This window comes from Nitrosopumilus sp. (genome assembly GCF_025699125.1).
Lineage (GTDB): Archaea > Thermoproteota > Nitrososphaeria > Nitrososphaerales > Nitrosopumilaceae > Nitrosopumilus.
Genome location: NZ_JAILWC010000004.1, coordinates 112,971 through 169,542, shown reverse-complemented (window position 1 = coordinate 169,542; position 56,572 = coordinate 112,971). Strand labels below are relative to the sequence as shown.

At 34.1% G+C, this 56,572-nt stretch carries 68 protein-coding genes and 1 tRNA gene (1 of these 69 running past the window's edge); 45 read left to right on the top strand and 24 right to left on the bottom strand.

All coding sequences use genetic code 11. The annotated features are described in order from the left end of the window. The 4 genes in view from K5783_RS10525 to nuoB are tightly spaced (at most 33 nt apart) and all read left to right on the top strand, a layout consistent with a single transcriptional unit that may run on beyond the window. Positions 1-659, top strand: the 3' portion of a protein-coding gene (locus tag K5783_RS10525) for an NADH-quinone oxidoreductase subunit K (RefSeq protein ID WP_297474247.1). The gene continues 10 nt to the left of window position 1, outside the view; 659 of the gene's 669 nt are visible here — the last part of the coding sequence; its start codon lies off the left edge, out of view; it ends in the stop codon at positions 657-659. Beyond that, complete coding sequence (locus K5783_RS10520; protein WP_297474246.1) at positions 659-2,176, top strand: hydrogenase 4 subunit F; 1,518 nt, start codon at positions 659-661, stop codon at positions 2,174-2,176. The genes K5783_RS10525 and K5783_RS10520 overlap by 1 nt, the downstream gene beginning before the upstream one ends. A gap of 33 nt (positions 2,177-2,209) precedes the next feature. Further along, positions 2,210-3,829, top strand: coding sequence for an NADH-quinone oxidoreductase subunit C (locus K5783_RS10515; protein WP_297474245.1), 1,620 nt, complete (start codon positions 2,210-2,212; stop codon positions 3,827-3,829). Further along, a complete protein-coding gene (nuoB, locus tag K5783_RS10510; RefSeq protein ID WP_297474244.1) occupies positions 3,826-4,638 on the top strand; it encodes an NADH-quinone oxidoreductase subunit NuoB in 813 nt (270 codons plus the stop codon). Before K5783_RS10515 ends, nuoB begins: the two co-directional genes overlap by 4 nt. A gap of 264 nt (positions 4,639-4,902) precedes the next feature. Here nuoB and K5783_RS10505 read toward each other — a convergent pair whose 3' ends face one another. Beyond that, positions 4,903-5,532 carry a hypothetical protein gene (locus tag K5783_RS10505; protein ID WP_297474243.1) on the bottom strand — a complete coding sequence of 210 codons (630 nt, stop codon included), beginning with the start codon at positions 5,530-5,532 and terminating at the stop codon, positions 4,903-4,905. 169 nt (positions 5,533-5,701) lie between these two features. Between K5783_RS10505 and K5783_RS10500 the strand changes: the two genes are divergently transcribed. Further along, positions 5,702-6,370 carry a Snf7 family protein gene (locus K5783_RS10500; protein WP_297474242.1) on the top strand — a complete coding sequence of 223 codons (669 nt, stop codon included), beginning with the start codon at positions 5,702-5,704 and terminating at the stop codon, positions 6,368-6,370. 288 nt (positions 6,371-6,658) lie between these two features. Here the strand turns inward: K5783_RS10500 and K5783_RS10495 are convergent, their stop codons facing one another. Then, positions 6,659-7,918 (bottom strand): hypothetical protein, encoded by a 1,260-nt coding sequence (locus K5783_RS10495; protein ID WP_297474241.1) that lies wholly within the window; start codon positions 7,916-7,918, stop codon positions 6,659-6,661. A gap of 869 nt (positions 7,919-8,787) precedes the next feature. On the opposite strand from K5783_RS10495, the gene K5783_RS10490 reads away from it, so the two are divergent. The 9 genes from K5783_RS10490 (at position 8,788) to K5783_RS10450 (ending at position 14,053) form a co-directional block, all read left to right on the top strand. Beyond that, positions 8,788-9,735: a calcium/sodium antiporter gene (locus tag K5783_RS10490; protein ID WP_297474239.1), complete on the top strand. Its 948-nt coding sequence runs from the start codon at positions 8,788-8,790 to the stop codon at positions 9,733-9,735. Positions 9,736-9,831: 96 nt separating this feature from the next. Further along, positions 9,832-10,254 carry a hypothetical protein gene (locus tag K5783_RS10485; RefSeq protein ID WP_297474238.1) on the top strand — a complete coding sequence of 141 codons (423 nt, stop codon included), beginning with the start codon at positions 9,832-9,834 and terminating at the stop codon, positions 10,252-10,254. Then, positions 10,251-10,823, top strand: a complete 573-nt coding sequence (locus K5783_RS10480) for a CAP domain-containing protein (RefSeq protein ID WP_297474237.1) — start codon at positions 10,251-10,253, stop codon at positions 10,821-10,823. The genes K5783_RS10485 and K5783_RS10480 overlap by 4 nt, the downstream gene beginning before the upstream one ends. Continuing rightward, positions 10,804-11,157 (top strand): hypothetical protein, encoded by a 354-nt coding sequence (locus K5783_RS10475; RefSeq protein ID WP_297474236.1) that lies wholly within the window; start codon positions 10,804-10,806, stop codon positions 11,155-11,157. The genes K5783_RS10480 and K5783_RS10475 overlap by 20 nt, the downstream gene beginning before the upstream one ends. Continuing rightward, the gene (locus K5783_RS10470) at positions 11,154-11,447 is read left to right on the top strand and encodes a hypothetical protein (protein WP_297474235.1); all 294 of its coding nucleotides are present in this window, start codon (positions 11,154-11,156) and stop codon (positions 11,445-11,447) included. Before K5783_RS10475 ends, K5783_RS10470 begins: the two co-directional genes overlap by 4 nt. Before the next feature lie 131 nt (positions 11,448-11,578). Further along, entirely contained in the window at positions 11,579-11,725 is a 147-nt protein-coding gene (locus K5783_RS10465) for a hypothetical protein (RefSeq protein WP_297474234.1), read from the top strand. 416 nt (positions 11,726-12,141) lie between these two features. Further along, positions 12,142-12,513: a hypothetical protein gene (locus tag K5783_RS10460; protein ID WP_297474233.1), complete on the top strand. Its 372-nt coding sequence runs from the start codon at positions 12,142-12,144 to the stop codon at positions 12,511-12,513. Between the two features lie 580 nt (positions 12,514-13,093). Further along, positions 13,094-13,621 (top strand): hypothetical protein, encoded by a 528-nt coding sequence (locus K5783_RS10455; protein WP_297474232.1) that lies wholly within the window; start codon positions 13,094-13,096, stop codon positions 13,619-13,621. Positions 13,622-13,693: 72 nt separating this feature from the next. Next, positions 13,694-14,053 carry a hypothetical protein gene (locus tag K5783_RS10450; RefSeq protein WP_297474230.1) on the top strand — a complete coding sequence of 120 codons (360 nt, stop codon included), beginning with the start codon at positions 13,694-13,696 and terminating at the stop codon, positions 14,051-14,053. 212 nt (positions 14,054-14,265) lie between these two features. Here K5783_RS10450 and K5783_RS10445 read toward each other — a convergent pair whose 3' ends face one another. Continuing rightward, positions 14,266-15,918 (bottom strand): peptidase, encoded by a 1,653-nt coding sequence (locus K5783_RS10445; RefSeq protein ID WP_297474229.1) that lies wholly within the window; start codon positions 15,916-15,918, stop codon positions 14,266-14,268. Continuing rightward, on the bottom strand, positions 15,911-17,221 hold the full coding sequence (locus tag K5783_RS10440; protein WP_297474228.1) for an FAD-dependent oxidoreductase: 1,311 nt from the start codon (positions 17,219-17,221) through the stop codon (positions 15,911-15,913). Before K5783_RS10440 ends, K5783_RS10445 begins: the two co-directional genes overlap by 8 nt. Positions 17,222-17,308: 87 nt before the next feature. On the opposite strand from K5783_RS10440, the gene K5783_RS10435 reads away from it, so the two are divergent. Continuing rightward, entirely contained in the window at positions 17,309-17,590 is a 282-nt protein-coding gene (locus K5783_RS10435; protein ID WP_297474226.1) for a hypothetical protein, read from the top strand. A gap of 26 nt (positions 17,591-17,616) precedes the next feature. Beyond that, positions 17,617-17,991: a ChuX/HutX family heme-like substrate-binding protein gene (locus tag K5783_RS10430; protein ID WP_297474225.1), complete on the top strand. Its 375-nt coding sequence runs from the start codon at positions 17,617-17,619 to the stop codon at positions 17,989-17,991. Between the two features lie 193 nt (positions 17,992-18,184). On the opposite strand, the gene K5783_RS10425 is transcribed toward K5783_RS10430, so the two are convergent. After that, positions 18,185-19,153, bottom strand: coding sequence for a D-glycerate dehydrogenase (locus K5783_RS10425; RefSeq protein ID WP_366939193.1), 969 nt, complete (start codon positions 19,151-19,153; stop codon positions 18,185-18,187). 49 nt (positions 19,154-19,202) lie between these two features. Between K5783_RS10425 and K5783_RS10420 the strand changes: the two genes are divergently transcribed. From K5783_RS10420 to K5783_RS10405, 4 genes are read left to right on the top strand one after another with little or no spacing between them, the layout of a single operon-like run. After that, positions 19,203-19,349 carry a hypothetical protein gene (locus K5783_RS10420; RefSeq protein WP_200829037.1) on the top strand — a complete coding sequence of 49 codons (147 nt, stop codon included), beginning with the start codon at positions 19,203-19,205 and terminating at the stop codon, positions 19,347-19,349. Positions 19,350-19,398: 49 nt separating this feature from the next. Beyond that, the gene (locus tag K5783_RS10415) at positions 19,399-21,309 is read left to right on the top strand and encodes a 2-oxoacid:ferredoxin oxidoreductase subunit alpha (protein WP_297474223.1); all 1,911 of its coding nucleotides are present in this window, start codon (positions 19,399-19,401) and stop codon (positions 21,307-21,309) included. Continuing rightward, positions 21,299-22,261: a 2-oxoacid:ferredoxin oxidoreductase subunit beta gene (locus K5783_RS10410; RefSeq protein ID WP_297474222.1), complete on the top strand. Its 963-nt coding sequence runs from the start codon at positions 21,299-21,301 to the stop codon at positions 22,259-22,261. Before K5783_RS10415 ends, K5783_RS10410 begins: the two co-directional genes overlap by 11 nt. A gap of 50 nt (positions 22,262-22,311) precedes the next feature. Then, a complete protein-coding gene (locus K5783_RS10405; protein WP_297474297.1) occupies positions 22,312-22,752 on the top strand; it encodes a hypothetical protein in 441 nt (146 codons plus the stop codon). Here the strand turns inward: K5783_RS10405 and K5783_RS10400 are convergent. Then, positions 22,745-23,278, bottom strand: a complete 534-nt coding sequence (locus tag K5783_RS10400; RefSeq protein WP_297474220.1) for a hypothetical protein — start codon at positions 23,276-23,278, stop codon at positions 22,745-22,747. The genes K5783_RS10405 and K5783_RS10400 overlap by 8 nt on opposite strands. A gap of 99 nt (positions 23,279-23,377) precedes the next feature. Here K5783_RS10400 and K5783_RS10395 point away from each other — a divergent pair, with 99 nt between their 5' ends. Next, positions 23,378-23,704 carry a hypothetical protein gene (locus K5783_RS10395; protein WP_297474219.1) on the top strand — a complete coding sequence of 109 codons (327 nt, stop codon included), beginning with the start codon at positions 23,378-23,380 and terminating at the stop codon, positions 23,702-23,704. Between the two features lie 2 nt (positions 23,705-23,706). Here the strand turns inward: K5783_RS10395 and K5783_RS10390 are convergent, their stop codons facing one another. Further along, positions 23,707-24,261, bottom strand: coding sequence for a hypothetical protein (locus K5783_RS10390; protein ID WP_366939192.1), 555 nt, complete (start codon positions 24,259-24,261; stop codon positions 23,707-23,709). A gap of 54 nt (positions 24,262-24,315) precedes the next feature. Continuing rightward, positions 24,316-25,086: a coenzyme F420-0:L-glutamate ligase gene (locus tag K5783_RS10385; RefSeq protein ID WP_297474217.1), complete on the bottom strand. Its 771-nt coding sequence runs from the start codon at positions 25,084-25,086 to the stop codon at positions 24,316-24,318. A 112-nt stretch (positions 25,087-25,198) separates the two neighbouring features. On the opposite strand from K5783_RS10385, the gene K5783_RS10380 reads away from it, so the two are divergent. The 6 genes from K5783_RS10380 to leuD (K5783_RS10355) all read left to right on the top strand — a co-directional run bounded on the left by K5783_RS10380 (position 25,199) and on the right by leuD (K5783_RS10355) (position 30,443). Beyond that, a complete protein-coding gene (locus K5783_RS10380) occupies positions 25,199-26,254 on the top strand; it encodes a Vms1/Ankzf1 family peptidyl-tRNA hydrolase (protein ID WP_297474215.1) in 1,056 nt (351 codons plus the stop codon). A gap of 76 nt (positions 26,255-26,330) precedes the next feature. Continuing rightward, on the top strand, positions 26,331-26,549 hold the full coding sequence (locus tag K5783_RS10375) for a hypothetical protein (protein ID WP_297474213.1): 219 nt from the start codon (positions 26,331-26,333) through the stop codon (positions 26,547-26,549). Between the two features lie 131 nt (positions 26,550-26,680). Continuing rightward, a complete protein-coding gene (locus K5783_RS10370; protein ID WP_297474211.1) occupies positions 26,681-27,952 on the top strand; it encodes a 3-isopropylmalate dehydratase large subunit in 1,272 nt (423 codons plus the stop codon). Continuing rightward, complete coding sequence (gene leuD, locus K5783_RS10365) at positions 27,949-28,440, top strand: 3-isopropylmalate dehydratase small subunit (protein WP_297474210.1); 492 nt, start codon at positions 27,949-27,951, stop codon at positions 28,438-28,440. The genes K5783_RS10370 and leuD (K5783_RS10365) overlap by 4 nt, the downstream gene beginning before the upstream one ends. A 1-nt stretch (position 28,441) precedes the next feature. Beyond that, on the top strand, positions 28,442-29,857 hold the full coding sequence (leuC, locus tag K5783_RS10360) for a 3-isopropylmalate dehydratase large subunit (RefSeq protein ID WP_297474207.1): 1,416 nt from the start codon (positions 28,442-28,444) through the stop codon (positions 29,855-29,857). A gap of 1 nt (position 29,858) precedes the next feature. Next, positions 29,859-30,443 (top strand): 3-isopropylmalate dehydratase small subunit, encoded by a 585-nt coding sequence (gene leuD / locus K5783_RS10355; RefSeq protein ID WP_297474205.1) that lies wholly within the window; start codon positions 29,859-29,861, stop codon positions 30,441-30,443. On the opposite strand, the gene K5783_RS10350 is transcribed toward leuD (K5783_RS10355), so the two are convergent. The 5 genes from K5783_RS10350 to K5783_RS10330 are packed head-to-tail and all read right to left on the bottom strand — an operon-like array spanning position 30,421 to position 33,099. Then, complete coding sequence (locus K5783_RS10350) at positions 30,421-31,140, bottom strand: nucleotidyltransferase family protein (protein ID WP_297474204.1); 720 nt, start codon at positions 31,138-31,140, stop codon at positions 30,421-30,423. The genes leuD (K5783_RS10355) and K5783_RS10350 overlap by 23 nt on opposite strands. Before the next feature lie 3 nt (positions 31,141-31,143). After that, on the bottom strand, positions 31,144-31,593 hold the full coding sequence (gene rpsI / locus K5783_RS10345) for a 30S ribosomal protein S9 (protein ID WP_297474202.1): 450 nt from the start codon (positions 31,591-31,593) through the stop codon (positions 31,144-31,146). After that, positions 31,590-32,048, bottom strand: coding sequence for a 50S ribosomal protein L13 (gene rplM / locus K5783_RS10340; protein ID WP_109876339.1), 459 nt, complete (start codon positions 32,046-32,048; stop codon positions 31,590-31,592). The genes rpsI and rplM overlap by 4 nt, the downstream gene beginning before the upstream one ends. Beyond that, entirely contained in the window at positions 32,041-32,388 is a 348-nt protein-coding gene (locus tag K5783_RS10335; RefSeq protein ID WP_297474199.1) for a 50S ribosomal protein L18e, read from the bottom strand. The genes rplM and K5783_RS10335 overlap by 8 nt, the downstream gene beginning before the upstream one ends. Positions 32,389-32,433: 45 nt before the next feature. Continuing rightward, the gene (locus K5783_RS10330) at positions 32,434-33,099 is read right to left on the bottom strand and encodes a DNA-directed RNA polymerase subunit D (protein WP_297474198.1); all 666 of its coding nucleotides are present in this window, start codon (positions 33,097-33,099) and stop codon (positions 32,434-32,436) included. A gap of 60 nt (positions 33,100-33,159) precedes the next feature. Between K5783_RS10330 and K5783_RS10325 the strand changes: the two genes are divergently transcribed. From K5783_RS10325 to K5783_RS10285, 9 genes are read left to right on the top strand one after another with little or no spacing between them, the layout of a single operon-like run. Beyond that, positions 33,160-33,846, top strand: a complete 687-nt coding sequence (locus tag K5783_RS10325) for a ribosome assembly factor SBDS (protein ID WP_297474197.1) — start codon at positions 33,160-33,162, stop codon at positions 33,844-33,846. Next, complete coding sequence (rrp4, locus tag K5783_RS10320; protein ID WP_297474195.1) at positions 33,846-34,526, top strand: exosome complex RNA-binding protein Rrp4; 681 nt, start codon at positions 33,846-33,848, stop codon at positions 34,524-34,526. Before K5783_RS10325 ends, rrp4 begins: the two co-directional genes overlap by 1 nt. Beyond that, on the top strand, positions 34,526-35,260 hold the full coding sequence (gene rrp41 / locus K5783_RS10315; RefSeq protein ID WP_109876335.1) for an exosome complex exonuclease Rrp41: 735 nt from the start codon (positions 34,526-34,528) through the stop codon (positions 35,258-35,260). The genes rrp4 and rrp41 overlap by 1 nt, the downstream gene beginning before the upstream one ends. Before the next feature lie 2 nt (positions 35,261-35,262). Continuing rightward, complete coding sequence (rrp42, locus tag K5783_RS10310) at positions 35,263-36,081, top strand: exosome complex protein Rrp42 (protein ID WP_297474194.1); 819 nt, start codon at positions 35,263-35,265, stop codon at positions 36,079-36,081. A gap of 1 nt (position 36,082) precedes the next feature. Then, entirely contained in the window at positions 36,083-36,295 is a 213-nt protein-coding gene (locus K5783_RS10305) for a 50S ribosomal protein L37 (protein WP_109876333.1), read from the top strand. Beyond that, positions 36,279-36,524, top strand: a complete 246-nt coding sequence (locus tag K5783_RS10300; protein WP_297474193.1) for a KEOPS complex subunit Pcc1 — start codon at positions 36,279-36,281, stop codon at positions 36,522-36,524. Before K5783_RS10305 ends, K5783_RS10300 begins: the two co-directional genes overlap by 17 nt. A 23-nt stretch (positions 36,525-36,547) precedes the next feature. Further along, complete coding sequence (locus K5783_RS10295; protein WP_297474191.1) at positions 36,548-36,937, top strand: prefoldin subunit beta; 390 nt, start codon at positions 36,548-36,550, stop codon at positions 36,935-36,937. Positions 36,938-36,989: 52 nt separating this feature from the next. Further along, positions 36,990-37,679 carry an ERCC4 domain-containing protein gene (locus tag K5783_RS10290; protein WP_278975624.1) on the top strand — a complete coding sequence of 230 codons (690 nt, stop codon included), beginning with the start codon at positions 36,990-36,992 and terminating at the stop codon, positions 37,677-37,679. A gap of 24 nt (positions 37,680-37,703) precedes the next feature. Then, the gene (locus K5783_RS10285; RefSeq protein WP_297474189.1) at positions 37,704-38,462 is read left to right on the top strand and encodes a sulfurtransferase; all 759 of its coding nucleotides are present in this window, start codon (positions 37,704-37,706) and stop codon (positions 38,460-38,462) included. On the opposite strand, the gene K5783_RS10280 is transcribed toward K5783_RS10285, so the two are convergent. Together K5783_RS10280 and K5783_RS10275 are read right to left on the bottom strand one after the other, a co-directional pair. Beyond that, a complete protein-coding gene (locus K5783_RS10280) occupies positions 38,448-38,927 on the bottom strand; it encodes a PIN domain-containing protein (RefSeq protein WP_297474188.1) in 480 nt (159 codons plus the stop codon). The genes K5783_RS10285 and K5783_RS10280 overlap by 15 nt on opposite strands. Then, positions 38,917-39,732 carry an NAD(+)/NADH kinase gene (locus tag K5783_RS10275; protein WP_297474186.1) on the bottom strand — a complete coding sequence of 272 codons (816 nt, stop codon included), beginning with the start codon at positions 39,730-39,732 and terminating at the stop codon, positions 38,917-38,919. Before K5783_RS10275 ends, K5783_RS10280 begins: the two co-directional genes overlap by 11 nt. 93 nt (positions 39,733-39,825) lie before the next feature. On the opposite strand from K5783_RS10275, the gene K5783_RS10270 reads away from it, so the two are divergent. Genes K5783_RS10270 through K5783_RS10255 form a run of 4 tightly spaced genes read left to right on the top strand, consistent with a single transcriptional unit; the run spans position 39,826 to position 44,083 of the window. Continuing rightward, positions 39,826-40,671, top strand: coding sequence for a sulfurtransferase (locus K5783_RS10270; protein WP_297474184.1), 846 nt, complete (start codon positions 39,826-39,828; stop codon positions 40,669-40,671). A gap of 1 nt (position 40,672) precedes the next feature. Beyond that, positions 40,673-40,984 carry a hypothetical protein gene (locus K5783_RS10265; RefSeq protein ID WP_297474183.1) on the top strand — a complete coding sequence of 104 codons (312 nt, stop codon included), beginning with the start codon at positions 40,673-40,675 and terminating at the stop codon, positions 40,982-40,984. Positions 40,985-41,017: 33 nt separating this feature from the next. Next, positions 41,018-41,965, top strand: a complete 948-nt coding sequence (locus K5783_RS10260; RefSeq protein ID WP_297474182.1) for a ferredoxin family protein — start codon at positions 41,018-41,020, stop codon at positions 41,963-41,965. A 51-nt stretch (positions 41,966-42,016) separates the two neighbouring features. Next, the gene (locus K5783_RS10255; RefSeq protein ID WP_297474179.1) at positions 42,017-44,083 is read left to right on the top strand and encodes a cellulose synthase family protein; all 2,067 of its coding nucleotides are present in this window, start codon (positions 42,017-42,019) and stop codon (positions 44,081-44,083) included. On the opposite strand, the gene K5783_RS10250 is transcribed toward K5783_RS10255, so the two are convergent. After that, positions 44,080-45,597: a chemotaxis protein gene (locus K5783_RS10250; RefSeq protein WP_297474177.1), complete on the bottom strand. Its 1,518-nt coding sequence runs from the start codon at positions 45,595-45,597 to the stop codon at positions 44,080-44,082. The genes K5783_RS10255 and K5783_RS10250 overlap by 4 nt on opposite strands. Before the next feature lie 424 nt (positions 45,598-46,021). Between K5783_RS10250 and K5783_RS10245 the strand changes: the two genes are divergently transcribed. After that, positions 46,022-47,350: a cation:proton antiporter gene (locus K5783_RS10245; RefSeq protein WP_297474296.1), complete on the top strand. Its 1,329-nt coding sequence runs from the start codon at positions 46,022-46,024 to the stop codon at positions 47,348-47,350. Further along, positions 47,343-47,774: a hypothetical protein gene (locus K5783_RS10240; protein WP_297474176.1), complete on the top strand. Its 432-nt coding sequence runs from the start codon at positions 47,343-47,345 to the stop codon at positions 47,772-47,774. The genes K5783_RS10245 and K5783_RS10240 overlap by 8 nt, the downstream gene beginning before the upstream one ends. A 1-nt stretch (position 47,775) precedes the next feature. On the opposite strand, the gene K5783_RS10235 is transcribed toward K5783_RS10240, so the two are convergent. Next, positions 47,776-47,852 (bottom strand) — tRNA-Gly (locus tag K5783_RS10235). A 63-nt stretch (positions 47,853-47,915) separates the two neighbouring features. Between K5783_RS10235 and K5783_RS10230 the strand changes: the two genes are divergently transcribed. After that, positions 47,916-48,179 carry a hypothetical protein gene (locus K5783_RS10230; RefSeq protein WP_109876320.1) on the top strand — a complete coding sequence of 88 codons (264 nt, stop codon included), beginning with the start codon at positions 47,916-47,918 and terminating at the stop codon, positions 48,177-48,179. Here the strand turns inward: K5783_RS10230 and K5783_RS10225 are convergent. Then, positions 48,171-48,680 (bottom strand): 50S ribosomal protein L16, encoded by a 510-nt coding sequence (locus tag K5783_RS10225; protein ID WP_109876319.1) that lies wholly within the window; start codon positions 48,678-48,680, stop codon positions 48,171-48,173. The two genes, K5783_RS10230 and K5783_RS10225, sit on opposite strands and share 9 nt — an antisense overlap. A gap of 98 nt (positions 48,681-48,778) precedes the next feature. On the opposite strand from K5783_RS10225, the gene endA reads away from it, so the two are divergent. Further along, a complete protein-coding gene (gene endA, locus K5783_RS10220) occupies positions 48,779-49,342 on the top strand; it encodes a tRNA-intron lyase (RefSeq protein WP_297474173.1) in 564 nt (187 codons plus the stop codon). On the opposite strand, the gene K5783_RS10215 is transcribed toward endA, so the two are convergent. From K5783_RS10215 to K5783_RS10200, 4 genes are all read right to left on the bottom strand, one after another. Further along, positions 49,339-49,995 (bottom strand): DNA repair helicase, encoded by a 657-nt coding sequence (locus K5783_RS10215; protein ID WP_297474171.1) that lies wholly within the window; start codon positions 49,993-49,995, stop codon positions 49,339-49,341. The genes endA and K5783_RS10215 overlap by 4 nt on opposite strands. A 231-nt stretch (positions 49,996-50,226) precedes the next feature. Then, on the bottom strand, positions 50,227-52,041 hold the full coding sequence (locus K5783_RS10210) for a potassium transporter TrkG (protein WP_297474169.1): 1,815 nt from the start codon (positions 52,039-52,041) through the stop codon (positions 50,227-50,229). 366 nt (positions 52,042-52,407) lie between these two features. Further along, a complete protein-coding gene (locus K5783_RS10205; RefSeq protein WP_297474168.1) occupies positions 52,408-52,629 on the bottom strand; it encodes a hypothetical protein in 222 nt (73 codons plus the stop codon). Positions 52,630-53,269: 640 nt separating this feature from the next. Further along, positions 53,270-53,653: a response regulator gene (locus K5783_RS10200; protein WP_297474166.1), complete on the bottom strand. Its 384-nt coding sequence runs from the start codon at positions 53,651-53,653 to the stop codon at positions 53,270-53,272. An 8-nt stretch (positions 53,654-53,661) separates the two neighbouring features. Here K5783_RS10200 and K5783_RS10195 point away from each other — a divergent pair, with 8 nt between their 5' ends. After that, positions 53,662-53,811 carry a hypothetical protein gene (locus tag K5783_RS10195; protein ID WP_297474164.1) on the top strand — a complete coding sequence of 50 codons (150 nt, stop codon included), beginning with the start codon at positions 53,662-53,664 and terminating at the stop codon, positions 53,809-53,811. A gap of 910 nt (positions 53,812-54,721) precedes the next feature. On the opposite strand, the gene cas1 is transcribed toward K5783_RS10195, so the two are convergent. After that, positions 54,722-55,933, bottom strand: a complete 1,212-nt coding sequence (gene cas1 / locus K5783_RS10190; RefSeq protein WP_297474162.1) for a CRISPR-associated endonuclease Cas1 — start codon at positions 55,931-55,933, stop codon at positions 54,722-54,724. Continuing rightward, positions 55,930-56,550 (bottom strand): hypothetical protein, encoded by a 621-nt coding sequence (locus tag K5783_RS10185; RefSeq protein ID WP_297474160.1) that lies wholly within the window; start codon positions 56,548-56,550, stop codon positions 55,930-55,932. Before K5783_RS10185 ends, cas1 begins: the two co-directional genes overlap by 4 nt. Positions 56,551-56,572 lie beyond the last annotated feature (22 nt).

Sequence of the window (56,572 nt, the reverse complement as noted above, 5' to 3'; positions counted from 1 at the left end):
CAACAGAAATTAATTTACTTGACATATCAGCTGTAATCTTACTTGTTGCAACTTTTGGGTTAATTGTTAGTAGAGGATTTTCAAATTGGGTTAATGCATATAGATATCAAACAATAGTTCTTGCAGGTATTGTTGCACTAATTGCGTCTGTCTCGAACATATGGGAATTATACATAGTATCGGCACTAACCTTGGGAATCAAAGCAGTAATAATTCCAAAGATCCTATTTTATGTAACAAAGAAACTAGATTCGCCAATAAAATTAGAAATTGATCCGTATGTCAGTATGAAATTATCTGTTATCATATCAGCATTATTAGTTGCAATGTCGTATTTTATTTTCTTATATTTAGATATAAAATCAAATGAAATAATACAAGTTTTCTTGCCAGTTTCATTTGCGCTATTCTTTATTGGATTATTCGTAATTGTAAGCCGACGAAAAGCACTAAATCAAATGGTGGGATTGCTAACTATTGAAAATGGGTTGTTCTTATTTGCCGTGTCATTAACACATGGGTTTTCATTGATAATTGAAATTGGATTGATGGCAGATATTTTACTTGGTGTTATAATCTCAAGTATTTTATTATTTAGAATGAGTAGAACGTTTGATAGTATTGATATTAAAAACTTGGAAAGTTTGAGGGACGACTAATGTCTTTAGAATTATTTTCATCATTAGAATCCATATTGATTCTCGCTCTTATCATAACTCCAATAATTAGTGGCGTACTGGTAACTTTTCTAAAAAAGAAAAAAATTATTGAACTTGTTACAGTGTTTTCATCTTTTCTAATTCTGATAGAAGGATTAATCTTGGTAAATTCTATTCTAAAATATAAAACAATATCTGTGTTTGATGGAATATTTTATGTTGATTCACTTAGTGGAATAATTATCATCACTATTTCACTTGTGGGATTTCTTTCATCTATTTATTCAATAAGTTACATGGGAAAGCAATATGAAAAATTAATCATTGATGAGAAAAAACTTGTGAGATATTATCAAGGTTTCAATATGTTCTTGTTTACCATGTTATTGGTACCAATATCTAACAACATGGGAATAATGTGGATTGCAATTGAAGCTACAACGCTAGTTTCTGTTTTGTTGATAATGTTGTATGTCAAACAAAGTTCAATTGAAGCATCATGGAAATATCTACTCATTGCAACAGTAGGGTTGTCATTGGCATTATTTGGAACCATTTTCTTTTACTATGTTAACACCGCTGATGTCCCTCTTGAAGAAGATGCTTTAGGTATGGATTGGACAAATTTGGTAGAAAACGCATCTGGCTTTGATCCTAACCTTGTAAAACTAGCCTTTATTTTCATAATTGTAGGGTTTGGAACAAAAGCCGGCCTTGCACCCATGCATACATGGCTGCCTGATGCCCATAGTGAAGCACCATCTCCAATAAGTGCTCTTTTGTCAGGAGTTCTGTTAAACTGTGCATTTTACGGAATTTTACGATTTCACATAATTACCAGTAATTCAATAGGATCTCATTTCTCAAATACACTTTTGATGATTCTTGGAGTAGTTTCCATAGGAATAGCTGCTGCATCAATTTATTTCCAGAAAGACTTGAAACGCATGTTAGCTTTTTCCAGTGTTGAGCACATGGGAATAGTTTCAGTAGCAATTGGATTTGGAAGTGTTATTGGTATTTTTGGAGCATTGTTACACATAATTAATCATGCAGTTGTAAAATCACTGTTATTTTTTGCAAGCGGATCAATTTCTCAAAAATTTGAAACTAAATTAATCTCAGATACAAGCGGAATTATACGAATAATGCCAATAACGGGATTTGCATTTTTAATTGGTGGATTGGCAATAGTTGGAATGCCACCATTTAATATTTTCATGAGTGAGTTTTTAGTATTAAGTTCTGGATTTGAATCTGAAAACTTTCTTCCAAATATGTTGGTGATTTTATTTCTTGTAATAATATTTGCAGGTTTTGGAAAGCATTTGCTTAAAATGATATTTGGAAATCCAAAACAAACCATAAAAAAAGGAGATCTTGGAATACTTTCGATAATCCCAATGCTGATTTTAGTATCAATCATATTTGTCATGGGAGTATATGTTCCAGAACCATTACAAACATTAATTGAAGATACGTCACAAATTTTACTGGTAGGTGATCTGCACAATTGATTGTAACGTATTGTGCTTTAGAGGAGATTATTTATGAATAATAAAACAATAGAACATTATATGTCTAAGCTAGAACATCTGGAATTCAAATTCAAAAGTCATGTACAAAACAACAACGAAATACACATAGAATTAGAGGATTCATCTAAATTAATAGAATTTTGTAATATTTTGAAACTAGAGATAAATCTTAGATTATTAACAATGATTTACTGTGATGAGAGAAAAACAAACCATGCATTTAGTTTACGATACCTGCTAGGTTCAGATACAGATGATGTTTTTTTCTTTGTAGTCATATTTATTGATAAAAAACACGCCTATTTCCCTAGTTTATCTGACGTATTTCCATATTCGATAAAATATGAAAGGGAAATCAATGATATGTTTGGAATCCAAACACAAGGAGATACTACTCTAAAACCCTTACTTTTACATGATTTTCAGAAAAATATTTTCCCACTGCGAAAAGATTTTCATGCAAATACTGAGTTAAACTACACTCCTAGAAAATTTGAATTCACACCAATCACAGGAGATGGAATTTGTGAAATACCTGTAGGGCCAATACATGCAGGAATAATAGAGCCAGGTCATTTCCGATTCAGTGTTCTTGGTGAAAATATAGTGAACATGGAAACACGTCTTGGGTATGCCCATAAAGGAATTGAAAAAATTGCAGAAAACATGTCAATTAATAATGTTGTACTTTTATCAGAACGAATTTCTGGTGATGAGAGTATTGCAAATTCCATGGCATTTTGTCAAGCCATAGAAAAAATTGCCCAATTAGAAATTCCAGAAAAATCTAAACAGATAAGATTATTGTTTGCAGAACTAGAACGAATTTACAATCATTTTGGAACCTTGAGTGGCATTTTAAATGATGTTGGATTTTCATACGGTGCTTCAAGATTGGAAATATTAAAAGAATACATGATGCAGTTAAATGAAAAATTATCTGGAAGTAGATTGTTATTTGGAGTCAATCAAATAGGCGGCGTAAAAGTAGATATTTCAAATACATCCTTAGCTGATATCCATTCCATGTTAAATGACATATTTCAAAATTTTGAAAAGATTCTGGAACATATCCAATCAAATTCGTCTGTAATTGATAGATTAAGAAATACGGGTATTATTGAAAAACAAACAGTAAATGATTTGGGAATTGTCGGCCTCTCTTCTATATGTGCTGGCATAGATACCGATACTAGAAAAAATCATCCCTATGGATATTATTCATCAATTAATTTTGAACAAACACCTAGAGCAGACATGGAACAACAAGTAAAATTACAAAAACGAATAGGTGATGTACTATCTAGATTTATGAGTAGAGTAGATGAATTAAGATACTCAAAGAAACTGATAGAATCCATATCTAATTTAGAGACAGGAGAAATCCACATTCCACTTGAATCCGAATTAATTCCTTTTTCATCTGGTTTGGGATATGCTGAATCTCATAGGGGCGAAACCTTGCATTGGGTTATGATGGGCGAAGATAATTCTATTTTCAGGTACAAAATCAGAACTGCTTCTTTTGCAAACTGGTCTGTAATTGAACATGCAGTTTTAAACAATATTGTTGCTGATTTTCCAGTAATTAACAAGAGTTTTGATTTTTCTTATTCAGGGAATGACTTATGACAGAAGATAATCAAAAAATTAAGAAAAGTGACATCCTATCATGGGACAAAGTAACACTTGACAAAATATTGCAATCTAATGACATGATTCCCGGAAATTTCAGAGGAAAAATTTCCTTAGATCCTGATAAAGATTTTGTGTTAAATTCACACATTGGACAGAATTTAGAAAATATCTGTCCTACAAATGCTATTTCGTACAAAAATCCCCCTGAATCAATTTCTTTAGATGTGGGAAAATGTATTTTCTGTGGAAATTGTCAGCAAGAGGCACCACAATTAATTAAAATATCCAATAATTTTGACGTGGCAAAGAAAAGAAAAAATCATCTTCTTGAAGTATTTTCTGAATCTGTTCCGTTTGGAAAAACATATGAAGAAATAGGAAATGAATTAAAAAATAAAATTAACAAAACATTTGGACGATCTTTGGCAATTAGAGAAATTGATGCAGGTTCATGTAATGGCTGTGAAATTGAAATTTCTGCATTAACCAACCCAATTTATGACATAGAGCGATTTGGAATGCATTTTGTAGCTTCTCCAAGACACGCTGATCTTCTATTAGTTACTGGTCCTGCATCAAAAAATATGGAAAAAGCATTAAAAATTGCATATGAGTCTACTCCAGAACCTAAGTTGGTAATTGCAGTTGGCGCGTGTGCATGTAGTGGTGGAATATTTGGAAAAAATTATGCAACGACTGGGGGTATTGATAGCATCGTTCCTGTTGATGTGTTCATACCAGGATGTCCTCCACGACCTCAGGCACTAATTTATGGCATCATGTTAGCATTAGATAAAATATAATTTGTAATTCTCCAGCATTTTCAATCATATGCTAGATACATTATGAAGTATTCTGTGGTTTTCTTGTTTTAGTTGGATTTGTTTTACTTGTTGTATTTGCAAAAAATGACAAATGGGTTATTGGAACAACTTTCATACATGTATCACAATAATCCATATACAATTCAAATCTTCTGCAACGTGCCTTTGTTAAAAAATAGAATATTTTCATCTACTGGTTCCAACTCCATACACTCTTGGCTATTGAATTTAGATTAAAATAGGCTATTTGGTATTTTTATCTAAAGCAATTTTTGCTTTTGATATGGCCATATTATATTCGTCTATTGCTTTCTTTGTTGCAAGTTTGTAATTATTTTCAGCTTTGTTTTCATCCAATTCATTTTTAGCAGAATCTAATGCTTTTTTATAATTTGATTTTATCGCAGCCAAATTCTTATCTAGAAAATTTTTTGCATCTTTTATTGTCTTGGTATATACTAGTTTTGCTTGAGATGTTCCTGATTTGGTTTCTGGTGATGTGGGTGTTGATTTAACTGGGCTGTTTTTAGTAATTGATTGTTTGTATTGTTCATTAGCTAAAGTAAGTTTTTGATACAATGTTTCTTTAGCAATTTGAATTGCTTTATTATAAGAAATCTTGGCTTGCCTTAATTTTTCAGGATTATCTTTTGCAGCAATTTTCGCATCTGCGTATTGGGATTTTGCCACCGCAACAGAGTTTGAAAATTCTGATTCTGCCTTTAATTGTGCCTGTTGTTTCGTAATCTGTGCCTTTGTTGGTTCTTGTGCTGTATCACCAAAAGATACATTATTTCCAAATAACACTGATGATAAAAGAATTAAAGATGCAATAATTGCAAGATGCGATGTGATGGTTTTTTTATTTATCATAAACTGTAAAATGTCAAGTTTACTAATTAACTAGAATTTTTTTGAATATAATTCACGTTACAATAACTAGTTGATCAGATGTGCAATGCAAATCAATTCTAAATATAAATAAAAAAATCCATACGAAAATGTTTATTCTGTTAGTATAATTTTGTATACTGTGGATCATTTGAGAAAGATTTCTGAAAGACAACTTATGCCAACATTTCAAGATAATTGGAATAAATCTCCAACTGTTGGGTTAAATCAACATATTCTTAACGCAGTTAAAAAAGAACCCCCACTCAAACCCCGTATACAACAATCAGTAGGAAAACTAAATCAAACAATTTCAAAAATGGATTATATGTTTAAAAAATTACAAGAAAAGGACAAAAAGATTTTCAAGAGAATTGTTGAATCTCAACAGAGACATGATAAGTACACAAGTAAAGTTTTAGCAAACGAATTAATTGAAATTAGAAAAAATGAACATGTATTAACAAATATCAAACTAGCACTTGAGCAAATTCAGATCAGACTATCGACTATGAATGAACTTGGTGATGCTATGGTTTCAATTGGACCTGCAATTGCAGTTCTACGTTCAATGGGGCCAGCATTAAGTAAATTCATGCCACAAGCAGGTGCAGAATTTGAAGCAATGTCTGGCTTATTGGGAGAAATAACTGGTGATTCATTTGGAGGAGACTTTGAATTGAGTAATACTTCAAATGAAGAAACAGATGCCATTTTAAAAGAAGCTGCAGTAATTGCAGTAAATAGGATTGGAGAAAAATTCCCATCCTCTCCAGCAACAACTTATTCTCAGATGGAATCAAAGTTAAATCAACTCTAATCCCAAATTCAAAATAAAGTTAGAATGTATAATACCCTGTTTTCATTTCTCTAACATCTTTTTCTTTAGATGACTTCCGGAATGTTCATCGTTAGGATATGCTTTTAAAACACGATCTCCAAACATGCACTCTAAATTAGATAAAAATTCCTCGCTCATTACATCTAAAACCAATCATTAATCCAATCGAAAATTTTTCCAAAAGCCAAACATAGGATAAATTGCAAACTTGGAAATAACCGCATGTATTTTTTTGATTATTCTGACTCTCAAAGTCAACTAGAATAATTAATGACCAAATAGATGAAGCATTTTGTTACTATCTTGAATCAACTTGGATAAAAATGAGCCAAAATCCTGTTGTTTCTTTTTAGGATCATTGAGCATTTTTTTCATCAATTGCACTTCATACTGTATTCCAGATTTAAATCCAATTTGGAATATTTTTGGTAATTTAGACAAGTTAGGCAAAACAGCAATTTCGTCATTATTTCCAGCGTTCATAGTTTTTTTAGTTGAATTTTTAATTACAATTTGTAACAGTTTTTCATAATTTTCATAAAGATTGGATTCAAATTTTGTCATTGAGTATTTTTTAGACATTTTAGTAATTCGTTTAATACTTAATAATGCCTGATTAGATTCAACGTCATCAAAATGCTGAGATGTCAGTTCAACATCATATGCTTCTTTGAATGCTGAAACAATATAAGAAATAGCATCTTTTCTACACGATGATATCGTTTTTCCAAAAGGACAGTTTTGACAATTTGTTGTATAATATCTAAATCCATTGGTGCCAAAATTTGATAATACTAATTTATTTTGATTTCTTAATTTAGTCATTGTCCTAGAAACAACAGCTTCATCAAGTTCTAAAATTCGTGATATTTCTTGATTTGAATAAGAACCCTCATCTAACAATTCCAGAATGTCTTTCTCAATTTCACCAGGAGATCTTCTGGATTTTTCTTCAATTGCATCAGCGATATAGTGATCTGTTATCTTATGTTCAGTTTCAAATTTGATTTTGTTGTTGTCATTCGTAATCATCAAACCCGAATTTGATTCAATTTTAATAATTTTTTGAAGAATTTTATCAATATTAGTTAATTTGAAATTTTTTAACAATAATTTTAGTTCGTTGATATTAATTTCGTCTTTATCGTGAGAAAGTAAATATAACAATCCCCATCTGACTTTTCTCTCATCACTAGATTCAATTTTTCTAAGAATGTTACAAACATCTATAATTTTATCCCATTTTATATTTTGTAAAACATCGCCATCTTCTTCAAGTAATCGAAGTTTTGATAAGATCTTTACTAATCCATCAAAATCTTCTGAGAGTGATTTTGGAAGAGTTTTGCCTTTCTGCCTATCTGATTTTTTAAATTGTTCAAGAATATCTTCTTTTAAAATAATTTGCTGAGTGCGAATTTCATCAGAATCATATTTGAAGTATTCAAAAAAGGATAAAAATACTGAATTAATTGAATCTGGTTTTAGCAGTTTTAAAGCATAGATTACAGAGGATGAAAGTGCCATCGAGGACAGACGTGCAATGTAACTCTTAGATAAAAACTTGTAGATTAATGGATGATAAAAAAGATTGATTAGATCCTAGTTTTCATCAGAACCCGTTTTACAATCATCAAAATTACTTTTATCTGGCGCTTTTATTCGCTTAAGCCGTAAAGAACCCTTTTCATGGTAGTGGATACCGAATGCGGAAACTAGCAATGAAGGTACTTTTTGCAAATCAATTGATTTCCTGTACTTTTTTTATCAACTAGTTATGAATAATCCAAGCCAATTCAAAAAAAATACAGGTTTTATCAAACCAATCTAATTAGTTGTGGAGTGAGTATCTTGGATAAAAAGAAAAAATAATGAAAAAACAATCAAGTATTTTTTATTTTAACTCCATTTTCTGAATTTTTATTTATTATAAAACAGCAAGATTCTAAGTATTTTTTAATCCAGGCATTTTATTGATGCAGGATTTACTTTTCTTGATTTATTGCTATGTATGACAACTTAAGCCTTATTCATCAATATTTTTTTGTGAATCGTTTCATGCTGCAAGACTTTGTAGACAGTGTCTGAAAATCCGTCTCATTTGAAATTACGCTCTCTGCAATTGCATTTCATTATTTTTCTATGTTCTCTGATTTTTTTTCAACCTCTTTGGATGCATTAATGTCCTGTGCGGTTTTGACTTGTTTCAATTTCAGTCTTGCAAATAGGTTCTTTAACATGATTAACTAATTCAAATTCTATTTATTAACTATGAACCAGTTGACTAAACCCCGCTAGAAGACAACTTGCGCATGTCTGTATTCTTAGTTTTTCAATTATTAATTTAAGTAAAAAATATCTTAAAATGACAAATAATCCTTTTTTACATAATCATTATGGAATTAATTTTCAATTTTTTGCTTATAGGAGCGGGATTAACTATGTTATACTTTGGAGCAGAATGGTTAGTGAAAGGATCAATAGCCCTATCAAACAAACTTGGAGTTAGTCAATTAGTCATCGGTCTAACCGTCGTTGCTTTTGGAACTTCAACACCAGAACTTGCAGTAAGTATTTCATCTGCAATGCAAGGATTGTCTGATATTGCTTTGGGAAATGTAGTGGGAAGCAATATTGTCAATGTTGGGGCAATTCTAGGAATGTCTGCCATAATCAGTCCAATTGTTGTATCCAAATCTGCAATAAGAAAAGAAATCCCAATAATGATAGGCATTTCATTCCTTTTACTTGGAATTATTATGGATGGCAAAATCGATTTTGTTGATGGCGCGTTATTTGTAATTGGGATTATTGTTTTTACAGGATACAGTTATCGTAGCTCAAAAAAAGACACAGATACACAAGTGATACCTGCATCACAAATATTACAAAAAAATGTTTTTTCCAAATCTATAATTTTCATAATAGTTGGGTTATTGCTCCTAACTGGAGGATCGTTTCTTACAGTAGATAATGCTGTAATCATTGGTGCAAGTTTTGGAATATCAGAGTTATTCATGGGGTTGACAGTTGTTGCGATTGGAACTTCACTTCCAGAGCTAATAACGTCAGTGGTTGCTGCAAGAAAAGGCCATGCCGATCTTAGTGTTGGAAATATAATTGGCAGTAATATATTCAACATTTTAGCAATATTGGGTATTTCATCATTGATTTCAGGCATCACAGTTAGTGAACAAGTATTAGTGGATGTTGGAATAATGTTGGCGTTTAGTCTTGTATTGATTCCAATTATGCGTAGTGGGTTTGTCATATCCAGAAGAGAAGGAGTAATTCTGGTAACAGGATATGTTGTTTATGTGATATTTTTGTTCATCCGGCAATAACTGATTTAGATGTACTAGAGTTGAAGTAGAAGCACTTTTCAATGACCGATCAAAATTTCATACAATATGAATTATTACATGATTTTCTTAATGTTGATGGGCCTTGTAGTATTCCCTTATTTTATTTCAAATAGTTTTGCATCTTGTATTGAAAACGAAGATTGGTCTGACGCGCCATGCATGGATAGTTTTCCAATAAACAGAGCGGAATTTCAAAATGATTGGGCTCCATACTATGATTACAAAGGTTTTGAATTCATGGAATCAAAATATGTTGAAATGAAACAGGCAATAAGTGATGGAACTTTTAATGATTGGAAAAGTAATCGTGAAAACTCTAATGTGTATTATTATTATCTTTCTGTAGGTAAAGTTCAAAATCAGTATGATCATTTTGTATTTGATGATGAAATTGGAAAATATGCTACTTTTCCATCTTATTTTGTTATTACAATTGCCAGTATCTTTGCAATTGTGGGATTTGCAATTGGTTTTGTTATTTGGAGAAAAAGAAAATGAAAAATAAAATTCTCATAATCTCAATAGTAATTACAATATCCTTTCTAGGAATATCCTTTGCAATAATAGGTCTTCATGAACCTCGTGAACCTATGACAAGAACGGAATTTCTTGATGCTGAACTTATGAAGAACAGATTCCTTGATTGGATTAATGAAAACAGGGCTGAAAAAAACCTTCGTGCCATAAACATGGACCATGAACTGAGTGATATTGCTTACCGAGAGGTTGTAAGAATTGCAAATGCCGACCCTGAAGAGTTTGAAAAAATTACAAATGAAGATGTAGATGAAGTTGTAAAATCATATGGGTACATTTGTGTTGGTAATGACGACAAACCTGCAAATGTAAACGGTATGGCGTTTGGTTCTCTTCATACAAGATATCCTGATGATATGGAACCTTTTATTGACTATTACATGAATTTCTCAATATCTGATCCAAACAACTATGAAACAATCTTTCATCCTGATGCCTCTAAAATCGGAATCGGTATTGCGATGTCTACAGAGAAATTCTATGTGTTGCAATATGTATGTGGGGTAGAAGATGAAAATAATTCTCTTTGATGATCATATGCGAATCAATCTTAACATTTTAGAAATGCTTGGCTCTGCCAAGACATCATTTTACATTCCATATGAGAACATTGTGTCTGCATTCTCTGAACCTCCACATCAGATTGCAGGCTTCAAGCTTGCAGGAACGAATTTTCCAAAACTAATTGAGCTTGGCACGTTTCTTTGCGGCACACAAAAACAGTTCTGTTATATTAAAAGAAGAAAAAATAACTTTCTTGTATTGGTTCTAAAATCCAATTTTTACTCTAAGATAATCTTGGAGACTACAAACAGTGAAGAAATTGCAAAAAGAATCAATGAAAAGTTAGGAATACCAAAATGAAACCTAGGCTTTTGATAATCATTGGAATATTTGCACTTGTATTGATTCCAGTTGCAACTAAATCCTCTGCAGAAGAAATCAAAATAAAATTTGGCGAAACCGTTCACTATGAGGATTTAGATATGTATTTTTATGATGTAGAAGATTCGCGCTGTCCTTTGGATGTGACATGTCTTTGGGAAGGAAAAGTTTCAGCCATGATTCACACTAGCAACCAAACTCACAAAATTGGAGGAGGTTTTGAAATTGGTTATCCTCTCACATACATGACCCGTACACAATTACTCTAATTGATGTACAACCGCATCCCATCAGCACTGAAAAACCAGATTATGTTGCAATTCTTGACATATCGAAAATAGAGCCAGAGCCTGAACCTACACCACAAGTCAAAGCCCTGTGTGAGAGTCCTGAAGTAATATTGGTCGATGGTGTTTGCCAAAAAATAATCGCTGAAGGGCCAATAGAATTCTTTACTGCTGAACAACCCCCAGAATGGCTTTGGTTTGTAATTGGTGGTCTATTTATGCTCGGTATGATCTTGTTAATTTGGAAAAAGAGAAAATGAAAACTATCTTCTTGAGAATCTGGCTGAACATGAATTGCAGATATTCCAAGATGTCAAGGAACATACGTTTGACAGAGACGAGATGCCAGAGTATAACTTTTGGCACAGAGGGGTAATGAAGTTTCCAACAACAATAAAACAAGAACTGTCGAAGAATGATTCTTTGGAATAAAAAATACCGTTCAGGACAAAATAGGATCTTTTTTTGTTCATGTTTCTAAACAATTGCTTATATTTTCTAATTTGATATTCTATTTTATTCCAAGAGAAGTTATGTTCAAATCAAGAATTTTTTAAAATTATTTAAATAAATCAAACATTCCAAAATGGAATTTAATTCAGGTTAATTTTATTTACAAATCATCAATTTAGTTTATTAATCCTAACTTAAAGCACATATGAAATAATATTACATAATGGCAATAAAGAAAAAAGTCAAGAAAGCAACAACGAGAACTGCAAAAAAAGCAACAAGAACAGTCAAGAAAGCAACAAGACCTGCAAGAAAAACTGCAAAAACAACTAGTGCAAAACCTGCATGGAAACGTGCTGCCAAGAGAACTGTCAAAACATCAAAAAATAAACCAAAACCAAGAAGAACAGTTGCTGCCAAAAAAGGCAAAGCAATCACAAAAGCCGCATATGGCAGAGCAGCAAAACGAACCGTCACCCTAAGTGGCAAAGGTCCAAGAACATTATCAAAAAAACCTGCCAAAAAAGGCAAAGCAATCACAAAAGCCGCATATGGCAGAGCAGCAAAACGAACCGTTGGAAAAAGAAGGGCTTAGTATTATCTAGCACACTTTTTCATATTTTTCTATATGCATTTCAAAAATACTTCTATTTTCAACTTCTTTCTCCCATCATTTTAAAAATAGAAATGAAAAAAATCTAAATTATTTATTAATCATTATAAAATACTAATAATGAAATCTAGTAGGTTTCTTTTTGTAGCCATTAAGAAAATTTTTACTAGGTTTCATAAATTCAATTGGCATTTTAATGGTTCAAATTTTATAGAAAATTATTTTTCTAAATGACTACGTTTTACCATCTCAGAACATTCATCTGGAACAAAAGCAATCTACATGATATTTTCATATCTGCTAAGTCTTCTGATGTTCTCTACATTAACTAAAGTATGTGCTGATACTGGCGTAGATCCAACACTGAAAGATAGGACGAACAATACAGTTGCGGTAATCATTATGCCGCGTAGGTATTGGATCTTTTGAAAGAAAAAAGATCTTGTTTTGCCATATCAACACACATCTCATATTATGTTTCTAAATGATTTAAAATCCAAGACTGCATTGTGGTTAAATGCAGCTAAATAGATAAATCCGTACAAAATCAAGGCATTGTTACATGAGTAGTAAAAAGACATCCAGTATTTCATTTAGAATTGATGAAGAATATGATAAAGTATTGAGAACCATTGCCAAAGAAAATAAAATTAGTCTAAATACATTGGCAAACCAAATCTTCGGAAATTATGTGGAGTTTGAGATTTATGCCAAAAAATTTGGTACTTTGAGAATGAGTACTGACACACTTCGAAGAATTTTAAGTAATATTGATGAAAAAACTCTAATTGATATAGCCACTAGAGGCGGTGCTCAAGAAGCAAAAGAATTCATTTTGTTCAAATGGAAAAAGATCACTTTGGACTCTGTGACTGATTTTATTAAAATTTATTTTGATCTTTGTGGATATGGAAGATGCAGTCTAGAAAAAACAGCAAGCAATATCGTCTTTAGCGTACATCATGATCTTAAAAAAAAGGGCTCTTTGTTTTTGAAACAATTCCTAGAGTCATTGATTAAAACTACCTTGGACAAAGACTGTGATACTACTATAACTGATGATACCATAACAATTAGTTTTCAGTCCTAACATTCAAGTGCAATTGACTACAATGTAGTCTTCTATGTTATATCTGATATCCGTCAATATAGGTTGAGAAACATGGTTCAAATAAAACAACAAGAAGGAAGACTATCGCGACGTGTGCTTTTATCTGCAATGATTGCAGGAATTGCAGTTGCCGTAGTTTTCACTGTAACCCCGTGGAACTATATTCCTACTGAAGTTACTGAAAATGTAACTGTAATAGCAGTTATGGAGTATGGTTGTGTTGGAGAATCCCAATACGGAATGAGTGTTGTTGTGTCTGACTGCAGTGCACAAGTAGGTGACACGGTATCTGCCACATTTAATGTTCCTTCGGGGCTATTGAACGGATATTGGGAAGAACTTGAAAGAAGACAAAACCCTATGGTAGACATATGGGATAGAAATGTTGATGGTTCGGGTTTCTCCCAATGATTTTTTATTTTTAAAAAACTAACTTCTCTTAATTCATACTTCATATTTTGAGATTTTTTTGTTACTGGATTTTCATTTGCATACTTTAATCCTGCAAAATATTCCGAAGTTCCTCGTGCATCCTTCTAAATACAGTGGTGTCAAACTGATCTGACAAATCGCCCTCCCGGTTCCATTCAATCATCAATATGCAAATTATACCAAAATTTGAATTAATTTACTGTGATGATTCCCTGACTGACTAAAAACTCAATTCCTTTGACAAAGTCTCTCTCAGAAATTAAATCTTGAGACCACCACCCTGCATTGTTTTTTACCCATGTGGGGATCTCTTGAGATTCTGATGGGTTTGTTTCAGTTGCTGGGATGTTGAGAATTTTTTCTTTCATTAAAAATTGAATTGATTGAACAAATTCTTGATCTCCTACAATTCCATCAGACCACCATCCTGCATTGTTTTTTATCCAAGAAGGAACTCCATCTGTCTTTTGCTGTGTTGGTGGTTGACCTATCTTAAAATCTGCTGTAGATGTTAAAAATTCTGCAAAGTTTTTAGAGTTTTGCCCTGTTAGAATTAGTTTGATTTTATACTGTCCTTGAGTTGGGATTAAAATTGATTCCTGAGAAATTCCATGTGATGCCAAAATTCCAAGATATTTGTCCCCTGTTCCAATATTTGACCAAATCTCTTTTCCAGCAGAGTCTGTGATGCTATATGCAAACAATACTTCCTTTGCTGGCTTGTTTATTGCATCAAAAAAAGCAAATGTAAATGGAATTTTCTTACCCACAACTGAATTTGAATCCCATGACACATTAGCAGAAAATCCATTTTCAAAGATGAAATTAAGTTCACTGAATACCTTTTTGTCTCCTGACAAAATTTCCACTTTTAATGGATTGCTACTACCTGTTTTGTCTTCAATATACATTAGTTCGTCATGAGTGATGTTTGCTCTGATCATGTTTTGATCCGGAGATGAAATATCAAACTCTACAGAATCGTCTTCAAGTTTTATTCCTTGTACAAACACATTCAAATCATATCCTTGTTTGAAAGATGAGAAATCTTTTTGAAGTATTACTGCATGTTTGCTAATAAAATCATGCTGCATTGCATGTTCGTTATCCAAGTGTATTTCATATGATATTTTATCTGCTAGTTCATCATAACTAAAATTAGAAATTTTGCTGTTGTATGATTTTATTGATATTGGATATTCTTGAGCATTTGCTGTTTTGATAAGGAATATTTCCTTTTGCGGAATGCTTACAAAAGTCTCAAAAAGTAAGTCTTTTGTAGTCATTGTTTTTGGATTTGTTGCACCCACTATGGAGACTTTGATGTTGTATTGTCCGCTTTTATCAAAAACAGGACCTTGAATGACTGGAAGTGAATCTCCTCTTGCATAGTAAGCACCAGCTATCGCATGTTTTTCACCATAATACTTTGTACATTTCCAAAGTTCTTTTTCTTGACATCCTGTTTTTGGCTTTATTTCTAAATCCAATTTTCCATCTTCATCAAAAAAATACTCATTGGCAACTAAGTTATTTTCATGAAATATCTCAACGCGATATGTGACACTTTTGATATTTGCATTCGTTTCACTATCAAAAAACCTAATTGATAAATTGGCATTATTTGAATCGTCAGAAGTGAAATCCTCTGGAAAAAGGATTGTAGTTAATGCTACTTTTAACCCATCAAAATCAATAGGTGGAGCAAGAGAACCTGAATGATGCTGTGCATGAACTGGAGAAAACGAAACTACAAACAATATTGAAAAAACTATCAAAATTACCTTTGGAATCACAAGTTTAGGTGTTTTGAAGATCTTAAAATACGATTCTGGTTTATTCACCTAATTTCTCTAATATTTTAGAGAAATTCCATGGGCCGCATTGGGCATCCACTGTTTCACTCTCAAAGAGTCCTGTTTTGTTTAGATGGTTAATGATGTGTGCTGCAAATGGCAATGCGCCAGTGGCTCCTGGTGAATTGTAATTTAAAATATGAAATGATGTATCATCATCAACTAAGATTACATCTGGAACAAACTTTCCATCATCATCAATTACAGAGGATCTAATTCCGGCAGTCCCCTTTTCAGTAATTTTATCTGGATCAATCTTTGGCAAGAATCTTTTGACTCTGTTAATCATTGTTGATTTTGACATTGATGACTGTATCTCATTAATTGCAAGCTCCTGAAACTGTTTGTCAAAAATTGCTTTTCTTGCACCAGAACCTAACATCTCTAGCATTTTTGGGATAAATTCTTTGATGTTTTCTGATTTGTTGTATCCATATGGGCTAAAAACTGGAACTGCATTGGGGCCAATCTCACAACTGCCATCTACTCTGATTATCCAATGTGGATCTAAAAACGGATAGTCTGGAAATTCTGGAACAGAGTAAACACTTGTTTTAGTCAAGTTATGATATTCTTTTGGAGCTCTCCAATATTCTCCCCTGAAATGCACATCTGTGAATTTTTCTGCGACTCCTACGTCATGTGCAATGTTGATTGCCTCTCCGCCTGCAGCATTAATTAAAAATTTAGCACATATCTCGTGTTCACCATTTAATGTAATTGCCCACTTGTTGTTTGCTTTTTTTATTTTTGTGACCTTGGTGTCTAAAATGAAATTTGTTCCATTTGCCTTACTGTCTTTCATTACAGAATTTGTAAATACGGAATAGTCTACAGATCCATCCTTGTATACATATAGAGCAGATTCACATTTTATTTCAGGTTCTATCTTTTTTAATTCCACATTATCAATCAGTTTAATATCTTTGTCTTCTAGGCCGTTTTGTTTTCCCCACTTTAGATATTTTTCAAGAACTGCGGTGCCTTTTTTATCCAAAGCAACTTCAATTACTCCGTCTTTTTTGAAAGGCAAGTCTCGTAGTTTTGAATATTCTTCCCACATCTCATATCCATGAAATGCAACTTTTGCAAACAGTTTTTTCTTTTCAGGATTGTACAAGTATGGTGCGTGAACTTTTCCTGTGTTTCGTCCACTTGTGTGAAATGCAACGCTATGTGCTTGCTCAATGACTGCTATTTTTTTTGATTTGTTAAGCTGAGAGAGAAAATATGAAATGGATGTTCCAAGTATGCCTCCGCCAATAATTACTATGTCAAAATCATGAACCATATGTCTCACACTTGTTTTGTCTTAGTCAATATTAAATCCAGTCACTGAGAATTAAGATTAATATCCAATAGAATTTCAAATCAAGTGATGTTACCTGATAAATGCTCCGTAATGGAAGAAGGAAAACAATGTGTTAATCCTCCTGAATTTATCGTATCTATTGTTGCAGATGAAGATGAATATATGGTCGGAGTAACGTGCAACAAACACAAAGAGATAGTATCAGGTAAAATTGGAATACTACAAAATGAAGGAAAAATGCGTGAAGGTAAAATTCTCTTTTCACCCGTAAAAGCAGTTGGAACCGACTGTATTCATGGCGATTCATCTGATTTTGTTCAAATTGACATGAAATCTTCTAAAAATTGAAATAATTTTGATTTAAAGTATGTGTGATGCTTTTCGAATTGTTATCTGATATAGTTGCAAATGATGATGTTTTATTCATCGTAAAAAGTAACGCCGCAACATGTGAGGTTAGAAGCAACTCTCTTAACATTAAACAAAAAGAAAAGTGGATTACAATCGGTGATAATGACGATCCTGCACACATGCATATTAATTCTGAATTGATAAAATCTGCAAAATTTCTACAAGAAGAAAAACCTGAACGTACTAGTTTTAGCGTACAATTCTTTGATGAATATGGGGATCGTGTTTTGGCTGCATTTTTTACAAAAATGTATGATGGAACAAAAACAATAATCCCTTCACGAAAAAAACTCTATGAGGATTTAAACCAAAAATACTCTTCCAGCATTAATTTTTAAAAAAAACCTTGTCTGAAAAAGACAAGGAGAAAAAATACTATTCTAATTCTTTTTTCTTCTTTTCTTTTTCAGATTGTAATTTAGCTAATTCTAATTCTTCATTAGTATGTTTGAATTTTTTCAATCTGATTTTATACTGTGATTTCAATATAAAAACCGCACATTGTTTTAATTGATCACTCAAGCGTAAAATTCAGTATCCTACTGAGTAGATCGGCTTTTTTCCATTCATTCCTAGATTCAGATTTTTAACAGTAATCTCTGCCATCTTGGCTCGGGTTTCCTTTGTTGAGCTGCCAATGTGTGGTGCAAGAACAACATTTTCCAATCTTGTCAAAGGATTTTTTACTTCGATTGGTTCTTGCTCAAACACATCTAATCCTGCACCTGCAATGATTTTTTTCTTTAGTGCCGTTACAAGTTCTTTTTCATTTACAATTTTTCCCCGTGCAGTATTAATTAGAAATGCCGATTTTTTCATTTTACTAAATACTTTCATGTCAAATAACTGGTCTGTCTCTTTAGTGTGTGGAACATGTATTGATATGATGTCGCTTTGTGTGATTAGCTTTTCAAATGATACAAATTTTACGCCTAATGCATTTTCTTTCGATTTTGAGAGTGGTTTTCTGTTGTGATATGTGATGTTCATCTCAAAGGCTTTTGCTCTTTTTGCAAGTGTTTTACCAATTCTTCCCAAACCCAAAATACCAAGCGTTTTTCCCTGAAGATCAACTCCAACATAATCATGTGCGCCATAGATCACTTTCCATTTGCCATTTCTAATAATTCTGTCACCCTCAGAAACTCGTCTTAGAAGATCAAGCAACAATGAGAATGCTAAATCTGCAGTTGCGTCCGTTAGTACTTCAGGAGTATATCCTACGCGAATTTTTCTTTCTTTGGCATAATTGACATCAATGTGATCAAATCCTACACTATAGGTGCTGATTACTTTTAGATTCTTTGCTAATTCTATGGTTTCTTTATTTATTTTGTCATATGGAAAACAAATGATTCCATCTGCATCTTTAATTTTTGATCTAAGTTTTGTTTGAGAAATAGGAATTTTCCCCGAATGAACTTCAATCTGATACTTTTTTTTCAATTCATTTAATGCAAAATCATGTAAAGTTCTTGTGAGAAAGACTTTTTTCATCAGTCTTGAGATTCAACTCAAACCATTTATACGATTTCTTTCTAAATCTCGTATGTCTTCTAAATCTGAAGAAGAGGAAGAATTTGCCATTTGTGTAGAGTGTGGCAATTCTATTGATAAGTGTGGATGTGTTTGTCCTTTTTGTGGTGAACGAGATAAATGCGAGTGCGCATTATTTGATGCAGCTACTGGAGGTTGATCATATTGACAATACAGAATATTATACTTAAAAATAGAGGCAATTTACTGTGAGCACATCCGATTTTACTTGGCTAATTGGTGGTCCACAGGGAAGTGGTGTAGAATCCGGTGCAAATATTTTCTCAAAGGTTTGTGCAGAGATGGGGTATCATGTATTTGGAAAACGTGAATTTTATTCTAATATTAAAGGTGAACATAGCTACTTTACAGTAAGGATCTGTGATAAGAAAATCAACTCAAATGTTAATGATGTATCACTAATGGTATCTTTTGATGCTGAAACAATTTTTCGTCACTATGATGAAGTAATTTCTGGTGGTGGGATAATTTATGATTCTGATTTGTTTGAAACAAAAACAAGTGATGTTCACACTCTTGATGCCCCATTCAAAGAAAGATTACATAAAGAATTAGAGTCAAAAAATAAACCCTTTACAATTGCCGGAGTTTTAGAGATTGCAAAAGAAAAAGGTGTCTTACTATATCCAGTTTCTTTCAAATCTATTCTTGCAACTCTTGCTGAAGAAACTGAGAATCCTCGTCTTAAAGGATTAGTTAGAATGTTTAATGTAATTGGCGTCGCATTATCATTGGGATTGGTAAAAATGCCTCCTGATTCACTGAAAAAAACAATCGGGGATATTTTTGCAAAGAAAAAAGAGATTGCAAAAATTAATCAAGAAACTGCGATTTATTCATATAATTATGCAGCAGCAAAGTTTGAATCTTTCAATTATGAGTTGAGCGGTACTGAAAAAGAACCTCACACAATTCTAGTTCAAGGATTCCAAGGAACTGCATTGGGAAAGATGGTGTGTGGTTGTAGAATGCAGCCTTACTATCCAATCACTCCTGCATCAGATGAATCCGTATTTCTTGAATCAAATGAAATAGTAGAAGTTATTGGTGGTAGACCTGGCTCTACTGCAGTAATTCAATGCGAAGATGAAATTTGTTCTATAGGAATGACAATTGGTTCAGCATTGACTGGAACACGTGCTTCAACATGTACGTCTGGTCCCGGATTTTCATTGATGACTGAGATGTTGGGGTGGGCAGGAATGAATGAGGTTCCAATTGTAATTACAAATTATCAGAGAAGTGGACCATCAACTGGGCTTCCAACAAGGCATGGTCAAGATGATTTGTTATTTTCTATATATGCAGGACATGGAGATTTTCCAAAAATAGTTTATGCATCTGGTGATATTGAAGAGAGTTTCTATGACACTGGAAACTGTTTTAATTATGCTGATATTTTTCAAGTTCCGGTAATTCACATGATGGATAAATTCCATGCGAGTTCTGTGATTACCTGTAAGAGATTTGATCCTTCTAAAGTCACAATAAACCGTGGTAAACTCTTAGAAAAAGTAGAGGATGGGTATAGAAGATTTGAATTTACAGAAGATGGGATATCGCCACGTTCTAGATTGGGAATGGATAATGGAATATTTTGGAATACTGGTGATGAATCTGATGAATGGGGTCATATCACTGAAGACCCAATTTTACGTGTAAAAATGATGGATAAGAGAATGTTCAAACTAGATCTGATTCTAAAAGATATTCCGCAATCGCAACAAGCAGTATCATTTGGTGTTGAAGATTACACAATAATTTCTTGGGGTTCTACAAAGGGTCCAATTTTGGATGCAATTGACATGCTAAAAAAAGAAGGAATCTCAATTGGATATGTCCAGTTAAAACTACTTCATCCATTTCCAGCTGATTATGTAACTTCGTTGCTAAAAGATGCCAAGACAATTATCGATATTGAAGCAAATCACTCAGGCCAACTAGGAAAACTATTCAAGCAAAATGTGAGCCGTGATGTTGATTACTTTATCTTAAAATACACTGGAAGAGCCATGACTTGTACTGAAGTTTATGATTCACTTAAGAAAATTGTTGAAAATAAAGCTGACAAACGGGAGGTTTTAATGCATGGCGCTTAAACTTGCAGACTATAAAACAGATGTACACAATGATTGGTGTCCTGGATGTGGAGACTTTGGAATTGTAAATGCAATTCAAATGGCTTTAGCTGAGATGGGCATTCAAAGAGATAAAGCAACAATGTTTTCTGGAGTTGGTTGCTCCGGAAAGACATCTCACTACATCAATACTTATGGAATTCATACATTGCATGGACGTGTTTTGACGTTTGCACAAGGTGCAAAGATTGCAAATCCTGAGATGACTGTTGTTGCAGTTGGTGGTGATGGTGATGGATTGGGAATTGGCGCAGGGCATTTTGTTGCAGCAGGAAGAAGAAATGTGGACATGACTTACATAATTTTTGATAATGGTGTTTATGGTTTAACAAAAGGTCAAGCATCTCCTACACTCAAACTAGGAGAGAAGACAAAATCATTGCCCTCTCCAAATACAAATTTCAACGTTAATCCAATCGGATTGGCTGTTGCAAGTGGATTTACTTTTGTTGCTAGAGGGTATTCATATGATGTTAGACATCTCAAAGACTTGATTATTCAGGCAGTAAAACACAAAGGATTATCTTTTTTGGATGTATTGCAGCCATGTCCAACTTACAATGATATCAATACTCGGGATTGGTATGCAGGAGCTGATTTAGTTGATGAGGCGCAAAAGAGACATTCGAGAATTTACAAACTAGAAGAGCAAGGATATGATCCAGCAGTCCATTATGATTCAGTAGCAGAAGCAAATGAAAAACTATCCCAATCCCTAATCAAATCTCTAGAATGGGACACCAAGATTCCAATTGGTGTTTTTTACAAAAATGAGACTATCTCTCCTTACACTCAAAGATTGCAAGACAAGATTCCAAACTATCTTGAAAATCCCCCTGCTAAACAAACCATATCTGAAAACGGCCAACCGATGACGGATATCTCTGCAATATTGGATTCACTAGAAGTATAATTTCTGCTACAAACCTAACAAGTTATAGGCAAGTTTCATTGTAGTGTATTCTGTCTTTGAATATTTACGAAGCTAACAAAATATTTCGAAAATCGATCATCAAGGGTTTCTTTGAGCCCCAATTGGTTAATCTAGACTTTAAAAAGTCTGCGATAAAACATCCCACAATTAATGATGACGGCCTTATGCAGTCTGATTTACTTCATGTCTTCTTTGATGTAGATACAGGGTGTGATTACCCCGATGGTGACGAGTGGTTTATTGTAGAGTTGCTATTTCCTCATGATGTGAAAATCCCTGATAATTTGAAAGGAGCTGATTACTTTACAACTATCTCAGTTGATGAAGGCAAAACATTTTGGCATCATCGTGAATTAATTCGTTTTAAGTATGGCAAATCCAAAAAGCTAGATGACGCTTTGGAATTTTTAGAATCAAAATACAAAGAACTCCATGAGTTATTAGAACCACTGCAAAAAGATCTCAAGTAATCTCTTTCCAAGAATTTCCGGTAAAAGAATATTTTTTGTTCTTCGATGATGCAGAATTTAGTCGCCATCTAATTGAGTCTGAATCAAACTTGTAACTTATCTCAGATATCTCTGATGGGAGTTTTTGAGGATCAAGATGATGTGGTAATAATTCTAAGACAAAATCAATCTTTTCAATTGCGTTATCAAACCATTGTTTGTCTTCGACATCAACACTAAAAACAATTTTAGGATTTCCAGAAAAATTAATTTTGACTTTTAGTGCGTTGCTAGTGCCTCTTCTTCTTTTCATCTCTTTGAAAACCGCTTTCACTTTTTCCCAGCGTTTAAAATCAAACCACTGGAAGAATTCCTCATTAAATGCAAGTGGAATTTCCATGTCCAAGGAACTTACAAAATCACTATCATCTTGCTCAATCTCATCTTGGATAACTGTAAAATGTGAATTCAGAAAACCATAGAGCACTTCAATCTCCCACGGTGAAATTCCATAATATCGAAGTGTTGTTTTTAATCCCTCAGTCATCACTATGAAATCTCAAAAATCGTAATTAAAGCTTCGAACCACGTAAATTGGTCGAAATTGACCTTAAAATTAAAATTACATGGAAAAGTTACCCTTCTCATGAAGAAAGAATTTGTAGTAAAAAGTATTGATTCAGCACCAGATGGAGCACCATATGTTGTAGTATCACTATCGTCCATTAAAGATCTTAAAGAATCTGCCCAAAATCAACAATCACCTTTTGGCACACCAAAAGTCATGGGATTCACAAACATGAACGATATGATGAAAGATCTAAATAAGATGATGTCCGGAATGGGTGGTGGAATGGGCATGCAAGGTGTTACTCAACTAAAACTTGAGATGCATGAATACAAAGATCTGGGTCTCTCAGTTGGGGATAAGGTATTTTTGGAATTAAGTAAAGAAGAATCCTTGGGCATTTAGATTTACAAGATAGTGTTGAAATATTTCCAACCATAAAATGCTGCAATTGTTCCAATTACAAATAACATTGGTTTCCATGCAAATACTGGAATGCTTGGAGTTGCAAGTTTTACTTTATAGTTATCAACAATTACATGAACGTTTTTCTTAATTTTATCATGCCACAAACTGTAATCTATATAATATTTTTTTAGAATCTCTTCTACTTCGTAAACTACTGGTGTTCTCTGCGAGAACAAGTGCTGAAGATAATCTCTAGATACTTCAACTTCGGCATGAATTCCGATTAATCCTTTTTTTAGATCAACCATTCTAATGTGCATCTCCCATGGCTTCTTTAGTTTTAAATTCAAGCCGTTCCCAATTTGTCCTGGTTGTTTATGCTCAAGTTTTACTTTGGTAAATCCTTCTGCGGTAAAAATTTTCATTAGTTCTTCAAAACTTTTCTTTACGACAACATGAAGTTGTTCTACTCCCTGTTTGTTATCCACATGAATTTTGTGTTTTAGTCCATCCAAAAATGAAACTGTCTTTGGGTATGTGGTGAGATACTCCATTAATTTTTTCACTAAAATACCTCTATTTAAAGCAGAACCAAAAAATACCTAATATTATGGATGATTTGATAGTCCTCTGACATAGACGCACTGATCTGGGGATATTGCCATTTCTGAAGGATTGATCTTTCTATCAGTTAGTTTAGCTTCTGAGTTTCTAACAATTGCAAATGGTTTTGATTCCCCACCTTCACCCATTTTGTAATTTGCAATAGTTGCAATGTTGTCAACTACTGCTTGAAATGTGACCTTTAATGGATTGCCATCAAGATCTTTTTTTGCTCTCATGTCTAAAACTGGCTCTATTCCTGCACATGCTACTGCAACTCCCGACGTTCCAATTCTTGCAGGCATTAGTCTGCTATCTACAAGAATTATTCCCACATGAACTGACATCTTTAAGAAAATTTTTCTTCGAATTTGCTCTGAAATTAGATATGGATTTTGAGGATACAGAATTGCATTGCCTTTTTTTGCATTAGATTTATCGATGCCAGCATTTGGTGCCATTATGTTGTCTGATGATGTAATTACAAATCCTCCAATTCCTCCGAAAATTTTGTCTGATTCTCTAATGATAATTTCTGCAATCTCTGGCTTTAATTGATATTTTTTTGAAATCTTCAAACCTTCTTGGGATGCTTTGATTTTTGAAAGATCAACTATTCTTCCTTGTGAGTTTGAAATGTATTTTGTTGAAATGACTAAAACATCGCCTTCTTGCAATTCTGTATTGTTTTTTTCCAAAGTTTCAAGCAATGCATCAAAAACATCAAATCTTTCTTCCTTTCTTTCCGATAAAAGTGGTAAAACGGTTAATTGCATAATTTCTCAATATGGTGTTTCTTTTTTATTGTTATGAACCCTTTCTTTGATGTCTTGATGAAATATTGGTTAAAAAGAATTAGTTATTTACAGACAAATAATATTGTCTTTTGTGAAAAATAATTCAAATACTGGCATTTCTCCTTCTGAGTGGCTATCAATTAACCGATTTCTGTATGAAGTTAAACAGATTGATACTTCGTGCATATCTGTGTATTATCCATATGGCAAGGGACAAGAAACTGTGTCTTTGCTAGAAGAAACAAAGCGAAATGAATTCTTTGAAAAAATTGAATCAAAAATTGAACAAAAAATTGAAGATCTCAGAGACAACCCAATTTCTGTAGGCAAGTTTGCAAAAACATTGTGTATTTTTGGATGGATAAAAAACAACAAAGTAAACATCAAAGTGATTGGAATATCAAAAAAACTCCCCTATGTATACATGGCAAGCAAAAAGCCATTCATCAAGCCATTCAAAGATATTTTGAAAACCAATTATGATGTTTTGTTAGTAACACTAGATCAAAAATCTGCACGAATACAAAAATTCCATGGAAGTAAAATCGTATTAGAATCAAAACTTCGAATTGACTTACAAGGAAGACACAGAAAAGGGGGGCAGAGTCAGGGAAGGTTCCTGAGGGCAAGACAAACAAAAATTCATGTTTTCTTTAAGAAAATTGCAAAGAGAATCCGTGAGGTGGATTTGAATTCAGATTTGATTTTGTTGGGCGGGAATGGTCATGCAAAAACCGAATTTTATGATGAACTTGATTCAGAGTTGGCAAAAAAATGTGTGTTTGTAGAAAACTTGTCTTTTTCAACATCAATTAGTGATATTGAAAAGAAAATAATTCATCATCTTTATCAGCACCGAAGAAAATACGTAGCAGAAATTATTAAAAAATATGAAAGTCTAGTCAAAAAAGGACTTACAGCGAAAAGAAATGATGTTATTTTCAAAGCTTTGGAAACTGGAGCAGTTGATACTCTGATTGTCTCTGCAAACTATTACAGTGATTCCCAATTTAAAAAAATAATGAAAATGTTGGAGCTTGCAAAAAACACCTCATGCAAAATAGAGTTCGCATCTTCTCCAAAAATTATCCAAAAACTAGAACTTGATAATTCAGTTATAGCCATTCTTAGATACAAAATAAAGTAATTTCAAAAATACCGATAAATCTCATATGTGATGATTTGATAGTGATCCTTTTAGATCATTAAATTAAAAAATTTCCATGGCTGACTGTGTGCAAACTTGGAGAAGACAATTACGAATACAAGAATTGGCAAATATCGCAAGAGAAAAACTGGAGTCAGGCACCGAAATCACTCAAGTCTATGAAATTTTAGATGAAATAATGGTATCAAAATGGAGATCAATCCCTACGACTAGAAAACAATATCTGGATTCTGTAAAGAAAGTTTTAGAAAATCAGAATATGCAATTTTTCTAAACCAATTGCAATAATATTTAGAAAACGTTCTTGGGTTTTAGTAATCTAGTTATTTCTTTTAGGAAGATGTGAAATAACTGTTTTTACAAACTCTGTAAAGCTTTTAATCTGTAGAGCAAGCTTTTTGGATTATGAATATTGCTGAGAAGATTCTTGCACGCGCTTCTGGAAAATCATCAGTTGCCCCTGATGATGTGGTTTTTGCCAATGTCGACAAGGTAATGGTCCATGATGTGTCTGGACCAGGCGTAATCAAGGTATTTGATAAACTAAAGAAGCAAGGAATCTCAGTTGACAAATTATGGGATCCTACCAAGGTTTGGGTAGCCGAAGATCATTTTGTGCCATCGGCTGAAAAAGTATCGGCTGAAAATATTGTGAAACTATCAAATTTTACTAAACAGTATGGAATTGAAAAACACTTCAAGTATGGAATGGGGCAGTATGGAATTTGTCATACCATTTCTCATGAGGAGGCAATGGTGATGCCTGGAGATGTGTATGTGGGAGGGGATTCTCATACAAATACTACTGGCGCATTAGGTGCATTTGCATGTGGATTGGGGCACACAGATGTTGCATATGTTTTGTTGAACGGAAAGATTTGGTTTAAGGTTCCAGAAACTATGTATTTTAAGCTAAATGGAACACTGCCAGATCATGTTATGGCCAAAGACTTGATTCTAAAAATTATCGGGGATATTGGAACTGATGGTGGTGCATACAGAACAATGCAGTTTGGTGGAAGCGGAATTGATGCAATGTCAGTTGAGAGTAGATTGACAATGTGTAATATGACTACAGAGGCTGGTGCAAAAAACGGAATTGTGGAACCAGACCAAAAAGTAGTTGATTATCTTTCAAGCCGAGGTGCCACGAATTTTAATTTAATTAAAGGAGACGATGACGCAGAGTATTCCCAAATTTTTGAGTATGAAGCATCAGAGATGGAGCCAACTATTGCAAAACCATTTTCTCCTGAAAATGTTTCAATTGTACGGGAATCCCCAAATGTTGAATTGGACAAATCATACATTGGCTCTTGTACTGGAGCAAAATATGAAGACTTGGAGGCAGCTGCAAGAATTCTCAAAGGAAGAACAGTGAAGATTAGAACTGAAATTTTACCTGCAGCAATCTCAATTTACAAACGTGCAATGGAGAATGGATTATTGAAAATATTTCTTGATGCTGGAGCGACAGTAGGTCCACCTACATGTGGTGCTTGCTGTGGTGCACATATGGGAGTATTGGCAAAAGATGAAATCTGCATCAGTACTACAAACAGAAATTTTCCTGGAAGAATGGGGCATGTTGAATCTCAGACATATCTTGCTTCTCCACTAGTTGCAGCTGCTTCTGCAGTTACTGGCAAAATTACTGATCCGAGGGATTTGGAATGAAAGGAAATATCATAAAATATGCTCAAGATAACATCGATACTGATGTAATTATTCCGGGCCAGTATCTCAAGGTACACGATTATGCGGAACTTGCAACTCATGCAATGGAGGGACTTGATCCTGACTTTCATTCAAAAGTAAAGGAAGGCGATTTTATTTTATCCGGAAAAAATTTTGGATGTGGCTCAAGTAGAGAACATGCACCAATTGCATTGTCTCATTCAGGAATAAAGGCAGTACTTGCATTATCTTTTGCAAGAATTTTTTACAGAAATGCAGTAGATGGTGCATTTTTGTTGCCAATTGAAATTGAACAAGATGCATATGATGGAATTGCAGAAGGCGACGAAGTTGAGATTAATCTATCTGCAAATGAAATTAAAAATATCACAAAAAACCAGACCTACAAAATGAAACCATTCTCAGAAATTATAGGGAAAATTATTGCTGCAGGTGGTCTCTTCAAGTACAAGCCAGACCAGGATTAAAATGGGAAAAACTCTTTTTGAAAAAATCTGGGAATCTCATGTTATAGTTGAAAAGCCAAACAGTCCTTCTCTAATTTACATTGACAGACACTTAGTACACGAAGTAACATCACCTCAGGCTTTTGATGGATTGAGAATGAATAACAGAAAGGTTCGCCGACCTGATCTTACTATAGCTACCATGGATCATAATGTTCCAACAAATGATAGATCTCTGCCAATATTGGATCAAACATCTGCTGTTCAAATTCAAACACTAGAAAAAAATTGTAAAGATTTTGGAATTACACTATTTGATATTAACAGCCCAAACCAGGGAATAGTACATGTGATTGGGCCTCAATTGGGAATTACTTTACCTGGTTCTACAATTGTCTGTGGCGACAGTCATACCTCAACTCATGGAGCGTTTGGTGCACTGGCATTGGGAATTGGAACTAGTGATGTTGAACATGTGTTGGCAACACAAACTATGTGGTTAGAAAAACCAAAACCCTTTGAAATCAGAGTGGAGGGAAAAAGAAAGAACCCTCATGCAGTAACTGCTAAAGATATCGTGCTTTCTATTATCAAAAATATTGGAACTGGAGGCGGAACAGGCACAGTAATTGAGTACAGGGGAGAAGGAATAGAGGATCTATCGATGGAGCAGAGGATGACCATATGTAATATGTCCATTGAGGCAGGCGCACGAGCAGGTTTGATTGCACCTGATGAGAAAACCTTTGATTATCTGAGGGGCAGAAAATACACTCCGAAAAATTACGAATCTCTAGTTGACACATGGAAAGTGTATCTAAAGACTGATGCTGATGCAAAATTTGAAAAACAATTCACTTTACACATTGATGATATAGCACCTCAAGTTAGTTGGGGAACAAATCCTGGAATGACTTGTGATATAACTGAATCAATTCCATCTCCAGATGATTATTCAAAAGGTGATCCTAATCAAAAGAAGAGTGCACAAAAAGCACTTGATTACATGGATCTTAAACCTGGAACTCCAATTGAAGAAATAAAAATTGATAGAGTGTTCATTGGCTCATGCACCAATGCAAGATTAGAAGATCTTATTGAAGCATCAAGAGTTGTAAGGGGACAAAAAATTTCGCCACACGTTAGAGCAATGGTGGTTCCAGGTTCTCAAATGGTAAAAAAACAAGCAGAGGAAATGGGTCTTGATAAAATCTTCATTGACGCCAACTTTGAATGGAGAGAAGCCGGATGCAGTATGTGTCTAGGAATGAATCCTGATATTCTATCTCCTGGTGAGAGATGCGCAAGTACCTCAAACAGAAATTTTGAAGGAAGACAAGGAACTGGTGGAAGAACTCACTTAGTTAGTCCAGTGATGGCGGCTGCTGCTGCAATAAATGGGCATTTCGTTGATGTTAGGAAATTGGATTTGAATTAGAATGGAACCATTTCAAAATATATCTAGCATTGTCACACCACTTGATAAAATAAATGTCGATACTGATCAAATTGTTCCAAAGCAATTCCTTAAGCTGGTTCAAAAGTCTGGATTTGGAAAGTTCTTGTTTTTTAATTGGAGATATGACGAAAATGGAAACAAAAAATCTGATTTTGTCTTAAATGAATTAAAGTATGACGGATCTAAAATCTTAGTTACCGGTGATAATTTTGGATGCGGTTCTAGTCGTGAACATGCCGTTTGGGCTCTAAAAGACTATGGTTTTTCAGTAATAATCGCACCATCCTTTGCTGATATCTTCTTTAGCAACTGCTTCAAAAATGGAATCCTGCCAATTTCCCTTGATGAAAAAACAGTTGATTCACTTCAAAATGAAAAAGACCCCATCAGTGTAGACTTGAAAAACCAAACCATCAAAACTTCCTCTCAAGAAATTCATTTTGATATTGACTCTCATTTGAAAAAGATTCTCTTAGAAGGATTAGATGATATTGCACAGACTTTTCAGTACGAAGATAAAATTACCGAGTTTGAAAAGAATTCTAAAATCCCATCTGTTTTATAATCTTCTTTACTGTTTTCCCATTTCGCTCTAAAACCATTGGAGATTCTGCATCAATCCATTCAACATCTCCAATGTCATACGCACTAATCTTTCCTTCCTTTGATAGTTGCTGCAAAATATCATATGACAAATTGATCTCCTTTTGTTTTGCTTTGGCCTTTATTCTTTTGATGACATCAATTCCTAACATGTAGATTCCCAAGCATTCAGAGAGCTGCAATTTCATAACTGGTTTTTCTTTGAATTCTTGAATTATTCCATCTTTGACTACTGCGAATCCTGTTTCTTCTTTTCTTTTTGATCTTGTTGCAATACATGCAGTACTTTTTTTATCTACGAACTGCTCTTTCATCTTTTTTAGATCTATTGCGCACAAGTTATCTACAAACCATAATACAAATTCTGATTCGCCTTTGAGTTTGTTCTCGATGTGAAGTAAATCTCCACCGGTACCACTCTGAGAATCTTGAACAAAGGTAATGCCCTCTTGATTTTCATAGTAATTTTTGATTTGTCCGCCTAATCCTATGAAATCAGAAATTATGATTATTTCTTTTATGAAATTAAATGATTTTAGATATTTTACCACATAGTCAATTAGTGGCTTTCCATTAATTGGCGACATTGCCTTTGGAAAATATTCTGTGTATGGTTTGCCTCTAGTACCTTTGCCGCCAGCTAAAATTATGGCCTTCACAGTCTAACGGTATGATTTCTGCTTTCTTCTTCTAGCGCCAGGTCCACCAAATTTCTTTGGTTCTTTCTGCCTGGCATCTCCGCTGACTAGATACTTATCAAAATCCGTGATTCGTTTTCGAAGATCTTCTCTGGTAGATTTTGGAAGAGGATGATCTTTTGGATCTTTTTTAGATTTTGTCCATCCGATGAGTGCTCTGGTAATTCCAGTTGCTGCTGCACTGGCTTGTCCCATAAAACCTCCGCCTCTAACTCTTACAGAAATATCAATTTTGTCTCTCAAGTCACCTGTGATTTCTAGCGGTCCTAAAATTACTTCACGAGCAGTTTCTTGAGGAATCATTTCAACTGGAACATTGTTAATTCTTACTTTACCTTGTCCCTTTGTAATGTAGACATGTGCACTAGCTCTTTTTCTGGTTGCAAAATAAATTTCTGTTTTTGGAGTTGTCATTCAGTCCACCCTATAATTCTGCATAATTCGCCTACGCTTGTATAGTTTGCAGCAGTTTTTTTAATTTTTGCTTTTTCAAATTGAATTTTCTCTAACGATTTGATTTCTTTTGGAGATCCAATGTATGTTCTTAGTCTTTGGTATGACTCTTTTCCAGATGGTTTTCTATCAAATGGTAGCATCTGTCGAATCATTTTTGCAATTAGTGTATCTGGTCTTCTATAATGCACTGGTCCGTGTTTTGGATTAATGACACTGTTAATTTCTAAAAATTCTCTATATTCTTTGATTTGGTTTACTCTAGTTCCACTCATCATGATTTTTTCACAATTTACAATTGAAACTCTGTTTCCTTTGATTAGTAATTTTGCAACATATGATGATAATCTTCCAGCGATGTGATTTGTTCCATCGACTACGATTGGTCTGTCAGTTCTTATGACTTGCTCAGCCAAGTAATACGACTCCTTTTCCTGTTGGGTTTTGTTCAATCAAATCTGAATAACTAATTATCTTTCCACCTTTTTCTACGATTTTGTTTGCAGCAGTATTTGAAATTGAAAATGAGAATAATGTAATTTTATGCGGAACAATGCCTGTTCCTAGAACCTTGCCTGGAAATACTACGATGTCGTTTTCCTTTGTTAGTTGCCCAATTCTATTCAAGTTGAGATCTCTTCTTGCAATGGATGGTTTTAGTGCATACTCTGCTAGTTTTGCCCAAATTGGAGCGTCATTTTTAGTTGATGCCTTTTTCAGATCCTTCGCCATCTGGATAACTACTTGATTAGTCATGTGAATAATGCGCCTTGAAACCCAAATATAATGTCTATGCTTTATTTACTCTTCAATTTTGCCAATGGTTTCTTTGAATTGGCCTAGTTTGCTGCTTACTTCTTCCACACCTGCAAGAACAATCTGTTCTGGATCTAATGCACCGGTTGATTCCACGGTAAGCACTTTCTCGTTTTCTTTATCCGTGTCAATTAATGTTGAAATGTTTGCAGAATTCCATTTTGCATGTTCTGTTCCACGTCCAAGTCTTGCATAGCATTCTATTTTGATTCTCTGACCTGGTGCTAGTTGAACAATTGGGATTTTATCTGAAACTGCCTTTACTGTTTCATCCTCAGAAGACAATTCATTTGAAAGAATGGTTCTTGTAACATCCGAATCTCCAGAGTCTAAAACTAACATTACTCTGCAGTTTGAACATCCTGTCTCACTTTTACAATCACATTTTGATGGTTCATTAAATCTACCCAAGTCTGTTTTTAATGGAATTAGTCCTAGTCTGTGTGCTAGCCCTTCATCAGGCAATACTGAGGAATTCTCAATAATGTCTACTGTATCAATTGCAAAGACTGGGACACCATTAAGACATACGCGTCTTAGTGCATTTGCATATTGTAATGGTACGCCTTTTAGCTTTATAGCTATTTTTTGATTATCTTTGCTAATTACCTCTAAGGATGACAAATCTTGAACAAAATCTTCAAAGTCCACATAAAAATCTAGCTAGTTTTACGTATAGATAAATACCAAATTGTCATAGATGCTTTAGACATGGCAGATTATACATTGGTCCGATATTCTTACGAGGGAGAAAAATTTGAAATTATGGTAAAGCCTGATCCTGCCTTAGATTACAGATTAGGTAAGAAAAAGGATATCTCGTCAATTTTAGTTTCTGATGAAATTTACACTGATGCCAGCAAGGGAACAAGGCCCACTGCTGAAAAACTACTTCATGCTTTCAAAACTGAAGACCCTGCAGAAATTGCAGAGATAATTCTCAAGAAAGGTGATCTTAATCTCACAACTGAGCAAAGACGAACAATGATTGAAGAGAAAAGAAAACAGATTGTAACATTTATTGCAAGAACATACGTGGATCCCAAAACTCACTTGCCACATCCTCCACTAAGAATTGAGCAAGCAATGAAAGATGGACGAGTATCAATAGATCCTCACAAAACTGTAGATGAACAAGTAAAAGACATTGTTGAAAAATTGCGTTCAATAATTGCTCTAAAATCTGAGAATCTCAAATTAGAAATAACAATACCTGCACAATTTGCATCTCAATCATATGCCGTTCTAAAATCTGTAGGTTCTCTAAACAAAGAAGAATGGCAAAATAATGGATCTTTAAAAGCAATACTTGAAATACCCGCTGCAGCAAGGCCAAATGTGATAGACAGATTAGGCTCTATAACCAAGGGTTCTGCTACAGTTGAGGTAATGAAATAATGGATAATAAAAGAAAATACGTTATTCCAGGTGATGTAGTGACCACAGGGCCTTTCAGACCTGAACAAAATGTAGAACTTCAAGGAAATAAGATAATTTCAACTACTATTGGAATTTCTGAAATTTATGACGACTCCGTTAAGGTAATTCCGCTTACTGGCAAATACATTCCAAAAATTAATGATCTTGTTATTGGTAAAGTAATATCTCATACATCCCTATCGTGGGAATTGGACATTAATTCATGCTATGTTGGATTTTTACCAGCACAAGATGTCTTTGGACGAGACTTTTCTGCACATGCAGATGAACTTGCGTCAAAGCTAAAGTCCGGTGATCTGGTTGCTGCAAGAATTGCCAATTTTGATAGAACACGTGATCCTCTAGTTACAATTTCTGATAGAGATTTGGGTAAAATTGACACCGGAATACTAATACAAATATCACCAAGTAAAGTCCCACGCCTAATTGGAAAGAGAGGTACTATGATCCAAATGATAGAGATGGCAACTGATGCTGCAATTACTATTGGTCAAAATGGCTGGGTAGTAGTTTCATGCGAGTCGCCCGAGGGATTATTAAAGGCTAAAAAGGCAATCGAAATGGTTAATGAAAAAGCACATGTTGCTAATTTGACTGATCAAGTGAAAGAAATGTTAGACTCAAAAGGTGAATCATAATGGGCGGAAGAGACGCAACAATGGTCCTATTGGACGAGAATGGTATTCGATGTGATGGCCGTAAAGTAGACGAGCCAAGACGAATCATGATTAAAGCTGGTGGACTAAAAAACGCAGATGGCTCAGCATACATTGAATTTGGTGATAACAAAATATTAGTTGGTGTTTTTGGTCCAAGAGACGTTCATCCAAAACACATGTCAAACACTGATACAGGAATTTTACGAGTTAGATATCATATGGAGCCCTTCTCTGTTGGAGAAAGAAAAAATCCAGCTCCTTCAAGAAGAGAGATTGAAATTTCCAAAGTAATCAAAGAAGCTTTAGAGCCTGCAGTGATGTTGGACAAATTTCCAAGAACTGCAGTTGATGTATTCATTGAAGTATTGCAAGCTGATGGTGGAACCCGATGTGCTGCACTTACAGCAGCTTCTGTTGCATTAGCAGATGCAGGTATTCCGATGAGAGATATGGTTGCAGCAATTGCAGCAGGTAAAGTTGCAGATACTGTAATTCTTGATGTAAATAACGAAGAAGACCAAGCAGGTCAAGCAGATATGCCAATTGGTTATATGCCAAATCTGGAAAAAATTACACTATTGCAATTAGATGGAGTTCTTACACCCGAAGAATACAAGAAATGTGTTCAAGTCGGAGTCGAAGGTTGTAAATTAGTTTATGACCTTCAAAAGAAAGCATTACAAGACAAATACTTTGGAAACGGAGCAGGTTAAAAATGACATCCACCTCTGTTCTTGATGATCTAAAGAAATCACAAATTCTTGAATTGCTTGAACAAGGAAAAAGAGTAGATGGGCGCGCACTAGACGAACCAAGAGAAATCTTAATTGAAACTAACGCAATCCCAAAAGCAAATGGCTCGGCAAGAGTTCGCCTTGGTGAAACTGAAGTAATTTGTGGTGTTAAAATCCAACCTGATAGACCTTTCCCAGATATGGGTGACAAAGGAATTTTCATTTGTACTGCTGAACTTTTACCCTTGTCTCATCCAACTGTCGAAACTGGTCCGCCTGGACCTGATGTAATTGAACTGGCAAGAGTTGTTGATAGAGGAATTAGAGAGAGTCATATGATTGATGTTTCTCAATTAGTAATTGAGAAGAACAAATCAGTAGTTGGTGTCTTTGCAGATAATGTTGTTGTTGATTATGATGGTAATCTATTTGATGCATGTTCTTATGCTGCAGCTGCGGCACTACTTTCATCAAAAACTCCAAAATGGAATTGGATTGATGATGCCCCAACGCTAGTTGAAGGTGAAGAAACTTCGGTACCCATTGCAACTATTCCTGTCTCAGTTACTATGGGCAAGATTGGAAACCATATCATAGTTGATCCAAATGGAGATGAATGGGCTAGCATGGATGCGAGAATTACAATTACTTCTGATTCTGATGGAAATATTTGTGCTTTACAAAAAGGAGGCTCTGATGGTTTCACACAAGACGAAATTAATCGATGTGGAGAAATTTCAGTACGAGTAGGCGCAAAAATAAGAGAAAAATTAAAACAGGCCCAAATGGCAGGTCAGTAAAATGGCAAAAACCAAGAAATCTCTGAAAGGATTGGGCGCTCGTTACGGAATTAAACTTAGAAAACAGTATACAAAGATTCATCTCCAATTAAAAGAAAAAAGAACCTGTCCTGAATGCGGTTCAAAAACATTTGGTAGAGATGCTGTGGGAATTTGGTCTTGTAAAAAATGCAGCTATAAAGTAGCTGGAACTGCATATGACATTAAACTTTAGTGCAAAAATTACAGTTGATGCAAAAGATAAGACAAAGGCAATTTTTGATTCTGTAAATATTGACAACGACTTTTATCCTGAAAATCCTGTTAAAACCAAGATAAAGTTTGATAAAAAAATTACAATCACTGCCGAATCTGATCAATTAACTCATCTCCGGGCCAATCTTAATTCAACACTCAGACTCATTCAGGCAAGCTACGATTCAATTGAATCGGTAAAGATATAACGAAATAAATTTTTTGAGTAATCATGTCTTCACCACAAATGCCTCCATGGCTTCAAGAACAAATAATGAAACTACAACAGTCTCAACAAAGCCTCCAATCAGTAATGACCCAAAAGCAACATCTCGAAATGGAAAAAGCAGAAACTGCAAAGGCATTAGATGAACTAAAAAAAATTGCGGATGGAGATGCCGTTTTCAAGCAAGCAGGAACCGTTTTGATTAAAGCAAAAAAACAAGAACTCATTGATGAATTAGAAGAGAGAGCAGAAATGGCAAAAACACGTGTAACTGTTCTTGACAAACAAGAGGCACGTCTAAAAGAATCACTCAAAGAACAAGAAACAAAAATTACTGAGATGATGAAGGGTGGATCTACTAGTGCGCCCCCTGCAGAAGATAATCCTAGAAAATAATCTTCAATTCAATTTCATATAAGATATTAACAATTCCTTTCAAGTGTTATTTGTGAAATTAGAAAATCTTCGAATCATTGTAGATGAGCGAGAGCGCAAAAGTGGAATTCCTGAACTCTTAAAATCAGTAGGACTGAATCTTGAGATGAAGACATTACCTATTGGAGATTATATTGTCGGACCCGAAACAATCGTTGAGAGAAAAAGCATTCGTGATCTTATGGCTTCAGTCTTTGATGGAAGGCTCTTTGATCAATGCTCAAGACTAAAGGAACACTTTGAGAATCCTATTGTTCTCATGGAGGGAAATGTAGATGAGATTGAGGAGATAGCAGAGAATCCTTTGATATTTTATGGTGCAATCTCAACTGTAGTTTTGGATTTTAAAATTCCAGTAATTCCAACTCCTAGCGCAGCTCACACTGCAAAATTACTAGTCTCAATGTGTTCCAGAAAAGAATCCTACAAGGGACCTTATCTTAAAAAAATAAAAAAATCATCTGATATTGAACGACAGCAACTCTCCGTTCTTTGTAGCCTCCCAGGAATTGGTGACAAGTTTGCAGTTAGAATGTTAGAAAAGTTTGGAACTCCATTAAAAGTATTGACTGCAACAACTGCGGATTTGGCAAAAGTTGAGGGTTTGGGGGAAGCTAGGGCAAAGAAAATAAAAAACATGCTAGACTCTAAAAGCAAGCATCTCAAAAAATCTGATCAAAAAACTTTGCATGATATAATTTAATAATTTAGAAAAGTTACATCATTCATGTTAGTGTCAGTTGACTGGCTAAAAGAACATCTGACTGATCCTGATGTTGTGATTTTAGATTCGCGTCCAAAAACAATGTTTCTTTATGGCCATCTCCTAAACGCACAATCATTTTCAATAGAACAAGTAATCCGTTTTGATCAGTTCGGTTCTAATCTCGTATTAGAGCAAGAAAAAATTGCTGAATTACTTGGCAACTTAGGAATTGATGAAACAAAAACTGTTGTCCTAGTTGGTGATTCTATGGATCCGTCTGTTGCACGAATTGCATGGACCTTTTTGTATCTTGGACATGAAAAAACTTGTCTACTTGACGCAAATGTATCTGATTTGCAAAAACATGGATTAGAATTTACAAAAAAACCATTTGTTCCAAAACCTGCAAAATTTATTCCAAAAATAAATAATGCAATTAGAATAGAATCTGATTTCCTAAAAGAACATCTCAATGATTTTAAAATTTTAGATGCGCGAAGTCCTCAGGAATTCATGGGAGGTCATCTTCCAAACTCAAAATTGATTCCATTTACTGAGGGAATTAGTTATGATGGAGGGTTATACCGAGAGAAAAAATTTCTTGATGAATTGTTTTTGCAAAATAATGTGTCCAAGGAAGAAGAGATTGTCTGCTATTGCATGCATGGCCATAGAGCATCAAATCTATTTTTGCAATTAAAGATTGCAGGGTTTGAAAATGTAAGGCTATATGATGGCTCTTTTGTAGAGTGGAACGGCAAACAGTTACCCCTTGAGTAATTTTCTTTTTAATGGCGTCCCGCACATTGGACATTCATTTCCAGATGTGTGATTAGTCCTACAACCTGGACAATAATGAACCCATTTACCAACATCTATAATTCCCTGAGTCATAATTGGTGATATTTTAAGTCCCAGATTTCTTGCAACATTTGAAATTGCAAAATCATCACTAATTATTTCTCCATTCATCTCAATACATAATGCAATAATTGAGACATCTTGCTTTGATAGTTGCTGATAGTCTCCTGTATCTCTTGCAGCCTTTACTGCAGCAATAGTTGATTCTTTGTCTGGCTCTCTAATTTTTAGTCTATTAGTTTCAAGTAGTGTTCCGAGTGCATCTTGATTCTTCTTTATGTGCTTGATTTCTTCAAAAACCAAAGATGTTGTATAGCAATCATCAGCTGATCCAAATGGCACTCCTGCATAAAATGCGCTCGCATCTAAAATTCTAAAATCCAAGTTTGCTCATTTGCCTCAGTCCTCGTTTTTTTAATCTTATGAAGACTGCTGGTTTATTGTATTTTTTGATAATTATTGGCTCTTCGTATCCTACTGTTTTGATTACTTGAGCATCCATTGCAATATTGCAATCATGCGAGCAAATAATTTCAATTTTCTCATCTGGAACTACAATGGATGCTAATCTGTATACTGGCGCAACAGGTGTAATGATTAACACATTCAAACTTTCATGTAAGATTGGACCGCCCAATGAAAACGAATGACCAGTTGATCCACTGGGAGTTGCAATGATTACTCCATCCATTTTTTGCTTTACTGTATCATTTTGAAATTTGATTTCAATCTCTGCCGTTTTAGTCAAGTTTACTCTGCTAATGTATATCTCATTTAATGCTGGAGGAAATTCCACTCCTCCACAAGATGCAACAACTCTGATTCTTTTATCCAAAAAGAAATTATCTTTTAAAATCTCATTTATTGCATTATCAATTTCTTCAATTGTAATTTCAGCTAAAATTCCTCTATTCCCTCCAACATTGATGGTCAAAATCGGAGTCTCGTTTTGGAGGTTTCTGAAGACTCTGAGTGTTGTTCCATCTCCTCCTAAAGTGATTACTAGGTCAAGCTTTATTTTTTTTAATTCTGATAAATCTTCTATTTTCTCTGCCCCTTCTACCTCAATTGGGGAAATCGTATAAACAGTAGATTTTTTAGCTAAAAATTTTTTTGCAACATCCTTTGCAGCTTTTTCAGAATCCTTTGAACCTACTTTACTTACCACTGCAACTTTTTGAAGCTTCAAGCAGTTCTATTGAATTTCATTGTACTTAAAAATGATATTTTTAGTCTGTTTTGGAAAAAAACAAATAAGTGTGAAAACAATGGCATAAACATCATGAGTTACGCTCACCCTGAAGTTTTAGTTGATACTGAATGGGTATCTCAAAATCCACCAAATGAAAATAGAAAACTAGTCGAAGTCGATTATGATCCAGTTAATGGCTATCAAAAAGGCCACATAAATGGCGCCACACTGATTTGGTGGAAACGTGACATTAATGATCCTGTTACTAGAGATATTATTGGTAAAAAACAATTTGAAGCCTTGATGGCAAAAAATGGAATCACCGCTGATACTGAAGTAATTCTTTACGGTGACTTTAACAATTGGTTTGCAGCATTTGTGTTCTGGGTTTTCAAAATTTACGGTCATGAGAATCTCAAAATTATGAATGGTGGACGAAAGAAATGGGAATTAGAAAATAAATCTTATACTACTGAAGAGCCGCAACTGTCTCCATCGACTTACATTGCACAACCACCAGATGAAGGACTAAGAGCATATCTATTTGATGTAAGCAGAGCACTAGACAAAGAAGACACTGTAATGGTCGATGTCCGATCTCCTGCAGAATTTACTGGTCAAATTACTGCTCCTCCAGAGTATCCGATGGAGCATGCACAAAGAGGTGGACACATTCCTGGTGCAAATAATATTCCATGGGCAACTGCAGTTAATGATACTGATGGCACATTCAAAGCAGTTGAAGAATTAAGACAAAACTATGAACCAAAAGGTGTGACTCCTGACAAGGATGTAATTTGTTATTGCAGAATTGGAGAAAGATCTTCCCACAGTTGGTTTGTTCTAAAATATCTACTTGGATATCCAAAGGTTCGAAACTATGATGGTTCTTGGACTGAATGGGGTAACATGATAGGAAATCCTGTGGAAAAATAAATTGCTTTTAGACCTTCCTGTACTTGAGAAAGGAAATTTCTATTTTATCAAAGATGGTGGTTCCCAATTCATCTTGGAGGATAAAACAAAACGTGGTCTTACGATAAAGGAGACATCCATCGATGAGAAATTAAATGTCAAAGCTGACAAGGGAATGATCCATGATATGGATGGCATCGGACACTGGGTAGTAATTAGGTGGTATTTCTCAAAGGATTCTCACGATCTGTCTGAAATATTAGAACATGCGCAAGCCATGGAAAAAAAATACACAGAGCTTAGAGAGTTGACCTGTCCAGATGACGACGGATAACCTTTTTAAATAAATTAGAATCATCAAAGTCAGATGTCTTTACTTTTAAAAGATCGAGTTTATTCCATGGAGGCTCCCACTGCAAAGCGTGGCGTTTATCCTTTACATGGTTACAAACTTGGACTATACAGATTACCGATTAAACTAGAGGAACCTACAGAACTCAAATCCGTTCATGATGGTCTCAAAAAGGCTTTTGAGATGGACATGTATGCTGATAGAATTTACGCAACCTATCGCTGGAAGGAACAAAATATGGATGATGTTGATGCCAAAGGGTACGAAGAGGTTGAACTATCTGTTACAGTAGAAATTGTTACAGGTGAAGTTGTTGATATTATTTATCAAATATTCCCAATTGAAAAATTTGGTGATCCAAACTGGGTCAAAGATTACAGAAAGAAAGCAGATCATTTTGCAAAAATGGTCATTGATACTATTTTACGTAATACCATTTTGGCAGACAAAATGATATCTTATTTAGCAAAAACTGAAAAGATCTCTGAAGTTGCAGCAATTCAAAAACTAGAAGAATTAACTCCATTGGCAAAAATTGTTCTTGGCGCAAAACCAAAACCTGTTGAAGCTAAAGAAGATGATGCTGAAGAAGATGATGAAAATATCGAAATCCCAGATGGTGCAAAACCTGGTCCAATTGATGTGGAATTCAAATCCAAAATGAAACAAACTGCGGTATATGAGGCACCAGAGCACACAATCAAGACTTGGGGAAGAAAGGGAACATCAAATGGAATTATGGGTGTTTGGGGAGAATTTGTTTCCGTAGATTATGATATTTGTATTGCAGACGGTGGTTGTATTGAAGCATGTCCAGTAGGTGTCTATGAATGGTTTGACACTCCAGGAAATCCTGCATCTGACAAGAAACCATTAATGTCAAAAGAGCCTGATTGTATCTTTTGTCTTGCATGTGAAGGCGTATGTCCACCACAGGCAATCAAGATCTTCGAGCAAAAATAATCAATTATTGCAAGTATAAATAGCGATTAGTAATTTTGTGAGATTAGGGATATGGCAATCAACCCTTTCACCCAATTTGTTTTTGATCTATTCATTTTATCGGCCATAATTATCACTGCATACACTTGTAATTTTTACTACCTCGCGTTTCTTTCAAGAAAAAGAAAAGAGGTTTTATCGACTACTGATTGGGGAACCCCCTCGATTACAATCCAACTTCCAATATATAACGAAAAGTATGTTGCAAAAAGATTGGTCGATGCAGTATGTAACTTGGATTATCCAAAAGATAAGATGAGAATTATGGTATTGGATGATTCTGATGATGATACAGTTGAGTTACTATCGGATGCAGTTGATGATTACAAAAATCAAGGCTTTCTAATAGAGCACGTCAGACGAGGAACGAGAAGTGGATACAAGGCAGGTGCATTAAAACATGCAATGAAATCCACTGATACCGAACTTGTTGCAATTTTTGATGCAGATTTTATTCCGCCAACATGGTTTCTCAAACGAGCAATCCCGCATTTTACAAACTCCAAAATTGGCCTAGTTCAGTGTCGCTGGGGCCATGTTAATGAAAACTATTCTGCCATCACTCAAGCACAAGCATTGAGTCTTGACTTTCATTTTCTAATTGAACAAAAAGCAAAAAGCAACTCTCATCTGTTTATGAATTTCAATGGTACTGCAGGAATTTGGAGGCGTGATTGTATTGAGGATGCAGGTGGTTGGCACACTGCAACACTAGTTGAAGATCTTGATCTAAGCTATAGGGCACAAATGAAAGGATGGAAATGTTTGTTCTTGCCTGACATTGTAGTTAATGCTGAACTTCCCATACAGATGAATGCCGCAAAGAGGCAACAATTCCGTTGGGCAAAAGGCTCTATTCAATGTGCAATAAAACTACTTACTGACATTGCACTAAAACGCAAAGTTGCAGTTGAAGCAAAAATTCAAGCATTCATCCAGCTTACACGTCACGTTGTTTATCCGTTAATGCTGATACAATTTTTGGCATTGCCGATTTTACTTGCAGGTCAGGTCAATCTCTATGTGATCAGCTTTCTTCCTGCAATAACCATTGCAACATATCTTGCAATGGGACCCGGGGCATACATCATGATCATGCAAAGTATGTATCAAAAATCTTGGAAGTCTAAAGCCAAGATCCTTCCCGCATTACTAATTTACAATGCTGGAATGTCGGTGAATAACACAGTTGCAGTATTTGATGCAGTTATTGGAAAGAAGAATGAATTCCTTAGAACTCCAAAATATGGTGTTCTAAAAACAAAAGATGATTGGAAAGATAATGCGTACAATTTGCCCTTCTCCCAAGTTACCCTGCTTGAGATCTTTTTTGGTGTATATGGCATAATGGGGATCTTCATTGCAGTATTTTCAAATAATCCTATCTTTGTTCCTATTATTGGACTGCAGGCTACTGGATTTTTCTATATTGCTTACATGAGCTTGTCTCATACGCGATTTAAAAGAAATAAATCAAGTAAATTACGACCAAGAACTAAGAAAGAAAAAATGGCAAATACTGTTTACAAACTTTCCATGATTGGAATTGTTGGAATTATTGTTTTTGGAGGATTCATGGCAATTTATGGTTACAATACTGATATTTACCCTCTGGATAGAATTAGAGGCCACCTTGATGGAATTGTGGGCTCCTCTGATCCTGTAATAATTAAAAATCACTTGGTAGCAATTCAAGAAGATTTGGAACTTGTAATGGCTAATGTTCCTGAAACAACTGATGCTAATGGCGAAGTCATTTCTAAAAACCCAGTTTGGATATTTGCAACAGAATCTACAAACTTGCTTAGAATACAAAACGATGTAAATACAATGGTTGCAAGTATTGAAAAAATCTCAACTGTTCCAAAAGACAGTTCTGCATATCATACAGGAATGATTGACCTCAATGGTAGAGCCTTATCTCTGAAAACTAACATTATGGATGCAACTCCATACATGTATGTCAGTGTTGCGAACATCCTATTTAGCACAATTTGGATTGCAGCCATATTGGGAATCTTTGCTGCACTCAAGAAAAAGAAACAGCAATTCAAAGAAATCGACGAAACCGGTGTCTAAGGAATATTTAGATCCTTTCTAATTTCATCTACTGCTCTAATTCCATAAATATCTCTTACTTGTTGCACTCTAATTGTTTCTTTTAACATGTCTCTGCCTATTGCATTAGTTAAAACTGAATAGACATCGCTGAATCTAACTTCCCACTTGTCTGCACAATCTAAGATCTTACTTACTGCCCACTGTCTTACTTCTTGCGGCAGTGGAATTTTTTCACCTAACTCAATTGAGACTCTGTCAAATAAATTCACAATATCTGCAGTTTGCGCTGCCATCTTCTCAATGTCTTTTAATTCACCGTACTTTGATTCTGTATTCATTCTGACGTTTGATTGGTATTCTGAGAGTTTTAGCAATGCCATCATCTCCTTTGATGAATCACTTGTTGACTTGTTTGTGGCACTTTTAATTGACTGTATTTCTTCAAATAGTTTGTCTGATTTTTTATGAAATTCTATTGTCGATGCATCTTGTCTTTTTAGAATATCTGATGCTGAGGATATTTTTTGCTCTATGCTGTTTGTTTTATCAAACACTGTCTGCTTGAAATTTGAAATATCTTCCTGGACTGATTTGAGTCCTTCTCCTACAAATGCTGTGGAATCTGCTCTTTTTGATAATCCTCCAATTTCAGTCTCAATCCTATCTATTTTGCCTCCTAAATCCTTGATTGTCTGTAAGCTTAGGTTTTCTGCTGATTTAGCATTTGACGAAATTGTTTCAAACTGTTGCTTGAGTCCGTCAATTATTCCTCCCAGAGAATCAATCCTTGATGCTTTTGATGAAATAGAATCAATTGTGACTTTGATTGCTTCAAGTTCTGAATTAAGATCTGTTGTTGATATTGCACTATCTGCAATTCTTTCAAATTCTTGTTTGAGACTCTGGATGATTTGATTCCCAGTATCTAGTTTTGCAGTTTTATCTGAGATTTCATCCAGATTGTTTTTTAGTTTGTTCATCTCAGAGCTAATCTCTAAAAATGAATCTGTTTTTCCAGAAACTTTTCTGAGATCATCTCTGACTTCGTCAATTCTTTGTGCAATTTTTATTATCATTTGAGAATTGTTCTTAATTGAATTCATACTGTCTTGAACTTGCTGAGATAATTCCTGAGGTTTTGTTGTCTTTTGGATCTCAGAAATTTTGTTTATCTCATCTTGCAGTTTCGTAGTTTGATCATTTATTTTATTTACTAAATTAGATTGAGTTCTTACTTGATTTAGTCCTGCGTATAATTTTTGAGTGTCTTCTTCTATTATGTTGATCTGTTTTGATTGTTTTTGGATATACTCCAAAGTTGATGTTAGTGTGTCGATCATTCCTTTCATTGATAAAAGGACTTTTTGATTTTCTCCAAAAATCTTTGACATTACTTTGATCTCTTTTTGTAATGCTTTGTTAGAATCTGAAACTGATGCTACTTTCTTTAGTACTGCTGATGGCGTTGGTTCTTTTGAAACTTTTTTCACTACTTTTTTTGGTTGGGCAGCTGTCTTTTTCTTTGTAGCCATACACAATCAATTAAAAAATGATGATAAAAAAGTTGGGTCTAAAATAAAAAATGTAAAGAGTTACTTGTTTACAACAGTTGGTTCGTGAAGTAACTCATGAAAGGTCTTTTCGGCCAACCCGTTTGCCGTCTCGATAAACCCTCTTGTACAATATTCACATTGAATCATACAGTACGGTATGGTACCGTACTATTAATACTCAGGTGATTATGACGTAACCAAAGATGCAGTCAGATACCCCAGGTCATATTTCTACATATTATTCAGATGACCTAATCATCACTCTGCATTAAGATTATGATGAATCATCATAAGAGCTTAAAGATTGTGCTTTGAGCCTATTTTCAATTATTGTAATTTCATAAATTTGGTTCCCAAATTTTTAATCGGAAATCATTTTTAAAGAAATTTGTCAAGTGAAAATATGCAAAACATTTCACTTCAGATAGATACAAGTGAAATTCATAGCTCACTTAACACAACAGTTACCAGTTTAATTGAACAGATAACTCCTGATCTTCCTCATACAACTTTTGTAACTGATTTGGCATTTATTATGATAATTGGTGCAGTAGTCACTCTTGCTTTTTTCAAAATTAGACAACCGCTAATCATTGGTTATCTTTTTGCAGGAATGCTAATTGGTCCTTTGTCTCCTTTTTGGTCATGGGTTTTACCTGAAGGTGGCCCATCTTCTAATTCATCTGGAGGTGTTGGAATTCTCTCTGATATTTCTGCGTTGAATCTTTTTTCTGAAATTGGCGTAATTTTACTTCTTTTTGTAATTGGGATAGAATTTCCATATGCAAAAATCAAAAACATTGGACGTGTAGCAGTTGGGGTTGGAACTATGGGTCTGTTTTCAACATTGGGTGTTGTGTTTTATACTGCAACCGCACTTGGAATGGAATTTTTAGATGCCCTCTTCATTGCAGCCGCATTGTCTATTTCTAGTACTGCAATAATTGTCAAAATTTTAGAAGAGATGGGACGGATCAAAAAGGAATCTTCTATCCTTGTTTTGGGAATTTTGATTGTAGAAGACGTAATTGCAGTTATTTTGATTTCTTCATTGCAGTCCATTGCTTTAGTTGGGACAGTCTCTATTGAATCTGTAATTGTTGTGGTTCTAGTTGCTATTGGTCTTATAGTTGGAACATTTACCATTGGAACTCGAATCATTCCACCACTAATTGATAGAGTTGCAGAAGCTGAGCACCGTGAAATTCTATTGCTAAGTATTCTAGGTGTTTGCTTTGGATATGCATTACTTGCTAATGTAGTTGGATTGTCAGTTGCAATTGGCGCCTTTTTAGCAGGGGTTCTTATTGCAGAATCAAAATCGTCCGAAGTTGCAAAACTGCTGTCAAGTCCAATAAAAGACATGTTTGTCGCAATTTTCTTTATTTCAGTTGGCGCCTTGATGGATATATCACAACTTGAAAATCACATCTTTTTGGCAATTGCCTTGATTGCTGTAGCAATCGGAATGAAATTTGGTGGGAATCTGATTGGAAATATTATCTTTCGACAAAAACGTAGCAAAGCGATACGTTCTGCATTTACTTTAGCTGCTCCAAGAGGTGAATTTTCAATTGTAATTGTAAAAGTTGGGGTGGATATAGGGGCAGTCAGTGCTTTCTTGTTCCCATTGATGGGTATAATTTCTATAATCACTGCATTTATTTCTCCATTTTTAGTAAAAGCAGGTGATAAAATAATCCCCGCGCTAAAGGAAAAACAAGATGTCTGATGAATTAAAAAAACTAATGGAGCAAGCCCACGATGGAATCACTACTTTTGATTTTGACGGGAAAGAAACTCCGTGTATAATTATCGAAGAGAAAAAATATGATGCCATGCTTTCTAAGGTTGCAGGTCAATCTCTATCCATAAACACTGATCTGAATATTCTGCAAGATGGATTAGGAAACGTATTCGTTGAAGTGGTTTTGACATTTTCTAAAGGAAACATTGTTGAGACATTTCTAATTAATGCAAAAACCCATCTTGACTTTTTTGAATCGCTTGCAAATACTGCAATGTTTGCATTATCCTCACCAAAATCAAATTATGGAAAAGATAATGTGTTTATGATTCAATTACCACGTCCGGAAAAAGCTCAAGATGCATTAGAAATTATCAAAAATGCACTTGTTCCTAAAAATCAAAAATAAGTGGTGCAGTTACCGGGATTTGAACCCGGGTCACGTACTTGGCAAGCACGAGTACTAACCAGACTGTACTATAACTGCAACAACCCTAAAGGTTGAATTTGGATATTAAACTGTTTTTAACTATTTCAATTAAGATACGTTATGGATGAAATACTTCTTGGTAAAATAGAACAAAAAATTCGAGAAACAATCTCCAATAAAGATGAAATTAAAGAAATAATTCAATTACTATCGAACATTGATGATTCTAAATCATTTGCATTGGGTGTAGTAGTTGGAAGAATTTACAACGCTTTTTACTATCAATCAAAAAGAATTCTAAACCGTGAACCAACAAAAGATGAATTTCAAGAATTTTTAAAATTTGTCAAAAACAATAAATCTGATTTAGAGAATTTATGGTGATACTTTATTCCATTCAATTACATTAATTGTTGGAGTGCCTGGTAATTTCACACATGCCCCATGAAGTGCTTTTTTTGCTGCCTCTAAATGCGCTTCATTATTTACGTACATTTCCATAATGCATTGGCCTTGTTTGACTCTTGCACCCAAACTAACTGCTTTGCCCCAGGATCTTCGCATTCCTTCCGAAACTCTATCTGCCCCTGCAGTTGCAATCTGTTTGTTCTCTCTTAGGAGATTATGTGGGTAAATTCTTAATCTTGAATAGTAGCCTGTTTCACCTGTTGTCTTCTCTAGTGTTTTGTTTGCTGCTAATCTAGCTGATTCAATTGCCATGTGTCGGATCTGGATCTTTTCGTTAATCAATAACTGTACACAATACTTGTAAACTCCTCTTTTACCCCCCTGAAATTTTGCAATTTTGATCTGTGGTTTACCCTTGATGTACTCCTTTCTGGTAAAAATTTGTCCAGTTGCAGTTCTATAATTTGCACCATGCATTATGTTCTCAAACCAAACCGCCCATATTTTAACGGTGAGTCAAAATGCGCTCGTATTTTCCAATGCTTATATGGAAATCCTTTGATTTTCTCATTATCATGGATGATACTCCTATCGTTAACGGTGAGATGATTTCTGATCAAGCTTGCATTTCTGATAAAAATTTGATTCATGAACTTGAACTAAAGGGATATGGAGAAATTGAAAATGAAAAATTATTCTTAAAACAATTTGAGACTCTGTATTTGTTATATACTAAAAGACTGATTTTAAAAAAAATCAAAAAACAAATTGATTTTGATACTTTTATGAGCATTTGCCAAAAAACTGATTCTGACATACTTACTAAATTTTTGATATATCGTGATCTTCGAAATAGAGGATATGTTGTAAAAGATGGGTTTGGTTTTGGTTCTGACTTTAGAGTTTATGAGAGAGGACATTTTGGTGAGAAAGGAGCAAAATATCTAGTCTTTGGACTCAACGAAGGTCAGCAAGAGAAGATGGGCAATCTACAAAAAAAGATTGAAGATATCACACATATGGGAAAAGAACCAATAATTGCAGTTATTGATCGTCGTGGTGAAGTAATCTATTATAAAATCAACAGAATGAATTTCTATGAAAATAAAGCGAGATTAGAAGAATCTTTTCAACTCTAGTCTTGCATAATCCATTCTGATGAATATTTTAAAAGATTGTTCTCTTCTGCAAACATAAAATCATAAACTTCTACATGTTTTGTCTTGTTGTTCCAGAGATCTTGAAAGTCTTGCATCTTTCTTTCAACTCTTGATTTATCATTCCATGATGTAAAAACATCTACTGATTCAAAATCTCTTGTTTGAGTTGAAAATGATTCTCTTGATGTTCCCGTAAACGCAACAGCTTGATCATCATCGTCTCTGAAAATTCCTATTCTCTCTGAAAATGAATTTGCTATTTGCTCTGAATTTGGAATTACAATTTTTAACTCAATTTGACCTTTGTTTACAATGTCTTGAAGTTTCTGAATTTTAGAATTTTGAATTGATCTTCCTTCAAATGATTTTGTGAATTTTTCTGAAAATAGTTTTGTAAATAGATTCAGATCAGCCGTTCTAAACCTGTGGCCTGTTATCATTCTTAATTTTGCATTTCCGCCTGAAAAATTTTCAAACGCCATTGAAATCGTGGTTAGAGCATGAATTGATAAAAAATCCACACACCTATCATATTCTATACAATGACTTAGACAAGGAAAGAAAAACTCTGTTACAATATCATCTCTATCTGAACGATACTCTTCTTTTAATTTGATATCTCTTAATCCCAATAATTCTTGGTCTTAATTTTGTTATTTAAACAAAAAGTATGGTACTGGGGACATAGACAGAGCCTTAGAGATGTCACAACTAACGACGAATTTGAAAAAGAATTGGTAAACTTACAGATTCCGACTTTAGCTGTAATGTTAATGGGTACAATTTTGTAAGAACCATCTGTAAGATTGTATATTACTATGTGTTTATGATCAATTGGAATCTTTTGACTATGATTTTTAGGACTATGAAATAAGTTTAGGCACAAAGATGTATGCAAGCAAAATTATTTCCAGACGACCCAATATCATAAGCAGCCCCACAAGTATTTTTGAAAACGCATCAAGATCATTGTCAATTATTCCTGTCCCTAACCCTGCAGTGGTTATCGCACCAACTGACTCAAAATATGAATCGTTAAAATCATAACCCTGATTACTTATGTGATATGCCACAGGGATAGGGGCAGTTGGAAACAAGATAAGCAAAATTACTGCAATCCATATTTCTTTTCGCTCATGGATTGGAATTTTCTCCCACTTTGATTTTTTGAAATATTTTCTAAACTGGAATATTTGCTCAAGGCGGAATATCTTAATTCCACCAGCCGTTGAAAATCCACAGCCACCAATTAGCATCAGGACAAACAAAATACTCACAGACACATCGCCAATATCTGTCAGATCAATAATCTGCATGCCTGCAGTGGTACTTGCGGCAATTACAGTAAATGCTGAATCCAACTCAGAAACATCAGTTGTTGCAGTAAAAAGTAAAATTGCACCACCAAGTATTGCAAAATAAATTCCGACTTCTTTTGTAAGCTTGAAGGACATGAATTTTTTTCTGACAAATGCATAGTGAAGTCCAAATGGCAACGCTCCAAGTATCATACCTGCCATCAATACCAAATATTCTGGTACGGTCAATGTTTCTAAAATAGCAGAATCAGGCATGAATCCTCCAGTAGATAGCACACTCATTGCAAGAGAAAAGTCATCCAGAATGTTTCGCTCTCCCAGATAAAACATCAACAATGCAATGATTACAGCATAAATCGAAAAGACTATTGCGATTGTTGCAAACAGTTCACGCAGTTTTGGAATGTTACCTGAGATAAAACCCCTCATTGTAATGAGTTTCTTTTCAGGATAAAACGCAGTCATTATCAGGTAAATGAAGCTCATTCCCCCTACAAACTGACTGAAACTTCGGAAGAAGGTAAAACTGTCAGGCAAATCCTCAGGTGTTCCAAATAGCGTTATTCCGGCGGTAGTAAAGCTTGATGCACTAGAGAAAAAACTGCTTGCAAACAGGTCTGCAAAATCCCCTTGGCCATATGGTGAGACATACAGGTATGGAATGGTACCAAGCAACACCAAAATGAAAAAGCTTGCAAGTATCATCACTGCTGAGCCTCGCAATGTAAGTGGATGTTTTTCTCCGTATGTATTTAAGAAAAATCCCGTAATCAAAAGTAATGTGGCCATCAGGAACACCCCTGTTGCAACCAATGATTCATTGAGCAGTGTTGCAACAATTGACGGGATGAGCATCAGTATTCCTGCGAACTGAGTTACTGTCCCAAGATTCCACAGTATTGCTTTGATTGAATAGTTTGTAGGGGAAGGAGATGCCACCTTTTGGCGGATAAGACTGGTTATGGTATTCTGGTAAATTATGCCAATTACAGTTCCATCATCTTCTGTCACTGCAAGTTTTCGTAAATTTTTATCCCTCATTATTTTCAGGGCATCAAGTAACGTATCATTGTGTTTGATGCTGACAAGAGGAAATGTCATGATGTCATCTAATGTGGTCTTTTTTGGATTTGCGTGAGCTTCGCCGATTTTTTTTAGGACATCTTGATCCGTAACTATTCCAACTACAGAATTTGTTTTGTCAATTACAATAACCTCGTCTTTGTGATTTTTTTGCATGATGCTACATGCATCTACCATGGATGTAGAATCTAAAAGTCTCAAAAAGTTTGTGTTTGCAAACCTAGACACTTTTCTGTCAAGAATGTTGTTTACAATATTCTTGGTTTCATAAGGCATACCTGCTGAGATTTTCTTGAAGTATTAAAACCATTTTTAATAAATATCGCAGAATATACGAATGGGACTAAAATATCTCAGATCTTCAAACCCACCACTGTGACATTTCTTTTGACCTAACTATATCCCCAAAAATGTAATGCTGGGATTATAGACAGACCCCGAGAAATGTCACAAATAATGATGAATTTAAAAAAACAGATTGGATATCTCTTCTCAATACCCATAGATGAGCAATTTGATGTTTTTCCATTTATTGAAAATCCAAAAAACAGGATTTATGAGTCAGTTCATAGATAATGTTGTAAGTGCATATCGTGATGAATATAATTTAGAATTATCTAGACAAACATATTTCAGAAATTATCATATACTTGTAACGTCGTTTTGCATATCCTTTAATTTTTTCAGTATTTCATCAATAATGGGCTCAATCTTTGTATTGGATTGTGCAGATATTAATACGAGGTAGTCGTTGACTGGAATTGTGATTATCTTTATGTTTTTTCTTTTTGATACTATATAGTCAAGTGATCCCAAGACGTCATCAAGATCTTTTTTCATGAATAGTTCTAATGCATGCTCCATACACATTTTGTACTGATCTATTTCTGCAATTGGAATAATTCCTTTTTTGTATTTACTTTTACAAGACTGCCCATATTATTTATCACTCCAATAAATCTAATATCTGGAAAATTTAGAATGTATTTACTCGTAGATTCCCAAGGGGAATTATTTTCAAATATTAAATTTGACATCACATTATATCGTTGTTGTTTGTAATAAGGTTTTAAGTGACAGATTAGAAAGCATGAAACTGATCTGACATAGTTTATTGGCATTTGTACCTGTAAACGCAGTAATTTTTGTCCTGATCACTTGAATAACGTTGCAAAAGATTATTTAACTCATCTGTCATGTATAAGAAAAATTCTCGTATTACAACATCACTAGTCACTTTGAATTATTAAAATCTCAACTCCTTTAATAGAATGAATGTGTAAACAAAACATGTCTTTTAGAAAATGTGTTCATTGTGGAAGAGAATATGAAGATGTGTTTAATCGACGTATTTGTTCAGATTCTTGTTCTCTAGAAATTTCATGATTTTTTCTTTTATGCCACTCTATTTTTTTTTAATTCATCATTAATTGTGACATTTATCAACCCCTGACAGTCTGAATGTAGCTTTTGTTTTCTGAAATTTTAAAAATCTTCATAAATCTCAACTAGTCAACTGAACAGTATTACTTGAAGCGTTGTTAATCGTCTTTACGATTTTATCAAAATCACATGGTTTTTCTAATATGGTAAAAACCCCTGATTCCCTAAATTGATCAAAGAGTCCCGGATCTGCACTACCTGTAAACATGATAACTTTGGCATTAGGATTTACTTTTCGAATGTTTTGAAGTCCGTACAATCCATTAAATTCAGGCATTAAATAATCCATCAATACAAAATCCGGAGAATGTTTTTTGTACAGTTCCACGGCTTCATTTCCATTTTGTCCTACAGCCAAAACATCAATTGAATTGAGTGTGAGAAACTCTGAAACTACCTGTGTTAAAGCATGGCTGTCATCAATTACAATAACAGTTGGTGGCATAACATTGTATGATAAAACGACACTATGAAACCATGTTTGAACAAAGTAAACAGACTAGATTAATTTTTACTGGCGTTTTGAATCATGTGGATATGAATTCCGAAGAATCTATTTTGAGTTATGGAATTGGTTTGATTTTACTAAATATCGGAATGTAATTTTGGAATTCCTGCTAGTGTGATTATTGGAATTAGAAAAATTTTCTAAATTATCTGTAAAATTTATTCAGATAAAGTTGGTTTTTTCACGCGTAAAGTATCCATTTTACAAAAATTATTCACGCCTAAAACTGTAAAATTTACTCTATTTTCAGAGTTTTATTCACGGTTTTACTATAGTAAAATCACTTTACAAAACTTTACTGATTTTTGAAACAGAAACGTTTTCTAAATTAAAAATAAAAACTGTAAACCATTTTGAAACTGTTACAGTTCCATTATGAATTATTCAGTAAACAAAATAATTTCTACGCCTAGATAATCTGAATTCATAATTGAATCGCACGCCTAATTATGTAATAATTATCTAATTCCAAAATAATTACGCATGAAATCACATATCAAAATGAAACTGTCATAATGGAATTAAAAGTAAAACTGAAAATCATTATGGAACTATTATGGAATTAATAATGGAACTGAAAACTAATTCGCAAATGTTTCATAATGAACAGTAAATTTATTCAGTAAAATGAAAAAAAGTTTTACAAATTAAATAAAGTAATTCATATTTTTACGAAATCTCTTTTTGCTTTATTCATACAGTAAATGATGTAAATTCACGCCTGAAATTACCTAATCTTTAGACATATTCTTTATTGGCAAATCTTTTTTTCATTTTTAGCAAATCTTTTTTTCATTTTTAGCAAATCTTTTTTTCATTTTTAGCAAATCTTTTTTTCATTTTTAGCAAATCTTTTTTTCATTTTTAGCAAATCTTTTTTTCATTTTTAGCAAATCTTTTTTTCATTTTATGAATACATTCAATTCATTTTATGAATACATTCAATTCATTTTATGAATACATTCAATTCATTTTATGAATATCTCACTATGAGGCAAACAGGAATCAATTCATGTAATTTAGTTTGTATATTATCTTTTCATAAATTTTTGCAGTCTTGCCGTCTGATATATTCTTCTTGATATACCACAAAGTAGACTTGTTGATTCCAAGTTTTCTTCTGTCATCGGGAGTCAATGACAGGATTTTCTCCCGTAGTTTGCTAGTATCATCTCTTTGAATGATTAGTTTTGGAACATCAAAGTCAAACTTTATCTTTTTATCAGAAATGCAATGTGCAAGGTTTCGAATATTGTCAAATAACACATTTTGATAGTAATAGTTTCTGCCCTTGTATGGAACCTTTGTGTTAAAGTTTGCAGATATCTTTTCAATTAGCAATTTGGCAGTTTTCTCTCGTAATCTCATGTTGTAATTCTCAGTTACAATAAAGTCTGATTTTTTGAGTTTCTTTTCTTCTAACAGTTGAATTATTGACAAGTCAATTATCCATCTGAACAGCTCTTGCAGATCATAGACCAAAGGGGTTCTTGACGGAGTAATCTCATGCAAGAATCCAATTGTACTATCAAGCCCTACTGCATTGACTGACTTTCTGATTTCTGATTCTAGTATTGCATATCCATAGTTGAACAGTGCATTGACCTCATCTGATGCATTATAGTTTCTAGACATTGCCTTGTTTTTACGCACATTAAACCTGAATTCAGGCACGATTTTGTTGATTATTTTAGAAATCTGCTCAAAGTAAATCTGGGCTATTCTTCCCTCATAGGTCATCAAGTCAGAATAAATTCTATCAGAGTTTGCATCTAGTCCTCGTGTCTCTTTTTCAAATGATTGTTTTATTTTGAGATAATCCACATCGTAATAATTTGAGAGTTGCTCCAACAGACTGAGAGAATGATCAACTTTGGTTTGGATAATCTTTGTTGCAATTGTTTTTCTAAATGAATCATCCAAGTATTTTTGGTACTGCTTTATTTTCAATCCTCCTGATTTTGGTTCCTCAGGAAGTGTAACTGATAAAAGATTGCCATTCCAATTGAGCAAAGATAGATTGATTCCATGCTTTACAGTCCAACGCATTGCCTCAAAGGAAATATTTCCAGTATGCCCGTCTATGATTATAGAATCATGATCAATCTTGTGAGGATAGAATTCAAGTTTTTCTTTTTTTAGTTTGTTTGTAATGATGAGTTTTCGCTTGTCAACATTGATGGATGTGCCAAATCCTGAAATCAACAAAGGATTCATTTCTTCTTCCTCAATAATTTGATTATTTCTTTACTTGGTTTTCTTTGCTTTGCATTTTCTGGTATCTTATCATATTTTTCTTGCACAAATTTAGCAATACCCTTTGCAACTTTTTTTGGAGTCAAAGATAACGCATCAAATAACATTGGATAATCTATGACAAAGCTCAGTACGAGTTCCCCTGTTTGTTTTTTATTCAGTTTTTGTGTCTTTATATTATGAACAATTTTTTTAAGAACAATTTTTCTAATTTCATCTATGTCTTTGCTTGATAACAGATCTAATTTATCCAATTCCTTGTCTAATGTCAAATTGGATTCTATCCCCAAAGATGATTTTGGATTTTGTAAAATATCTTCTAAACCGGAATGAAATCGATAGTATTTCCCACCTTTTCCTATGATGGAGTTTATGGTATGTGCAACGTTAAAGAGATCATCAAAATCACGTGACTGCTTTTTTGAAAGCGAATAAGCCTCTTTTCCTTCATGTAGAGTCTTCTGGATTTTGTTCTCAGACACAAGTTCTTTTAGGATTTTAGTCAGACCAGTAGGCGAGAATTTAGTTGATTTTAGTAAATCTTTGAATCTTTTAGGACTGTTTTTGAGTTCTAACATTATTTTTCTCCTATTTTCGTCT

Bases quoted from the DNA above. Each gene is read 5' to 3' on its own strand.
- K5783_RS10435 (WP_297474226.1), top strand. From the start codon at position 17,309: ATGTTACCTGATAAATGCTCCGTAATGGAAGAAGGAAAACAATGTGTT.
- K5783_RS10240 (WP_297474176.1), top strand. From the start codon at position 47,343: ATGTCTGATGAATTAAAAAAACTAATGGAGCAAGCCCACGATGGAATC.
- K5783_RS10300 (WP_297474193.1), top strand. From the start codon at position 36,279: ATGACATTAAACTTTAGTGCAAAAATTACAGTTGATGCAAAAGATAAG.
- K5783_RS10195 (WP_297474164.1), top strand. From the start codon at position 53,662: ATGATAAAACGACACTATGAAACCATGTTTGAACAAAGTAAACAGACT.
- K5783_RS10250 (WP_297474177.1), bottom strand. From the start codon at position 45,597: ATGGCTACAAAGAAAAAGACAGCTGCCCAACCAAAAAAAGTAGTGAAA.
- K5783_RS10370 (WP_297474211.1), top strand. From the start codon at position 26,681: ATGAATATTGCTGAGAAGATTCTTGCACGCGCTTCTGGAAAATCATCA.
- K5783_RS10210 (WP_297474169.1), bottom strand. From the start codon at position 52,041: ATGCCTTATGAAACCAAGAATATTGTAAACAACATTCTTGACAGAAAA.
- K5783_RS10285 (WP_297474189.1), top strand. From the start codon at position 37,704: ATGTTAGTGTCAGTTGACTGGCTAAAAGAACATCTGACTGATCCTGAT.
- K5783_RS10390 (WP_366939192.1), bottom strand. From the start codon at position 24,261: ATGGAGTATCTCACCACATACCCAAAGACAGTTTCATTTTTGGATGGA.
- K5783_RS10475 (WP_297474236.1), top strand. From the start codon at position 10,804: ATGAAAATAATTCTCTTTGATGATCATATGCGAATCAATCTTAACATT.
- rpsI (WP_297474202.1), bottom strand. From the start codon at position 31,593: ATGACAACTCCAAAAACAGAAATTTATTTTGCAACCAGAAAAAGAGCT.
- rrp41 (WP_109876335.1), top strand. From the start codon at position 34,526: ATGGGCGGAAGAGACGCAACAATGGTCCTATTGGACGAGAATGGTATT.
- K5783_RS10375 (WP_297474213.1), top strand. From the start codon at position 26,331: ATGGCTGACTGTGTGCAAACTTGGAGAAGACAATTACGAATACAAGAA.
- K5783_RS10460 (WP_297474233.1), top strand. From the start codon at position 12,142: ATGGCAATAAAGAAAAAAGTCAAGAAAGCAACAACGAGAACTGCAAAA.
- K5783_RS10410 (WP_297474222.1), top strand. From the start codon at position 21,299: ATGGCGCTTAAACTTGCAGACTATAAAACAGATGTACACAATGATTGG.
- K5783_RS10230 (WP_109876320.1), top strand. From the start codon at position 47,916: ATGGATGAAATACTTCTTGGTAAAATAGAACAAAAAATTCGAGAAACA.
- K5783_RS10515 (WP_297474245.1), top strand. From the start codon at position 2,210: ATGAATAATAAAACAATAGAACATTATATGTCTAAGCTAGAACATCTG.
- leuC (WP_297474207.1), top strand. From the start codon at position 28,442: ATGGGAAAAACTCTTTTTGAAAAAATCTGGGAATCTCATGTTATAGTT.
- K5783_RS10420 (WP_200829037.1), top strand. From the start codon at position 19,203: ATGTCTTCTAAATCTGAAGAAGAGGAAGAATTTGCCATTTGTGTAGAG.
- leuD (WP_297474210.1), top strand. From the start codon at position 27,949: ATGAAAGGAAATATCATAAAATATGCTCAAGATAACATCGATACTGAT.
- K5783_RS10245 (WP_297474296.1), top strand. From the start codon at position 46,022: ATGCAAAACATTTCACTTCAGATAGATACAAGTGAAATTCATAGCTCA.
- K5783_RS10255 (WP_297474179.1), top strand. From the start codon at position 42,017: ATGGCAATCAACCCTTTCACCCAATTTGTTTTTGATCTATTCATTTTA.
- K5783_RS10495 (WP_297474241.1), bottom strand. From the start codon at position 7,918: ATGGCACTTTCATCCTCTGTAATCTATGCTTTAAAACTGCTAAAACCA.
- leuD (WP_297474205.1), top strand. From the start codon at position 29,859: ATGGAACCATTTCAAAATATATCTAGCATTGTCACACCACTTGATAAA.
- K5783_RS10185 (WP_297474160.1), bottom strand. From the start codon at position 56,550: ATGTTAGAACTCAAAAACAGTCCTAAAAGATTCAAAGATTTACTAAAA.
- K5783_RS10440 (WP_297474228.1), bottom strand. From the start codon at position 17,221: ATGGTTCATGATTTTGACATAGTAATTATTGGCGGAGGCATACTTGGA.
- K5783_RS10385 (WP_297474217.1), bottom strand. From the start codon at position 25,086: ATGCAATTAACCGTTTTACCACTTTTATCGGAAAGAAAGGAAGAAAGA.
- K5783_RS10455 (WP_297474232.1), top strand. From the start codon at position 13,094: ATGAGTAGTAAAAAGACATCCAGTATTTCATTTAGAATTGATGAAGAA.
- K5783_RS10430 (WP_297474225.1), top strand. From the start codon at position 17,617: ATGCTTTTCGAATTGTTATCTGATATAGTTGCAAATGATGATGTTTTA.
- K5783_RS10200 (WP_297474166.1), bottom strand. From the start codon at position 53,653: ATGCCACCAACTGTTATTGTAATTGATGACAGCCATGCTTTAACACAG.
- K5783_RS10335 (WP_297474199.1), bottom strand. From the start codon at position 32,388: ATGACTAATCAAGTAGTTATCCAGATGGCGAAGGATCTGAAAAAGGCA.
- K5783_RS10490 (WP_297474239.1), top strand. From the start codon at position 8,788: ATGGAATTAATTTTCAATTTTTTGCTTATAGGAGCGGGATTAACTATG.
- K5783_RS10295 (WP_297474191.1), top strand. From the start codon at position 36,548: ATGTCTTCACCACAAATGCCTCCATGGCTTCAAGAACAAATAATGAAA.
- K5783_RS10480 (WP_297474237.1), top strand. From the start codon at position 10,251: ATGAAAAATAAAATTCTCATAATCTCAATAGTAATTACAATATCCTTT.
- K5783_RS10205 (WP_297474168.1), bottom strand. From the start codon at position 52,629: ATGGAGCATGCATTAGAACTATTCATGAAAAAAGATCTTGATGACGTC.
- K5783_RS10325 (WP_297474197.1), top strand. From the start codon at position 33,160: ATGGCAGATTATACATTGGTCCGATATTCTTACGAGGGAGAAAAATTT.
- K5783_RS10395 (WP_297474219.1), top strand. From the start codon at position 23,378: ATGAAGAAAGAATTTGTAGTAAAAAGTATTGATTCAGCACCAGATGGA.
- K5783_RS10400 (WP_297474220.1), bottom strand. From the start codon at position 23,278: ATGACTGAGGGATTAAAAACAACACTTCGATATTATGGAATTTCACCG.
- K5783_RS10450 (WP_297474230.1), top strand. From the start codon at position 13,694: ATGGTTCAAATAAAACAACAAGAAGGAAGACTATCGCGACGTGTGCTT.
- K5783_RS10260 (WP_297474182.1), top strand. From the start codon at position 41,018: ATGTCTTTACTTTTAAAAGATCGAGTTTATTCCATGGAGGCTCCCACT.
- cas1 (WP_297474162.1), bottom strand. From the start codon at position 55,933: ATGAATCCTTTGTTGATTTCAGGATTTGGCACATCCATCAATGTTGAC.
- K5783_RS10485 (WP_297474238.1), top strand. From the start codon at position 9,832: ATGGGCCTTGTAGTATTCCCTTATTTTATTTCAAATAGTTTTGCATCT.
- rrp42 (WP_297474194.1), top strand. From the start codon at position 35,263: ATGACATCCACCTCTGTTCTTGATGATCTAAAGAAATCACAAATTCTT.
- nuoB (WP_297474244.1), top strand. From the start codon at position 3,826: ATGACAGAAGATAATCAAAAAATTAAGAAAAGTGACATCCTATCATGG.
- K5783_RS10270 (WP_297474184.1), top strand. From the start codon at position 39,826: ATGAGTTACGCTCACCCTGAAGTTTTAGTTGATACTGAATGGGTATCT.
- rrp4 (WP_297474195.1), top strand. From the start codon at position 33,846: ATGGATAATAAAAGAAAATACGTTATTCCAGGTGATGTAGTGACCACA.
- K5783_RS10225 (WP_109876319.1), bottom strand. From the start codon at position 48,680: ATGCATGGTGCAAATTATAGAACTGCAACTGGACAAATTTTTACCAGA.
- K5783_RS10520 (WP_297474246.1), top strand. From the start codon at position 659: ATGTCTTTAGAATTATTTTCATCATTAGAATCCATATTGATTCTCGCT.
- K5783_RS10470 (WP_297474235.1), top strand. From the start codon at position 11,154: ATGAAACCTAGGCTTTTGATAATCATTGGAATATTTGCACTTGTATTG.
- endA (WP_297474173.1), top strand. From the start codon at position 48,779: ATGGATGATACTCCTATCGTTAACGGTGAGATGATTTCTGATCAAGCT.
- K5783_RS10305 (WP_109876333.1), top strand. From the start codon at position 36,083: ATGGCAAAAACCAAGAAATCTCTGAAAGGATTGGGCGCTCGTTACGGA.
- K5783_RS10505 (WP_297474243.1), bottom strand. From the start codon at position 5,532: ATGATAAATAAAAAAACCATCACATCGCATCTTGCAATTATTGCATCT.